61 protein-coding genes (2 of these 61 cut by a window edge) are annotated in these 57,671 nt (G+C 49.5%); 4 read left to right on the forward strand and 57 right to left on the reverse strand.

Translation table 11 applies throughout. The annotated features are described in order from the left end of the window. Positions 1–224, forward strand: the end of a protein-coding gene (locus P5G61_RS25035; RefSeq protein ID WP_301248933.1) for a glycosyltransferase family 4 protein. It extends 1,015 nt beyond the left edge of the window; 224 of the gene's 1,239 nt are visible here — the last part of the coding sequence; its start codon lies beyond the left edge, outside the window; it ends in the stop codon at positions 222–224. Then, the gene (locus P5G61_RS25040; protein WP_301248934.1) at positions 221–394 is read left to right on the forward strand and encodes a hypothetical protein; all 174 of its coding nucleotides are present in this window, start codon (positions 221–223) and stop codon (positions 392–394) included. Before P5G61_RS25035 ends, P5G61_RS25040 begins: the two co-directional genes overlap by 4 nt. A gap of 161 nt (positions 395–555) precedes the next feature. Here P5G61_RS25040 and P5G61_RS25045 read toward each other — a convergent pair whose 3' ends face one another. The 21 genes from P5G61_RS25045 to modA form a co-directional block, all read right to left on the reverse strand. Then, entirely contained in the window at positions 556–1,272 is a 717-nt protein-coding gene (locus P5G61_RS25045) for a glycosyltransferase (RefSeq protein ID WP_301248935.1), read from the reverse strand. A gap of 295 nt (positions 1,273–1,567) precedes the next feature. Next, a complete protein-coding gene (locus tag P5G61_RS25050) occupies positions 1,568–2,284 on the reverse strand; it encodes a glycosyltransferase (protein ID WP_301248936.1) in 717 nt (238 codons plus the stop codon). Then, on the reverse strand, positions 2,281–3,222 hold the full coding sequence (locus tag P5G61_RS25055) for an NAD-dependent epimerase/dehydratase family protein (RefSeq protein WP_301248937.1): 942 nt from the start codon (positions 3,220–3,222) through the stop codon (positions 2,281–2,283). The genes P5G61_RS25050 and P5G61_RS25055 overlap by 4 nt, the downstream gene beginning before the upstream one ends. After that, the gene (locus P5G61_RS25060) at positions 3,204–4,031 is read right to left on the reverse strand and encodes a dTDP-4-dehydrorhamnose reductase family protein (RefSeq protein ID WP_301248938.1); all 828 of its coding nucleotides are present in this window, start codon (positions 4,029–4,031) and stop codon (positions 3,204–3,206) included. The genes P5G61_RS25055 and P5G61_RS25060 overlap by 19 nt, the downstream gene beginning before the upstream one ends. Next, positions 4,028–5,014: a polysaccharide biosynthesis protein gene (locus tag P5G61_RS25065; RefSeq protein WP_301248939.1), complete on the reverse strand. Its 987-nt coding sequence runs from the start codon at positions 5,012–5,014 to the stop codon at positions 4,028–4,030. The genes P5G61_RS25060 and P5G61_RS25065 overlap by 4 nt, the downstream gene beginning before the upstream one ends. Beyond that, positions 5,007–6,098 carry a non-hydrolyzing UDP-N-acetylglucosamine 2-epimerase gene (gene wecB, locus P5G61_RS25070; protein ID WP_079347722.1) on the reverse strand — a complete coding sequence of 364 codons (1,092 nt, stop codon included), beginning with the start codon at positions 6,096–6,098 and terminating at the stop codon, positions 5,007–5,009. The genes P5G61_RS25065 and wecB overlap by 8 nt, the downstream gene beginning before the upstream one ends. A gap of 14 nt (positions 6,099–6,112) precedes the next feature. Beyond that, a complete protein-coding gene (locus P5G61_RS25075) occupies positions 6,113–7,741 on the reverse strand; it encodes a glycosyltransferase family 4 protein (RefSeq protein WP_301248940.1) in 1,629 nt (542 codons plus the stop codon). A 34-nt stretch (positions 7,742–7,775) separates the two neighbouring features. Next, the gene (locus P5G61_RS25080; RefSeq protein ID WP_301248941.1) at positions 7,776–8,915 is read right to left on the reverse strand and encodes a CgeB family protein; all 1,140 of its coding nucleotides are present in this window, start codon (positions 8,913–8,915) and stop codon (positions 7,776–7,778) included. 62 nt (positions 8,916–8,977) lie between these two features. Beyond that, the gene (locus P5G61_RS25085) at positions 8,978–10,072 is read right to left on the reverse strand and encodes a CgeB family protein (protein WP_301248942.1); all 1,095 of its coding nucleotides are present in this window, start codon (positions 10,070–10,072) and stop codon (positions 8,978–8,980) included. A 56-nt stretch (positions 10,073–10,128) separates the two neighbouring features. Then, entirely contained in the window at positions 10,129–10,308 is a 180-nt protein-coding gene (locus tag P5G61_RS25090; protein WP_301248943.1) for a hypothetical protein, read from the reverse strand. A 21-nt stretch (positions 10,309–10,329) separates the two neighbouring features. Beyond that, complete coding sequence (locus P5G61_RS25095; RefSeq protein ID WP_301248944.1) at positions 10,330–10,671, reverse strand: hypothetical protein; 342 nt, start codon at positions 10,669–10,671, stop codon at positions 10,330–10,332. A gap of 1 nt (position 10,672) precedes the next feature. Beyond that, complete coding sequence (locus P5G61_RS25100) at positions 10,673–10,972, reverse strand: hypothetical protein (protein WP_079347555.1); 300 nt, start codon at positions 10,970–10,972, stop codon at positions 10,673–10,675. Further along, a complete protein-coding gene (locus P5G61_RS25105) occupies positions 10,969–11,307 on the reverse strand; it encodes an alpha-helical endospore appendage domain-containing protein (protein WP_024632559.1) in 339 nt (112 codons plus the stop codon). Before P5G61_RS25105 ends, P5G61_RS25100 begins: the two co-directional genes overlap by 4 nt. Before the next feature lie 23 nt (positions 11,308–11,330). Further along, complete coding sequence (locus tag P5G61_RS25110) at positions 11,331–11,618, reverse strand: hypothetical protein (protein WP_024632560.1); 288 nt, start codon at positions 11,616–11,618, stop codon at positions 11,331–11,333. 122 nt (positions 11,619–11,740) lie between these two features. Beyond that, positions 11,741–12,493: an amino acid ABC transporter ATP-binding protein gene (locus P5G61_RS25115; RefSeq protein ID WP_301248945.1), complete on the reverse strand. Its 753-nt coding sequence runs from the start codon at positions 12,491–12,493 to the stop codon at positions 11,741–11,743. Further along, on the reverse strand, positions 12,490–13,200 hold the full coding sequence (locus P5G61_RS25120) for an amino acid ABC transporter permease (protein WP_301248946.1): 711 nt from the start codon (positions 13,198–13,200) through the stop codon (positions 12,490–12,492). The genes P5G61_RS25115 and P5G61_RS25120 overlap by 4 nt, the downstream gene beginning before the upstream one ends. A gap of 4 nt (positions 13,201–13,204) precedes the next feature. Beyond that, positions 13,205–13,948 carry an amino acid ABC transporter permease gene (locus tag P5G61_RS25125; RefSeq protein ID WP_301248947.1) on the reverse strand — a complete coding sequence of 248 codons (744 nt, stop codon included), beginning with the start codon at positions 13,946–13,948 and terminating at the stop codon, positions 13,205–13,207. 26 nt (positions 13,949–13,974) lie between these two features. Continuing rightward, positions 13,975–14,814 (reverse strand): transporter substrate-binding domain-containing protein, encoded by an 840-nt coding sequence (locus P5G61_RS25130; protein WP_301248948.1) that lies wholly within the window; start codon positions 14,812–14,814, stop codon positions 13,975–13,977. Between the two features lie 294 nt (positions 14,815–15,108). Then, positions 15,109–15,438, reverse strand: a complete 330-nt coding sequence (locus P5G61_RS25135; protein WP_024632565.1) for a hypothetical protein — start codon at positions 15,436–15,438, stop codon at positions 15,109–15,111. A 433-nt stretch (positions 15,439–15,871) separates the two neighbouring features. Next, complete coding sequence (gene modB / locus P5G61_RS25140) at positions 15,872–16,555, reverse strand: molybdate ABC transporter permease subunit (RefSeq protein ID WP_179132715.1); 684 nt, start codon at positions 16,553–16,555, stop codon at positions 15,872–15,874. Continuing rightward, complete coding sequence (modA, locus tag P5G61_RS25145; RefSeq protein ID WP_301248950.1) at positions 16,552–17,424, reverse strand: molybdate ABC transporter substrate-binding protein; 873 nt, start codon at positions 17,422–17,424, stop codon at positions 16,552–16,554. Before modA ends, modB begins: the two co-directional genes overlap by 4 nt. A gap of 331 nt (positions 17,425–17,755) precedes the next feature. Between modA and P5G61_RS25150 the strand changes: the two genes are divergently transcribed. Further along, on the forward strand, positions 17,756–18,817 hold the full coding sequence (locus tag P5G61_RS25150; protein ID WP_301248951.1) for a helix-turn-helix transcriptional regulator: 1,062 nt from the start codon (positions 17,756–17,758) through the stop codon (positions 18,815–18,817). Between the two features lie 135 nt (positions 18,818–18,952). On the opposite strand, the gene folE2 is transcribed toward P5G61_RS25150, so the two are convergent. The 32 genes from folE2 to P5G61_RS25310 form a co-directional block, all read right to left on the reverse strand. After that, positions 18,953–19,897, reverse strand: coding sequence for a GTP cyclohydrolase FolE2 (gene folE2 / locus P5G61_RS25155; protein WP_301248952.1), 945 nt, complete (start codon positions 19,895–19,897; stop codon positions 18,953–18,955). A gap of 48 nt (positions 19,898–19,945) precedes the next feature. Next, positions 19,946–20,278 carry a DUF3024 domain-containing protein gene (locus P5G61_RS25160; RefSeq protein WP_301248953.1) on the reverse strand — a complete coding sequence of 111 codons (333 nt, stop codon included), beginning with the start codon at positions 20,276–20,278 and terminating at the stop codon, positions 19,946–19,948. A gap of 26 nt (positions 20,279–20,304) precedes the next feature. Further along, positions 20,305–21,975: a nucleoside recognition domain-containing protein gene (locus P5G61_RS25165; protein WP_301248954.1), complete on the reverse strand. Its 1,671-nt coding sequence runs from the start codon at positions 21,973–21,975 to the stop codon at positions 20,305–20,307. Further along, a complete protein-coding gene (locus tag P5G61_RS25170) occupies positions 21,969–23,105 on the reverse strand; it encodes an NAD(P)/FAD-dependent oxidoreductase (protein ID WP_301248955.1) in 1,137 nt (378 codons plus the stop codon). The genes P5G61_RS25165 and P5G61_RS25170 overlap by 7 nt, the downstream gene beginning before the upstream one ends. A 5-nt stretch (positions 23,106–23,110) precedes the next feature. Next, positions 23,111–23,380: a 30S ribosomal protein S14 gene (rpsN, locus tag P5G61_RS25175; RefSeq protein ID WP_301248956.1), complete on the reverse strand. Its 270-nt coding sequence runs from the start codon at positions 23,378–23,380 to the stop codon at positions 23,111–23,113. A gap of 27 nt (positions 23,381–23,407) precedes the next feature. Continuing rightward, positions 23,408–24,604 carry a GTP-binding protein gene (locus P5G61_RS25180; RefSeq protein WP_301248957.1) on the reverse strand — a complete coding sequence of 399 codons (1,197 nt, stop codon included), beginning with the start codon at positions 24,602–24,604 and terminating at the stop codon, positions 23,408–23,410. A gap of 425 nt (positions 24,605–25,029) precedes the next feature. Further along, positions 25,030–26,256 (reverse strand): staphylopine family metallophore export MFS transporter CntE, encoded by a 1,227-nt coding sequence (cntE, locus tag P5G61_RS25185; protein ID WP_301248958.1) that lies wholly within the window; start codon positions 26,254–26,256, stop codon positions 25,030–25,032. A 25-nt stretch (positions 26,257–26,281) separates the two neighbouring features. Beyond that, the gene (gene cntE / locus P5G61_RS25190; protein WP_301248959.1) at positions 26,282–27,475 is read right to left on the reverse strand and encodes a staphylopine family metallophore export MFS transporter CntE; all 1,194 of its coding nucleotides are present in this window, start codon (positions 27,473–27,475) and stop codon (positions 26,282–26,284) included. Continuing rightward, positions 27,472–28,236 (reverse strand): ABC transporter ATP-binding protein, encoded by a 765-nt coding sequence (locus tag P5G61_RS25195; RefSeq protein ID WP_301248960.1) that lies wholly within the window; start codon positions 28,234–28,236, stop codon positions 27,472–27,474. The genes cntE (P5G61_RS25190) and P5G61_RS25195 overlap by 4 nt, the downstream gene beginning before the upstream one ends. Continuing rightward, a complete protein-coding gene (gene cntD / locus P5G61_RS25200; RefSeq protein WP_301248961.1) occupies positions 28,202–29,047 on the reverse strand; it encodes a staphylopine uptake ABC transporter ATP-binding protein CntD in 846 nt (281 codons plus the stop codon). Before cntD ends, P5G61_RS25195 begins: the two co-directional genes overlap by 35 nt. Then, positions 29,028–29,915, reverse strand: coding sequence for a staphylopine uptake ABC transporter permease subunit CntC (gene cntC, locus P5G61_RS25205; protein ID WP_301248962.1), 888 nt, complete (start codon positions 29,913–29,915; stop codon positions 29,028–29,030). Before cntC ends, cntD begins: the two co-directional genes overlap by 20 nt. Next, positions 29,915–30,847, reverse strand: coding sequence for a nickel/cobalt ABC transporter permease (gene opp1B / locus P5G61_RS25210; RefSeq protein WP_301248963.1), 933 nt, complete (start codon positions 30,845–30,847; stop codon positions 29,915–29,917). The genes cntC and opp1B (P5G61_RS25210) overlap by 1 nt, the downstream gene beginning before the upstream one ends. A 13-nt stretch (positions 30,848–30,860) precedes the next feature. After that, positions 30,861–32,483, reverse strand: coding sequence for a staphylopine-dependent metal ABC transporter substrate-binding lipoprotein (cntA, locus tag P5G61_RS25215; RefSeq protein ID WP_435874289.1), 1,623 nt, complete (start codon positions 32,481–32,483; stop codon positions 30,861–30,863). 231 nt (positions 32,484–32,714) lie between these two features. Beyond that, entirely contained in the window at positions 32,715–34,016 is a 1,302-nt protein-coding gene (locus P5G61_RS25220) for an opine metallophore biosynthesis dehydrogenase (RefSeq protein WP_301248964.1), read from the reverse strand. A 31-nt stretch (positions 34,017–34,047) separates the two neighbouring features. Continuing rightward, positions 34,048–34,842, reverse strand: a complete 795-nt coding sequence (locus tag P5G61_RS25225; RefSeq protein ID WP_301248966.1) for a methyltransferase domain-containing protein — start codon at positions 34,840–34,842, stop codon at positions 34,048–34,050. A 27-nt stretch (positions 34,843–34,869) separates the two neighbouring features. Next, positions 34,870–35,706 carry a histidine racemase CntK family protein gene (locus P5G61_RS25230; RefSeq protein WP_301248968.1) on the reverse strand — a complete coding sequence of 279 codons (837 nt, stop codon included), beginning with the start codon at positions 35,704–35,706 and terminating at the stop codon, positions 34,870–34,872. Positions 35,707–36,141: 435 nt separating this feature from the next. After that, on the reverse strand, positions 36,142–36,903 hold the full coding sequence (locus P5G61_RS25235) for an ABC transporter ATP-binding protein (protein ID WP_301248969.1): 762 nt from the start codon (positions 36,901–36,903) through the stop codon (positions 36,142–36,144). Continuing rightward, complete coding sequence (locus P5G61_RS25240) at positions 36,903–37,715, reverse strand: ABC transporter ATP-binding protein (protein WP_301248970.1); 813 nt, start codon at positions 37,713–37,715, stop codon at positions 36,903–36,905. Before P5G61_RS25240 ends, P5G61_RS25235 begins: the two co-directional genes overlap by 1 nt. Further along, positions 37,678–38,562 carry a nickel/cobalt ABC transporter permease gene (opp1C, locus tag P5G61_RS25245; protein WP_301248972.1) on the reverse strand — a complete coding sequence of 295 codons (885 nt, stop codon included), beginning with the start codon at positions 38,560–38,562 and terminating at the stop codon, positions 37,678–37,680. Before opp1C ends, P5G61_RS25240 begins: the two co-directional genes overlap by 38 nt. A gap of 1 nt (position 38,563) precedes the next feature. Further along, positions 38,564–39,493: a nickel/cobalt ABC transporter permease gene (gene opp1B / locus P5G61_RS25250; protein WP_301248974.1), complete on the reverse strand. Its 930-nt coding sequence runs from the start codon at positions 39,491–39,493 to the stop codon at positions 38,564–38,566. 116 nt (positions 39,494–39,609) lie between these two features. Further along, positions 39,610–41,217, reverse strand: coding sequence for a nickel ABC transporter substrate-binding protein (gene nikA / locus P5G61_RS25255; protein WP_301248975.1), 1,608 nt, complete (start codon positions 41,215–41,217; stop codon positions 39,610–39,612). Between the two features lie 263 nt (positions 41,218–41,480). Continuing rightward, entirely contained in the window at positions 41,481–42,596 is a 1,116-nt protein-coding gene (locus P5G61_RS25260; protein WP_301249060.1) for an amidohydrolase, read from the reverse strand. A gap of 218 nt (positions 42,597–42,814) precedes the next feature. Continuing rightward, on the reverse strand, positions 42,815–43,876 hold the full coding sequence (locus tag P5G61_RS25265; protein ID WP_301248976.1) for an LLM class flavin-dependent oxidoreductase: 1,062 nt from the start codon (positions 43,874–43,876) through the stop codon (positions 42,815–42,817). Positions 43,877–43,945: 69 nt separating this feature from the next. Further along, positions 43,946–44,818 carry a LysR family transcriptional regulator gene (locus P5G61_RS25270; RefSeq protein ID WP_192270489.1) on the reverse strand — a complete coding sequence of 291 codons (873 nt, stop codon included), beginning with the start codon at positions 44,816–44,818 and terminating at the stop codon, positions 43,946–43,948. Positions 44,819–45,104: 286 nt separating this feature from the next. Beyond that, entirely contained in the window at positions 45,105–45,653 is a 549-nt protein-coding gene (gene ssuE / locus P5G61_RS25275) for an NADPH-dependent FMN reductase (protein WP_301248978.1), read from the reverse strand. A gap of 24 nt (positions 45,654–45,677) precedes the next feature. After that, complete coding sequence (locus P5G61_RS25280; RefSeq protein WP_301248980.1) at positions 45,678–46,595, reverse strand: ABC transporter permease; 918 nt, start codon at positions 46,593–46,595, stop codon at positions 45,678–45,680. Positions 46,596–46,658: 63 nt separating this feature from the next. Then, positions 46,659–47,591 (reverse strand): ABC transporter permease, encoded by a 933-nt coding sequence (locus P5G61_RS25285; protein WP_301248981.1) that lies wholly within the window; start codon positions 47,589–47,591, stop codon positions 46,659–46,661. 42 nt (positions 47,592–47,633) lie between these two features. Then, the gene (locus tag P5G61_RS25290; protein WP_301248982.1) at positions 47,634–49,274 is read right to left on the reverse strand and encodes an ABC transporter substrate-binding protein; all 1,641 of its coding nucleotides are present in this window, start codon (positions 49,272–49,274) and stop codon (positions 47,634–47,636) included. 106 nt (positions 49,275–49,380) lie between these two features. Beyond that, positions 49,381–50,721: an LLM class flavin-dependent oxidoreductase gene (locus P5G61_RS25295; RefSeq protein ID WP_024632597.1), complete on the reverse strand. Its 1,341-nt coding sequence runs from the start codon at positions 50,719–50,721 to the stop codon at positions 49,381–49,383. Between the two features lie 320 nt (positions 50,722–51,041). Then, the gene (locus tag P5G61_RS25300) at positions 51,042–51,317 is read right to left on the reverse strand and encodes a glutaredoxin family protein (protein WP_063566643.1); all 276 of its coding nucleotides are present in this window, start codon (positions 51,315–51,317) and stop codon (positions 51,042–51,044) included. A gap of 316 nt (positions 51,318–51,633) precedes the next feature. Further along, positions 51,634–53,193, reverse strand: a complete 1,560-nt coding sequence (locus P5G61_RS25305; protein WP_301248983.1) for a glycosyltransferase family 2 protein — start codon at positions 53,191–53,193, stop codon at positions 51,634–51,636. Between the two features lie 64 nt (positions 53,194–53,257). Further along, positions 53,258–54,022, reverse strand: a complete 765-nt coding sequence (locus P5G61_RS25310) for a GT-D fold domain-containing protein (RefSeq protein WP_301248985.1) — start codon at positions 54,020–54,022, stop codon at positions 53,258–53,260. Between the two features lie 193 nt (positions 54,023–54,215). Here P5G61_RS25310 and P5G61_RS25315 point away from each other — a divergent pair, with 193 nt between their 5' ends. Beyond that, positions 54,216–54,542 carry a hypothetical protein gene (locus tag P5G61_RS25315; protein ID WP_301248987.1) on the forward strand — a complete coding sequence of 109 codons (327 nt, stop codon included), beginning with the start codon at positions 54,216–54,218 and terminating at the stop codon, positions 54,540–54,542. A 235-nt stretch (positions 54,543–54,777) separates the two neighbouring features. On the opposite strand, the gene P5G61_RS25320 is transcribed toward P5G61_RS25315, so the two are convergent. From P5G61_RS25320 to P5G61_RS25335, 4 genes are all read right to left on the reverse strand, one after another. Then, entirely contained in the window at positions 54,778–55,509 is a 732-nt protein-coding gene (locus P5G61_RS25320) for a sugar phosphate nucleotidyltransferase (RefSeq protein ID WP_301248988.1), read from the reverse strand. Then, positions 55,506–56,279 carry a glycosyltransferase family 2 protein gene (locus P5G61_RS25325; RefSeq protein ID WP_301248989.1) on the reverse strand — a complete coding sequence of 258 codons (774 nt, stop codon included), beginning with the start codon at positions 56,277–56,279 and terminating at the stop codon, positions 55,506–55,508. Before P5G61_RS25325 ends, P5G61_RS25320 begins: the two co-directional genes overlap by 4 nt. Then, a complete protein-coding gene (locus tag P5G61_RS25330) occupies positions 56,276–57,391 on the reverse strand; it encodes a glycosyltransferase family A protein (protein WP_301248991.1) in 1,116 nt (371 codons plus the stop codon). Before P5G61_RS25330 ends, P5G61_RS25325 begins: the two co-directional genes overlap by 4 nt. Before the next feature lie 62 nt (positions 57,392–57,453). Next, positions 57,454–57,671, reverse strand: partial view of a glycosyltransferase family 2 protein gene (locus P5G61_RS25335; protein ID WP_301248993.1) — the end only. 733 nt of this gene lie beyond the right edge of the window; only the last 218 of its 951 coding nucleotides appear in the window; its start codon lies off the right edge, out of view; it ends in the stop codon at positions 57,454–57,456.

A 57,671-nucleotide genomic window follows, 5' to 3' on the forward strand; every position in this document is an offset into this window, starting at 1 on the left:
CTGAGATGGTGCAGCCTGAACATACCGGCTGGGTCGTGCCACCGCAGGATGTCGAGGCCCTTAGTGAACTGTTAAACGCTCTTCTGCAGGATAATGCCACCCGTGCGAAGGTAGGAGCAGCGGCTAAAGCATGGGCTGAACAACATCGATCACTGGAGGAGATGGGATTGCGCACGCTGCATGTTTACCAGGAAGCCATTTATTTAGGAGGTCAGAGAATATGACATTGCTTGTCCCCAGTGATTTGTATAACCGTTGGTTCTCCATCCCTGTGTCGACGACACATATTGAGGTGGATTACGCTGTAATGAACGAATTAATGAGGAAGCTGCCCAAAGGATATGTTTTCCCTGATCCAGCAACCATGCTCATTCTGACTTCTGAGAATAACTAGAGTCAAGACACTTTACAAACAGGAACAAACAAGAGGATATTCGTTCATGCCGCCCCACTTCACGGCAATCGAATACCCTCTTTTTCTCTTTATCTTACGTTTCACTAGCCAGCCTAGCATTCGCATTTGTGGCTCCCACGACTTTAGCTTCTGCTTCAAATCTACTTCCAATAACCGCCTACTTGCAGCAAATTTAGTAATACCGGCCGATGCTTCGCTTGAACAAGCTCCATCTCGGCTTTCAATGCCTCGAAGTGTTTCTTGGTTCCCATGGATTCATGAACCCGATAACACAGCAGCGGTTCATTGAAATAGAACAGCTCATAGAGTGGAAACAGTCTCAGCCACATCTCATAGTCATGCGTATAGCGAAAATCGGTGTCAAACATGCCGAACTTTCGAAATGCATCCATCTTTAGCATCACGGTGCAGCCGTTAATTGGGCAACCTTCGGTCAACACCTGCAGCATCTCCAGACGACTTCCTACCTCCGGTCTCACCGTGTCCATCCACTCGCTGTTTGCATCTACATAATGATAGGCCCCGTGACAGAATGATGCCTTGACGTCGAGCATGAATTTCAGTTGTTTCTCTACCCGGTCGAGCAGCATCACATCATCGGAGCTGAGCCACACAAAGTAATCTCCTGTCGCCTGCTTGATACCCTCGTTTAACGCGGTTGCCGTTCCACCATTCTCTTTTCGAATATAGCGAATGCGATCCATAAAGGGCTGCAGCCGCTCCACATGCTGCGTAGAGCCATCATCTACCACTATGACCTCAATATTCCGATACGTCTGGTGAACGGCGCTGTGAACAGCCTGCTCGATGTACGCGCAATTATAAAAAGGAATGACAATTGATACTTTCGGCTCCATTCGGTCCTCTCCTTTCTCCGCGTAAATAATCCCCATTCTCCCTATTATATGAGGACAGATCCGATAGGGATCAGGCATCTGTTGGCATAGCTACGCATAAATTATCCACAATATAAATAAGCATCTTGCATTAATCCAAAGAGCGTCTTTCAAGCAGTAGGATACAGCTCGAAATGCTTCTATTCGTCTATATCTTGTCCCCGGAGTAAATTGAGTTGAATTATGAAAAATGCTTACAAATAAAGAGGGCGTTATTCGGCCGCCCTGCGGCCTCCATAACCCCCACCAAATTTTTTTATCCTCCAATGGCAGCAATTCGCTGCAACAAAGACTCCCGATATCTGGACCACACCATGGAGGCCTCCCGGCCGATGTTATCCGCATGACGTACCGTTCCCATTTCTCCATGCCGTCGATATGCTGTGAGCGACTCGTTCAGATAAGGAAAGCGATGTCCGTTCAGCAGGATACGCATCCATAGATCCAGATCATGCGTGTAAGGCAACAGTTCATCGAACAATCCCACCGTACCGAACAGATCCTTGTGGATCATCACGGTACAACCGTTCACCGGATTACCATTAACGAAGAGGCGCAGCCAATCTGGCTCAGGTACAGGGTCAGCCCCTCCGTTCAGCTTGGTCACCTTAGAATGTTCATTAATGTAATTAAAGTTGGTATGTGAGATGAGCACATTCTCCCGTTGCATAAATTCAACCTGATGACGAATCTTATCCGGATATAAAAGATCATCCGAACTTAGCCATGCGATATAGTCCCCGGAGGCATGACGAATGCCGTGATTCAGAGCCGAAGCTGTGCCGCCGTTGCTTTTGCCAAGAACATAAATATATGGAAGATACGGCTGAAGCAGCTCCGCATGCCGGGTAGATCCATCGTTGACGATAATGATCTCCACATCGGTATATGTCTGGTTCAGTGCACTCTGGATCGCTTGATGCACATAGGGACAATTGTAAAACGGAATGACGATGGACACTCTCGGATTCATTCAGTCGACCTCCCTTGCTGGGTACGAACATCACTCAGAATGTCCTGAAGAGATTGGGCAAATGAAATCAGTGGCTGCCAGCCCAACTTGCGCAGCGCCGAGAATTCCTGCTGATCTCCAGCCCCGTCCGGACCGGAAGAAGCGCCGTCCCATCGTACAGGTACCTCCGCTTCGGTCATGGTCAGCAGCGTATCCGCAATCTCTCCGAGGCTGCGCTCCGTGCCTGACACAACCGGGTATACATTCCCCGTGGTGCCTTGAACAAGCAGGGTTGCATAGGCTCTGACCGCATCCCGCACATCCAGAAAATCACGGGTATTATCCCTGCCGGATAGACGAAAGGCTTCCGTCTTGCCTTCCAGTTCACAGGCAACAATATGACGTGCCAGCAGTGAACATATGCCCGTCGAAGGGCCTGCCCCGATCAGATTCCCCGGCTCGGCCAGCATAATCTGCTGTCCAAAGAGAGACATCCAGGATAGAGATACCATTTCCTCCAGTGCTTTGCTGAGACTGTACGGATGCGGAGGCTGCGGTGTACGACCCGGTTCGGCGGTATATTTTAATCGGGAACCTACAATTACGATCCGTGCCGCCGGACAGCTTCTCAACGCATCCAGTAAGTACAGAACGGCCATCACATTGGTCTCCAGTACGAGCAACGGATCAGCCCATGAATCGGGTACGGAATTTTTGCCTGCAAGATGCAGTACATAATCCGGTTTTACCTCATCAATCAGATGACGGACTTGCTGTTTATCGTTAAGATCACAGACATGTACAACCACGCCATCCCCAAACGAATGTATGCCTACCCGCCTGACCACCGCAGCCACCTCCGCACCGACTGCCCTGAAGTAAGCAACCGCATGCCGTCCAGTGAAGCCAGAGGCGCCCGTGATCAGTACCTTTTTGCCTGTTAGCTCTGCTCCATCCATAATGCCAGCTCCTTCAGCATCGTAGAATAATCCGGAAGGTCTGTCTTCACATCCTCACGTGTGGATACTAACGTGCGGTCCTGCACAACGCTATCATCGGGTACGATAACAACATCCTGTTTACCCCATGTCTGTTTGAACAGCACAAGCAGATCGTGCTTGCTGACAGGCACCGGATGAGCCAGATGGATAAGACCACTGACTGGCGATGCCAGATAATGATCTACCCATTTGGCCAGTTCAAGGGTGGTCACCCCATTCCAGAAGACACGTGTATATCCGCCAACCTCGCCTGTGCAGGACATGAACCAGTGCATCAGACCAATGCCGCCTTTCCGGATTTCAGGTCCTATAATGGACGTACGGATCGTCAGATGCCTGGCATCCTGAACTTCACCCAGTGCTTTCGTGATGGCATAGGTAGATGTTCCATCCGTTACATCATCCTCCCGGTATGCTCCCCGGTCCCCACTAAACACACAATCTGTACTGATGTGAATCAGACGTGCACCAATCGTATCGGCGATCCGCCGCAGACGATGTGGCAGAAATCCGTTAATATGATAAGCGGTAATTTTGTCTTCATCCGCAAAGCTGTTCAATACACCTACTGCGTTAACGATGACATCTGGGTGCACAGCCTCTACCAGACGATCGACCATGAAGCAGTCGTTTACATCCAGCAGCAGACCGTTAGGATCTGATACATCCCGGGTCGTGTAGAAGACGCTATGCACGCCTTGACGGCGGAAATAGTCGACCAAGATATGGCCGGCCATTCCGTTTCCCCCAAGTATCAGCAACTTCATGACAGGAACCCTCCGCGTTGCAGAATGTCACGAATCTCTGCTTTGGTCATCAGCTGATGTTCCGAACTAAAGCTGCTGAAAGAAACAGGCGGACAATTGGTGTAATGCTCTTTCAATCCAGGTATGCCGAGTGTAGGCAAAATCACCAAGTATTGCTCATCGTATACCACAGTGGTCATGCTCTCGAATTCACTCATCAGAATTTCGTGAATCTTCTCACCAGGACGAGTACCGCGCTCCACAATGGATACATTCTCCACACCTGAATCCTCAATCAGTACTTCTGCGAGGTCTACAATTTTGCAGGTTGGCATCGTCATGACAAATATCTCACCACCTACACTTTCCACCGAAGCCTTGAACAGCAATGTGATCGCATCTTTCAGGGTGAGAAAAAATCGGGTCATCTTCATATCCGTGATGGATACTTGACCTTTGGAACGAATCTGATTTTTGAATAAGTGTACGACACTGCCGTTCGTTCCAAGTACATTCCCACCACGTACGGTTACAAACCGAGTATTGCTATGCAGCAGATTGGCATATACGATTAACTTCTCCCCGATTGCCTTCGTCATGCCATAGAAATTGGATGGATTCGCGGCCTTATCGGTCGAAATATAAATGACTTTTTCCACATTATTTTCAATCGCAGCCTCAATGACATTCTGTGTGCCGATCACATTGGTTTTGAGTGCTTCATACGGTTGGTCTTCACACACCGGCACATGCTTGAGCGCTGCGAGATGAAATACATAATCCACATGCTGACAGGCAACGGTTAGGGCATCCTTGTCTCGGATATCACCAATGCGAAAATGAAGACGCGGGTCTTCGAATTCACGACTCATCGCCACTTGGCTGGACTCATTCCGGGAGTAAACAATAATCTCCTTGGGCTGCTGGGGCAGCAGTTGAGCCACAAGTTCATAACCCCATGATCCCGTACCGCCAGTCACGAGTATACGCTTATTTTCAAACATGCATTTTCCCTCCAAGCAGAAATTTGACCACTTTACTGGATACATCGGTTGCTTTGTAACCTTGTGGGCAATCCCAGTCGTTTGACATTTCGGTCATTACTTTCACACAGCCCGCAATACGCTCCGCATCCAGACCTGAGACCACGTTACTGCCGCAATCCACGGTCTCCGGACGTTCTGTCGTCCGACGCATGGTGACCGTAGGTACTCCCATGATGCAGCACTCCTCCTGTACGGTTCCACTATCCGTAAGTGCACAGCGTGCATGTCGTTCCAACATCACGAAGTCGAAAAAACCGAATGGCTCGTGAAATTCCACCAGCGGGTGCATCTCCAGCTGCAGATGCTCGGCGATTCGAATGGCCGTTCGAGGGTGAATGCTGCATATGACTCGCATGGCATGTTCTTCAGCAACCTGGTTCAAGCCTTTCATGATTTCCAGCAAATGTGGAGGGTGGTCGACATTCTCCGCCCGATGTGCCGTAACCAAGAAATATTGCCCGGACTTCAGCTTCAATTTCTTTAGTATTTTGCTGGAACTCACTTGTGCGTCGTAGTGTTGCATCACTTCATAGATTGGGTTACCTGTCAGTACGATTCGGCGACTGGGCACCCCTTCACTAACCAGATGTTTCTTACTCTGTTCGGTATACGGCATATTAATGGTGGAAATGGCGTCGATAACCCTGCGATTTTTCTCCTCGGGCACATCCAGATCAAAGCATCGATTGCCTGCTTCCATATGAATGACGGGTATGCCCATCCGTTCTGCCAGAACAGCACATAATGCACTGTTCGTATCCCCGAGAAGCAGTACTTTATCCGGTTTCTCCTGATGTAATAGATCTTCCATTTGTGTAAACATCGAGGATAACTGTCGACCCAACGAGGCCGCTTCATCCTGAAGGACGTAGTCCGGCGCCCGCAGGCCCATCTCCTTAAAGAAAAGACCGCTGAGACTTTCCGTGAAGTTCTGTCCCGTGTGTACCAGAATATGTTTGGACGCGTACTGGTCCAGCTTGGAAATGATCAGGCTGAGCCGTATAATTTCAGGTCGCGTACCCAGCACCGTCATGATCTTCATCGTAACCCCTGCCTTCATCGTCTATTGGATAATCTCCGGCGAACCCGGCTTCGTTTGGCTTTACCAGGCACGCGTTTGCGAACAGTCGGTTGAATCACACGCGCACGCTGTTTCTTCTTTTTGCTTGGCTTCAGTTTTCTCCCACCTGTTCCCGTTCCTCGTTTCAACCGGTCACGTCCCCCCCTGCGGTGGGGCGATTTCGGGTAACGACTTCGACCTGTTCTGTGGCTTGAGTAAGGTGCTGATTCTTCATGAACAGGCTGACCGATGGCAAGCGGAGGCAAGGACGAGAGCGGCAAGGCCTGCATCACACTCAATGGGAACAATCGTGCCCGAACCGAAGCCGGATCCAGAATCAGCACGGTTCGCAAACGGCCCTCATCCCAAGTGTACACTGGCCCATTCGGAGGCTGAATGTACGGAAACCATCCGGGAAAACGCATCAACCACTGTGTCACCATCGTATGCAGCTTTGCCCTGTAGGTTTCAATACCGTACAGCTTTTCCGCTTCTGTCCGATTACGCCAACCCGTGTCGGAGGCAAGTTCAGGATCATTCAACAGGGTTGTTGCAAGAGTAACTAGCGCCCGGTAATCCCCGGCTGGGGCCAAAAATGCACCACTGCCTACCGATTCCAGCAATTCCTTAAGTCCGCCCTGGGCAAAAGCAATAACCGGTTTGGCGAAATAAAGCCCCTCCAGCGCGGTCATGCCGAAGCCTTCTTTGACCATGCTCGGAATAACCACCATATCCATGGCCGTATAGGCCAGTGATACGTTCTCTTCAAACGGCGTAAAGGTAAATCTGCGATAATAACCTGATTTTTTTACCCGTGATACACATTCGTCATAGTACTTTTTGTCCGCTGATGTACCAATGATCCAGAAACGGCAGCGCGGATGGGTTTCACACAATTGCAGAGCCATATCTACAAAAGGTTTCAGACCTTTGGCATCATATATGAAGGAAGAGATGTAACCAATACAGATCTGCGATGACTTGAAACCGAGCTCTTTGCGTTTGCGTTCTCTCAAATGAACCCACCGTTCCGGAGCCGGCAAGGCCGGGTCCCAGGTTGGGGAGATCACGGTCAATTTGGAACTCATGCCGGCTTGCTTGAATGGCGCTACGGCACTTTCGGATATACCTATGATCCAGTCCGAGTAACGCCCAATCATCTGTACGGCTTCGTTTGTATGTTCATTCAAATCAATAATTTCGGTAATCTTCCAAATCACCGGAATTTGCAGAGACTTCGCTGCTACGGCAGGCATCACATTGACACAGGTATTCGTTAACACCAGATCAGGTGCAGTCTCCCGGATAAGGGAGACCACGTCCTGGTAATCTGGCTTATGACGAAGCTGTTCTGCATCCGTTGCAATCCCCCGGTAAGGTGTGTACACACCGTGAAGCATCGGCAGGAAGCATACTTTGACCTGAATATCGAACCTCCGAGCAAGTCCGGCGAGCTTTCCTTCCTGAGGAACGACGAGTACACAATCGAAGACGGAACCCATCTCCCTCATAAAATGAAGCAACAGCTTCTCCGCGCCCGTAATACTGCGGGTGTTGCACACATGGGAAAACAACATGAGTTTGGGTTTAGTCGCCATGGCTGCACGGACCCTGAATACGAACATGCAGGGTTCTGTGCACACCTCCTTCCGGACAGGATTATGGGAATATAATACTCAGCAGTTCGTTGATTCTTTTGCCATACGTGTGATCCTTCAATGTCCGTTCAAGTCCTCGAAGTGCAATCTCACGGCGCTCTTTCTCATGATGGAGATAGTATTCAACCTTATCGAGCAGCTCCTGAGGAGAAGAGTAGGTCTCGATTTCCACACCCGGTTTATAGAAACGTGCCAGGTCATCCCGCGCATCGGTCAATTGAAGGGTTGTGGAAGCTGCGATTTCAAAAGTTCTCGGATTCGGGGAGGCTGGTGGAATTTTAACATGGTTGTTATTGACGGAATCGTCTTCGTGGGAGCGGTGAAGGTTGATAACAATTTTGGTGCCGTTATAGACATCGTTCGTTTCCTGCGGACTCATCCAGCGACCCAGTTCGATCTTCTCGCCGTAAGCAGCATAGTCAGGCAGGCGATCCCACCAGATGCCATTAAATACGGTATTGTGCGACATCAGCTGTGCCATGATCGGATTGAAGAAATACACCCGGTTCCAGTAAGCCGAACCGATAAAGCTGACATCCCGATGCAAGGGAGATGGTGTAGTGATCGGGAAGTAGTGGTTGGTGAATGCAGCAAAGGGCAAATAGTGAACGGAAGGGCAGCCGTTTTGCCGATACAGTTCAACACAGTTGATTTCCAGTGTAAAAACATGATCGAAGTGCTTAACTGTCTCAAGTGTCATATCCGTATAATACGGATCATCCGTGAGCCAAATTGCCGTCTGAATGCCTGCTTGGCGAATCGCATCCAGATGTTCCAGCGGAATATCCATGCCATCCAGCACAAGCACAAGATCCGGCCGGGTTTGCAGCGCAATTTCAGAAACAGGCTGACGCGGATCGGAAAGGGTTACTTGGGCAACCATGCCCTGCAATGTTGCCATGATGGCTTCATCCAGTGGGGAATATGGGAATCCTTTACCCGAAGATACATACAGCACGTGAAGCTGCCGGAATGGCAATGGCTCCTGTGCACAATTGACAATATAGTTGGCACGGCCGCGCAGATATCCTTCTTCCTTGCCCGCATCATATCCGGCATGTTGCCCGTTTTTGCGTGCTTGGTCAGCCAGACTGAGCACTGGTGCATGAAACTTTCTCGTTTTACGGTGTTTGAGAGACATACCGCCACTCCTTTTATTTTTGGGATAGGGTTCTCTAACTCTGCTGTCCTGCAGAATGAGATTTACACGTGCTCCAGCAGCTGAGCGATACGACGGGTGAACGTATGCTGATTCAACGTGGTGAGCAGCCCACGCCAGGCTAACGCTTGCCGTTCCTCTTCATGGTGCAGATAATATTTGATTTTGTGCTGAAGTTCTGCCGCCGTTGTAAAGGTTTCGATGTCATACCCAGGCCGGTAGTAGCGTGGCAGATCCTGGCGTGCATCCGTAATCTGCATCGCGCCACAGGCGCTGATTTCATACGTGCGTGGATTAATGGAATGACCTTCAAGATGATGTGTATTGCGATTGTCTTCCCCGTTCTCGCAAGTCCGATGAACGTTAATGACGATTTTGGCGCCATTGTAATAATCCACTGTCGCTCCAGGATCGATCCAGCCTTCATGGATGAATCGGCCCAGGATGTCGAAGCGTTTCAGCCGATTCCACTGGCTGCCGGCAATGAATACCTTTTTGTCCGCCAGAAAAGGAGCCAGCTCGTCGAACAGTGCAATTCGGTTCCAGAATCCAGTGCCGATAAAACAAATGTCATACTGATGCTGTGGTGCCGTACGTCTTGGTTGAAACATGCCCGGGTTCACTGCAAGCGGCATATAGATCACTCGACCCGCTCCATGTGCAGTATAGAACGGCACGGCCGCTTCCTCATGCGTGAACACGACATCATAATGCTGACAGATGCTTGTCGTATCTTCCGTAAAGTACGGGTCATCCACAAACCATACCGCTGTTTGAATTCCCAGTGCCCTTATGCCATTCACCTGCTCCAGATGATCGGGGGGGAATACGTGTAGTCCATTCATGACCAGTACCAGATCGGGCCTGTGCTGGCTGGCTTCCTGCAGCATGGCTGCCGGCGATCCGACAACACACTCACGAACCGATTGCTGCAGAGCTACAATGACGCCTTCATCGATGGCATCGAATCCCTGTGGAATATACAGCACTTTCATATTTCGCACGGTCGGCTCAAACATCTGCACTCGCTCCATCATGGCCTGACAGCCGCCAAATCTGCGGCCTTCTAAATATCCGCCACGGTAAGCCCTCGCCGCTTCTGTGGGCGGTCGGTGTCTTCGTTTTGCCACATCCTTCACCCTGTCTTCCTTCAGGAGATCCCATTGTCAGATTCTCCCCGAGATTGGTGTTCCCTCTAAAGGATATGCCCCGGGGTCAGATGCATCATGGACGGGTGTCCTGCAAGGCGCAAAATTGGCGTCTGCCCTCCACATCCGCCTGCACGGGCATGTCCGCTTTTGCGGCGATACAAATAACCCGGAGGGATCTGTCCCCCCGGGCAATCGTCATACACTGGACATGCATCTATCGTCATCGGAAATGCACACCTATTCGGTTATTGCGCTTTGTAAGCCAGCTGATGTCCGTCCTCGAATCCCTTGGCGAAACCCGCGTTGAATCCCTCGTTGTACGCCTCGTTGTACCCCTGGCTGTAGGCGCTGTCCGGGTTCGGATCGGTAGGGGTAGCCGGGACGAATGGTTGTGCAGGTTTCACACTCCGGTGCCGACGTACCGCACGTTTCTTTTTTTTGAGCCACGCACTGCGTCCTTTGAGAGTACGTTTACGCAGTACACGTTTGCCTTTGACCGCACGCAGTTTACGGATTTTGCGCAGACGGGCCCCGCGAGTAAGCAGAGCTCTTTTGGTTCTCAGACGTATTTTTTTCTTCTTTAACATGTCAACATTCCTCCTGTATGTTCCGGACCATGCGTATCGCATATCCAGGGTCTTTGAGCCATGGCTCTCCAGGCTCCCCATGCTGGATTTGGGCCAGCCTTATCCCCGTAACCATCCGGGACATCTCCTCTTGATAACGGCTAAGTAGACGAATGTTCTCAGCCAGACTGCGGGCGGATACTTCCGAGTGGGCAGACACGCTGGCCACACTGTCCAGAATGCGGGCGAGCGCCTGCTGACTGTGTGCAATGGACTCGATGAGGGACAGTTTCGCTTCCTGCTCACGCCGCAACAGACTCATTTTCCGAGATCCCCCATATCCATACCGCCAAACATGCCACCGTCCATACCGCCTTCTTCACCATCGCTCTGGACCAAAATGGCCTTCAGGTTGTTGCATAATCCGGTTTCCATTCGGGTCAGTCCTTCCAGTATTTCCACCAGCTGATCATGCATCTTGAGTGGCTCCGCCACCTGATCGCTATGCGTCAGAAAAGCTTCACCATTCAGATGATTTAGCGCCCAGTTCCTTACCTTCTCAGCTTCAATCGCCTTGGCCTCCAAAATCAGGGCAATATTCCACTGCATTTTGGCGGCTGCATCCAGCATCAGGATGAGGCTTTGTTCTCTGCTCATGTCCATTCACCCGCCTTCCGGGCTTATTCTTCCTCTTGATCCGCCATCTCCCGCATCACCTGGGTCAGCGTTTCGGCTACGGCTTCTTCCAGATCTGCCAGGCCTCCCAAATAGGAGATGATGCTTTTGTTGATTTGTCCTGAGCTGTCCAGCAGACCGTCAACGCCATCCAGCTCCGGTTCGATATCCGGCAAATGATTAATGATTTCAGACATGCGCACAGCGACTTGACGTTTGGCATCCAGTACACGTGCAACCTGCTGGTGAGAATGTGCAATATGTGTGAGTATTTCATCGATCTTGCTCTGCATGGTCCTCCTCCTTACCGTCACGGCCTGCTTTCACCCATAGAAAAACCCGGCCTATCAGCATTTGCCTGCTACAGCATATGCCGGGCCGGGATCGTCAGTTACTCCAGCTTGCGCCTATATCGTCAGATGACATAACTCCAATCGGATGAGTATCGGCTGAGGAATTGGCGGGTACGCTCCTGTTTGGGACGCACGAATACCTCCTCCGGTGTCCCTTCTTCCACGACGGAACCCCCATCCATGAATACAACTCGATTCGCCACCTCGCGGGCAAAGCCCATTTCATGGGTGACAACAATCATGGTGATGCCTTCCTGGGCAATGGATCGAATGGCGGACAGCACCTCACCTACCAACTCGGGATCAAGCGCCGAGGTAGGTTCATCGAACAGAATCACCTCTGGATTCAATGCCAGCGCCCGAGCAATACCAACCCGCTGCTGCTGTCCACCTGACAGCATGCTGGGATACTCATTGATTTTGGCGGACAGACCCACTTGTTCAAGCACACGCAAGGCTCGTTCACGAGCATCTGCTTTGGACATCTTCTGGGCAATAATTAACCCTTCGGTAACGTTATCCAGCACTGTTTTATGTTTGAACAGATTATAATGCTGGAACACCATCGCCGTTTTTCGCCGTAACTGCACAATGTCATATTTGCGCGCATGCTTGCAGTCTACGGTTAATCCGCTGATCTGTACCTTGCCCTCATCGGCACGTTCAAGAAAATTCACACAACGCAGTAATGTCGTTTTACCGGACCCGCTCGGTCCAAGAATGGCAACAACATCCCCCTGTTCCACAGTCAGATCAATGCCTTTCAACACTTCCTGCTTGCCAAAAGATTTGTGTATATTCGTCAGTGATATCATGACACCCCTCCTTTGCTGTACACGGCAACCCTGCGTTCCAGCAAAGCTGTAATCCGTTCGGAAATTACCGTCAGACCCCAATAGATTAATGCAGCAGCAATGAAAGCCTCCAGAAATTTCAGACTGACCGAAGCGACCACATCCGCTTTGCCGAGAATATCCATCTGAGACACGGTGAACGCCAGGGTTGATCCATGCAGGAAACCAACAAACATGCTGCATAGATTTGGCAGAACCGCACCAACCGCCTGCGGTAAAATAATGCGTCTCATTGCCTGGGAGGTACTCATGCCCACCGCATGTGCAGCTTCCAGTTGCCCTGAATCCACCGCCAGAATGCCGGAACGAATAATCTCAGACATATAAGCTCCTGCAGTTAACGAGAAGGCGAACAGCACAAATACCAGAATCGGAATGGAAGACGATTGAAAAGCCCAACCGTACCGGGCAGCAAGCTTGTCGATGATCAGCGGAATTCCGTAATAGATTAGAAATAAGTGCATCAGCATCGGTGTACCACGGAAAAACGAAACATAGAAATCAGCGATCCGGTAGACCCATGGAACCTTATAGATGCGTACCAAAGCAGTAATCAGACCCATGCCAAAGCCTGCGACCAACGGTACAATCGTAATGACGAGTGTCAGTGGCAATGCCTTTAGAATCTGGAAAAAAGAGGTGTAGATAAAATTGAAATCAATAGACATTCGCTCACCCCGCTATTCGTTTCAGGCGTTCAGCTCTTACCGCTGGCCCACGGACTTCTTTTTTGCGTTCGTGACGCTGGAGTCTGCGTTCTGCGATCGCAAACCCTTTTTCAAGCACAAGCACGATAACATAGTAGACGATCGATAGACTAATATACACTTCAAGTGCATGCGATGTAGCCGAGATCAGCGTTTGCCCCCTGCCCACCATATCCATGACCCCAATGGAAAAAGCCAGAGACGTATCCTTTAACGAACCAATCAACGTATTCGCCACATTCGGAAAAGCAACAATGAGCGCCTGCGGTACCACAATGCGTCGAAATGACTGAAACGTGGTCAAGCCCGCAGCATAAGCTGCTTCCGTCTGGCCCTTGTCCACACTGCGTACAGCTCCGCGAAAGATTTCCGCAAAGGACGCTGCATCACTGAGCGCATAAGTCACGATGACAAATACCAGCGGATCGGTTCTGGACAAATCCACACCTATGGGCTTGAGCAATTCCGGTAATCCGTAATAGACCAGAAACAACTTGATGAGAATCGGTGTTCCCCGCATAAAAGAAATGTAAAGGGTAGCGAGCTGGCTCAGCACCGGAATCCGGTATAATCTCGGAACCGCCAGAAGCACACCGCCCACCAAACCGAGCACAATGGAGCCGCCCAGTACAATTAGTGTAATATGCAAATATTTCAGCAGTTCAGGGACGAAATCCAGAACCAATGACAGATCGAATGATTTACCCATAACCGTCGCTCACCTTTCTCAACGAACTATTCCTCAACCGTGTAATCGGCTCCCAGCCACTCTGTGCTCAATTTGCTTAATGTGCCATCTTCCTTGATTGATTTAAGCGCTTCATCAATTTTTGTTTTAAGCTCCTGCTCATCCTTATTTAGAATAAAATAGACTTTGGAATTGGACAGGGCTTCACCAACTGTTTTCAATTGGGCATCCACCACTTTGTTCTGATAATCGATGGCAAACGGTGTACTGATGGTCGCATCCACCCGGCCTGTTTTGATCTGGGTATTCGTATCTTCCCCTGCTCCGGAATACACAATGTCAATGACTTTGCCATTCGCTGCATTCCATTTTTCAGCCAATACAGCTGCATTACTTGTTGCGCCAACAATCAGCTTCTTCCCTTTCAGATCCTCGATGGATTTTACATCCTGGTTTTTCTCGCTGACAACAATTTTATTAGGAAAAATATTATACGCCTCGTCATTAAAGAGGAACTTGGCCTGCCGCTCTTCATTCACTTCCATCTGGTGAGCGATCAAGTCTATTTTCTTCGTTTCAAGACTGAGCAGCAGATTTTTGAATTCCATCGTACTGAACTCAAATTCATATTCAGGCAATCGTTTATCAATCTCGCGAATCAGCTCTACATCGTATCCGGTCAGCTTGCCATTCTCATCAATAAAGCAAACATTCGGGAATTGAGTGCCTGTACCCACGATAATCTTCTTCACTTTATCTTGACCGTACGCAGATGCGGTATCCGATTCATTCGCTGCATTGCCTGAGCTGCAACCCGCCAGTACCACCAACATCGTAATGAACAGCAATGCTGTCCGGATTTTCCGAATCCCCCATTGATTAACCATTCCCGATCTCCTCCACAGGCTGTCATTTCAGCCAATATGATGTGTACTCCCATTCCTCACCTTTGATTTAACAAACCATTCACACTTGTATAGTCGGAATTAGGTTGAACAAAGAATAGCACCCTATGTCATATCCAGGCAATATATATGTTAATAGGACATCCTGATAACGTTATAGAACTTCTCTATGCTTCACCCGCGATATGATCTTAAAAGTAAAGCAAAAGAAGCGATCCACCAACCAGGTTGGGGATCGCTTCTTCAATTCCAGATCACTTCATTTCAAATACGCATCTATCTGCGACTGGCCCATTTAATTTTACGAGCCACTTCTATACGCTGCAGTTGCAACAGTCCGATTCGTTCTTCAAACTTCTTGCGTTCATCCGTTGAATGGGCCGCGTGAATCTGGTGGCAGAGACCTGTCAGTTTACTGTTGATATAATCAAATCTCATCCATAATTCTTCTTCAGGTGTGCGCTGCTCCGCTTCCGGCTGAAATATTTTGAGCTGGTGGATAAGGGACTGCTGCCATTCCTGATCCTCGATTTGGATGGCAAAATGCAAAAGATCCAGATAGTCGTCAATTTGCAACGATATACCGCAATCAGATTTCGTATTCATTAGTCGTCTCTCCTTATTTCAGTTCTTGGCTGGAATCAGTCATTTCTATTTTACAGGATAGAGCATGCTTTAGGCGAGTCCTGAAACGAGTAAAATTGGAAAAAGTTTTGTCATTTTTAAATATAGAAGCTTTGGATAGACATATAGACAAATCTGATTTGAGAATGATATTCCAACCATCAATTTCATGATAAAATAACACCAAAATATTACAGACCCCTGAACGGCAGGAAGAGATTGTATTTATGGTCCAAACGCTGGACCCTTCCCGTTTTTAGACCCCTTCTGTACATACCGGATAAATAAAGAACGTCTTGGATGAACGCAACCATACATGATATACGCGATTATACCCGGCACAAATCATTCAAAAACCCGCTCCGAGGGAAGATTCCTTAAGCGGGTTTTGTCTTATTCACATGGATGGCTCAAATCAGGCCTTGCCGTCACGCGGCTGTCTGGTTAAGAGCAGCATGATAAACGAAATAATAATAATGGAGCCTGTCCAGGCCCAGGCCATCGTCTGATTGCCCGAATCGACAGCAACATAGATCGCAGTGGGTACGGTTTGCGTTTTGCCCGGAATGTTACCTGCAATCATGAGCGTAGCTCCGAATTCCCCCAGTGCACGAGCGAAACCCAGGATGAAAGCCGTCATCAATGCTCTCCCTGCAAGCGGAAGCGAGATATAACGGAATACCTGCCATTCATTCGCTCCTATGGAGCGGCCTGCATCTTCCAGATCCCGATCAATCCCGCTAAATCCGGATTTCATCGTCTGATATACCAATGGGAAAGCAACCACCACGGAGGCAATCACGGCAGCCCACCAGGAGAAAATGACAGGCGCGGAGAATATCGCTTCGATCCACTGTCCCAGCAGACTCTTACGACCCAATAACACGAGTAATATAAATCCGACCACGGTCGGCGGAAGCACGAGCGGAAGCATAAATACCGTTTCCAGAAAAATTTTCCCACGGAACGTAGTACGCGACATCTTCCAGGCCACAGCGATACCCGCCACTGCTGCAATTACGCTGGACAGCAGGGCAACCTGAAGGGAAAGACGAACCGGTGGCCAGAATACCGCCCAGTCTATTGCGCTCACATTCATTCCGGAATAGAGAATCCGTATTTGGCAAATACATCGAGCACTTCAGGGGTTTGCAAATACGTGTAGAATTGTTCCGCTTCTGTCCGGTGCTTCGTACCTTCAATAATACCCACTGGATAATTGGCAGGTGTATAGCTGTTCTTGTCCACTTCAAATGCAATTTTCACCTGATCCGAAGTGAGCGCGTCCGTTTTGTACACAAAACCCGCATCCGCATTGCCAGTCTCTACATATTGCAGAACCTGTCTGACATCCTTGCCCTGTACAAGCTTGCCTTCCAGCTGATCCCATAGTTTGGCATTGGTCAGCGCTTCCTTGGCGTAGGTTCCTGCAGGTACACTTTCAGGTATACCAATTGCGACTGTCTTGATGGAATCGGCCGTCAGATCCTTCTCACTTGTTACGGTATTCGAGCTATCCGCTGGAATAATGGCTACCAATGAATTTTGCAGCAAATTCTTCTGATCACCGGATGCAATTAATTTCTCATCCACGAGCGCGTTCATATTTTTGGTCGCAGCTGATACAAAAACATCTGCTGGCGCACCTTGTTCAATCTGCTGTTGCAATGCACCTGATGCACCAAAGTTGAAGTTGAGTTCAATGTAGGGATGAGACTTCTCATAATTCGTTTCAATCTCCTTCATGGCATCCGTCAAACTGGCTGCTGCCGAGATCGTCAAATCCACTGTTTCCTGCGGATCGGTATTTTCAGTTGATGTACCCTCGCCTGATGCCGCTGGAGTTAACCCCGTTTGTTGTGTTGCTGTGGATGTATCTGTACTCTCCGTGCTTGCACCACAACCGGCCAATACGAGAGCCAGTCCAAGTGACATACTCCCCAACACATATCCAATACTCTTTTTCATCTACTTCTCCCCCGATGTTATGTTTAGTTATAACTAGATATAATTAATTATATTTCATTATACATAAGATCATTGAAATAGGAAGGTCGTCTTTGACGGACCCGTTGAAGAGCAAGCCATATATAGCTGAATTCCGGTGGGTGAGTTTATAGCCTCTGGCTGTTAATGGTATAGTACAAGAGACCACAGCGTTTATCTGTCATAAAGGGATCAAAGAAATCTGGGGATAACAGCGATCGGAAGATTGTTCTGTCATCGAAGTGCCAGTGTAAATATTCATTAGTTGAGGTTATATAGTTATGATCTGCACCTTGAAGGAGGATCTTCACTGATGACGGAGGAGCAATCCTATACCACCGAAGAAATATCCAAGCTGCTCAAAATATCCAAACTGACGGTCTACGATCTGATCAAAAAGGGAGACCTCGTCGCTTATCGCGTTGGCAAACAAATGCGTGTTGACGCCACCGATCTGGAAGCGTATAAACAGCGCTCCAAGCAGCTGCAATCGCCAGCACACCGGGCCGCTGTGGATTCAGGTCAACCTCTTGAATCTGATTACGCGACAGGAACCAATCCATCTAATCCTGCCGTTCACTCCGCTGCAAATGTTGTTTCCTCTCCATCCAGAGGCACATTCGTTGCTTCATCTTCCATGACGGGCAACACTTCGTCAGTCCATTCGACTCGCCATCTGGTCATTACGGGACAGGATGTTAGCCTCGATATTCTCATGCGATATATGGAGAAACAAACACAGGATATTCGACCACTGCGTTCCTTCATGGGCAGTCTGGACGGCCTGATCTCCATGTACCGCGGAGAGTCTGATCTGGTCAGTACCCATCTGCTCGACGGAGATACAGGAGAATATAATCTGCCTTATATACGCAAAATCCTGATTGGCTGGTCGTATGTCGTCGTCAATCTGCTGACACGACCTGCGGGGCTGTACGTCCAACGCGGTAACCCGCGCGGCTTGCAGAACTGGACCGATCTGAAGCAGCCCGAGCTTCGATTGGCGAACCGGGAGAAGGGTTCGGGTGCACGTGTACTCCTGGATGAACAATTGCGTCTGCACAGTATCCCCACTTCTCATCTGATCGGGTATGACGTGGAAGAAACCAGTCATATGGGCGTAGCCGCCAAGGTCAGTTCCGGCGAAGCCGATGTCGGAATCGGCAGCGAGAAGGCTGCACGACTTGTCGGTCAGGTTGATTTCATTCCACTTGTCCAGGAACGTTATGACCTGGTAATGCTGAAGAAACCGGGAAACGAAGCGTGGACCGAATCGGTATTACGTATTCTTCAATCAACGGAGTTCCGGCATGAACTGCAATCGTTTGAGGGATACGATGTATCTCGAACAGGTGAAATTTTATACGAGGTTTAGCGCGTTTATACCTGGATTTCTCATGGGAATTCGGAAGTACAGAAAAAACAAAAGAAACGCCTCTGATCTTTCTGACGGCGTTTCTTCTGTTTTCTTTCATATATATAAAATGAATTCTGCAGCCATCAGGCACTGCTATCTCGACTTATCATATACGATGCGGGCCACCGCATCATGCTGATGGATGGACTCTTCATTCCTGCAATCCACCTTAAATTTGCGTACCCAATGCTTCTCATACAGATCTGCCGCCACCAGCCTGACGATATCCTCCACAAACCGCGGGTTCTCATATGCACGTTCCGTGACCCGTTTCTCATCAGGTCTTTTAAGTACAGGGTATAGGCAGCTGCTTGCATTGGATTCGGCCACATTCAGCAGCTCTTCCTTCCAATAGCCCGGCAAGGCTTCTCCCGGGTCGCCCTGCACCTGGATACGCAGTAAACCTCGCTGATTGTGCGCACTATATTCGCTGATTTCTTTCGAGCAAGGACATAGCGTCGTGATCTGTATATGTAAACCCGTTCTTAGAACGGGGGATTTGCCAGCTTCCCAGAGGACATGAACCGTAGCCAAAGAATGATTTAGTCCAGACATACCGGTTACGGGCGCGGATCGCTCGTAGAACCAGGGATAGGTTACTTTCAGCTCTGCCTTCGGTTGATTCATCTGTTCTGCCATCTGTTGCGTCAGCGCAATCAGATCCGGAATCCGGTCACTCAATCCTTCACCACGACTTTTCTGAAGCTGCTCCATCAAGCGGCTCATGTTAATGCCTTTGGATTCTCGATCCAGCGAAGTCGTCAGCCGAAAATTTCCGATGCTGGACAATTTCTCGGGATCTTTGGCGGAAATGATATCCAGAGGATACTTCACCTGATCAATACCGACTTGTTGCAGCTCAAACAGAAAATCATTTTTGCTGTTCTGCAAATCCTGCATATCTTCTTTTCGCACAGGCTTATCACCCTGTATCGGATCAACAGAGCCGAATAACCGCAAGCGCTCGGCTTTGTCCGGCATGATCAAAGCATCACTCGCCACTCGGTTACTCCTGTTAACCAGCTGTTCCTTTTGCATTTTTCAAATCCCTCCCTCCATCACATATTTCCGTTATCCGCTGCACCTTCAGCGCCAGAACAAACCCGCCTCGTCCCGCTCAACCTGCTCCAGAATAGCTTCAAAATCAGGACAAGGCTCAATGACGTCGACCACATTCCAGCTACTGTGATCATCTTTCGCATATACCTTCCACTGATTCGCTTCCCAGTAAAATCGGGCAATGGGCAGTTTGTCCCACTGATAGCGTTCCTCAGCAGGCCTTTCCTCTGTCAAAATCAGTTCATTGTTGTTCAACTCATACGTTAATTTCACCATTGTTCGCAGGGGAGCCGGCACCTTCTCGTGAATATAACCGTCCAGCACCGACTGAATTCTCCGAATGGTAAACGAGTCCAGCATGGTGATCCCCCCTTTCCTCCACATCGTTACGCCATCCAGTTCCACACCCATGCCAGTACAAATGCACTGCCCAGTGACGTTAGCAGCTGTCTGCCTGTCAGTTGTGCAGCAAAGGCTGTCCCCAATTCCTTGCGCACGGTCCACATGGTCACCAAACATGCCGTTAATGTGGAAGCCAGATACACCAGAATAAATAACTGTCCGCCGCTCAAGTTTGCAATAAAGGAACCCTGATCCTGATTCAGTACCAACAATCCGTCTTTTCTTAAAATGGAAAATAAAATGCCGCCCGCGGCATCGCCCGGCAGATGAAAGATCGCGAGCAGCGGCGTAAGCGTGCGGGTCAGAACAGACAATACTCCTGTCTGCTCCAGTAGTGAGGCTACCACACAAATACCGACGAAAATGGGCATTGCCTGTATGAGAAACTGTTTCATCACGGATCTTACGCGCCAGCTTACGGAACGCCATGAAGGTTTTTGCAGAAATGTCCGGTTCGCATGTAACGGGAGCGTATCATCCATCCGATTTCGATTCCACAGACGGGTATGAAGTGCGCCCACAAGGACCAGGACAAGCATATAAGGAAAAAACAGCCACGGCTTGCCACCGGAACTGAATATCGATAAAGAAGCCCCAATCTGATAACTGCACGCCGAAGCGAAGGAGATCATTGAAACACAGGCCTTTCGTGTGCAGGAACTGCAGGTACGACTCTGGAACACAGCCACAACATTGCAGCCAAAACCACTGAGGACCGGAATCAGATCCTTACCGTTCAGGCCGATTTTGCGCATCCACCCATCCAACGAGTCGGTAATGCGATCCTTCAGTCCGCTCTCCTCCGTCACCGCCACACTGACGCCAATCAGGAATACGACCGGAAAAGCCCAGATAAAGGAATACAAGCCCAGACTGATCATGCCGTAATCTCCAAGCATCATCGCTTGTAGCGGGTTCCATAATCCCACAGTCATCCGATCGAGTGGTTCAAGAATCCAGACATCCGCGAGTGGTTGTACCCAGCCGGAGAACAGATACGCCACATATACCGGAACTGCAAATAATAAGATGAGTGCTGCCAAAGCCGCAAAACGCCCCCAAACCGTGTGTTCAAACATCGTTGTTTGCGGTTCGATCACAGGGGAGGCAGGCGGTGATTCCAACTGTAGATGCTTCTTCATCGGTCTGGCGGCAACGATCGCGCGACATAACAGGCCTTGGGCGCTCCCGTCCATTTCCCTTGTATTGAAGGGCAGGACGGAAATCCCCAGGCCTTTACGGTAATAGTCAACCTGAGCCGTTAAACCCGGTCCGCATTTGTCAGCAAACGTAAGCACCAGCACAGCATTTTTGCCTGTGACATCCAGCATGCCGAGCAGTAAAGGCAGCTCCTGCACGACATTTGTGCCGCGTACCACCATAACAACCGTATCACCTGCTGCGAGCTGTTTTAGGGCCAGCATGGTCGTGACACTGTCATCCTTCAACCGGATTCCAGGCGTATCGACCAGCTCAAGCTGCTGTTCAGGCAGTTCTGCCCTGCGGACAGTTACCGTGGAGCCTCGAACATTGGATTCTTCGCCTGTATCTCTGCCCGTGAGTCCCCGAAACAGAGCCGATTTACCTGCAGATTCGAAACCGACCAGCACCACTTGACGAAGTTCTTCAGGCTGTTCCAGAACCGAATTCAGCATGTGCAATCTTCACCACAACAAGACAGATCATCAAGAAACATGCCTTCTTTGCGATAGGTTTCCAGCGGAGCCAGATTGAGCCCGAGTCTCTCACCCATGGCCCCGGCCACAACTGCAAAGCGCTGTCTAAATTTATAAATGAAACAAAATTGGAGGTGCGCATGCATGACCTGTGGTCCGGTAATGAATAGCCCAGGGGCAATCGTCGATTCATCCGCTGCTCCTAATTGCAGCTGTCCCTCCTTGTTGCGCTCGACCAGGTTCTCAATCAGGTGTAAACTGCTGCGGAACCCCGTCGCCAGAACAGGAGCCTGAGCCGTCTTAAGCAAGTGGGATTCCCCGGAATCATTCTCGCAATAGATGACGTAACCGCCCCGTTCATCCGGCTCAATCCACTTGACCTCATAGCCTTGCATCATTCGTATCCGCTGATCCATCATCGCCGTGCGCAGACGATCCTTCGTATAGGGGCTTAGTTCCACACTTGGATCACTGCTGCCCTTGGCAAGCCCGCGTCCGTTCCGATCGATTACCGTTACGTTTTTCCCCAGTTTACTCAGGTGAATGGCTGCATCCACGCCGCTCTCATAGCCGCCAACGATGACACATTCTTCTCCCTGAACTGCCGTCCAGCTGGAAAATAAACTGCTGTGCACACCATATTCGGCGCCAGGGAACGGGTCCAGTCTAGGGTACTGGAATTCACCGGCTGCCCAGACGACAAAGCGCGTGCGCAGTTGTCCATTGGATGTCACAACCCGAAAGCCATTCTCTTCAGGAATCACTTCCGAAACGTCTACACCCGTCTGCACAGGCAATTTCTTAAACTGGCTCACCACCTGCAAATAATTCGCATACTCCACCCCTGTCGGATGTTCTGTTCCCAACGTATACGCTGGAGACGTATGCAGAGCTACGGCGTTCAGATCCATCATGCCATAGGCGTTGCTTGTAAACGAAGGGGTGATCAGACGCATTTCCTCCGGCCACGCGAGAAAAGTGGCCCCCACTTCACTCCGTTCCAGCACGGTAAAGCGGGACAGCCCCAGATCCTGCAGGACAGAAGCCATGCCGATTCCGGCTGGCCCCCCTCCAACAATCACGCAATCATAATCAAAAGGATCATTCATGCGTCTTACCAGCTGGACTTCGTGACGCCTGGAATTTGCCCTTGATGAGCCAGCTCACGGAACACGATCCGCGATACCTTGAACTTGCGCAAATACCCTCTCGGGCGGCCCGTCAGTTCACAGCGATTTTTCAATCGGGTCGGAGAAGCGTTGCGCGGCAGTTTCTGCAGCGCTTCATAGTCACCCTTTTCTTTCAGCTCACGACGCAGGTCCGCATATTTGGCGACGATAGCCTGACGTTGTTTTTCGCGTACTACTTTTGATTTCTTAGCCATGGATTACAGCTCCTTAATGAATTTAATTTATACAACTTCAACGGGCCAAGGCAGCGGATTGTCGAAATGGCTCCAGTCGGCCTTCATTTCCTCATCGCTGAGCAGGCATTGGTCCAGTTCTTCTTCAATGATGGCGCGCTCCATTTCAATCCCGATCATGACAAGCTCCGTCTGACGGTCTCCCCATTGTGCATCCCACTTCTCCAGCACATCCGGCTCCGTACGCAAAATTTCTTCCTTGTCCGCTTCCGGCAGCGCCGCGACCCAATGTCCGGCAGGGCCAAACTGGATTGACGATCCCGCCTGGCTCAGACTTGCAGCCACATCTCCTTCTGCCGCAAGCCAGACCAGCCCTTTGGCACGAACCACTTCTTCCGGCCAGTAGCTCATGAATTCAGCCAAGCGCGAGGGGTGAAATGGTTTTCTCCGACGGTACACGAAGGAACCAATACCGTATTCCTCTGTCTCGGGTGTATGTGATTCTTTCTCAAGCTCCTGAATCCATCCGGCGGACATGCTTGCTTTCTCGAAGTCGAAGAGACCTGTATTCAAAATTTCAGACGGGTTGACCTGTCCGTTCATGGTCCGAATAATTTTGGCGTTGGGCTGAAGCTTGCGAATGATACCTTCAAGCTTGTTCAGCTCCACGTCTTCGACCAGATCACACTTGTTAAGCAGCAGCACATCGCAGGTCTCAATCTGGTCAATCAGCAGGTCCACCACGTCACGGGTATCTTCGTCCCCTGTAGCCTGATTCCGATCCAGAAGGCTCTGTCCTGAAGCAAAATCCTGCCAGAAACGATTCGCATCCACGACCGTTACCAGACAATCCAGCTTCGCCAGACTTGTCAGATCAATACCCGACTCCTCGTCGGCATATGTAAAAGTCTGCGCTACTGGAACAGGTTCACTGATTCCTGTCGATTCAATCAGGATATAATCAAATCTGCCTTCTTTCACCAGTTTTTCAATCTCCTGCATCAGATCATCCCGCAGCGTGCAGCAGATGCAACCATTGGACAGCTCTACCAGCTTTTCTTCAGTGCGCGATAAGGTCGCTTCCCCTTTTACCAGTGCAGCATCAATGTTTACCTCGCTCATGTCATTGACAATGACAGCGACCTTGAGCCCCTGCCGATTGTGCAGCACGTGATTCAGAACCGTCGTTTTACCTGAGCCGAGGTAACCGCTAAGAACAGTTACCGGAACTTGCTTTTGTGTCATGTGTATCTACTCCTTATAGTTGTGGTCATATGCTCCTGACCTTAATAGTAATTATTACGATTAACAACAATGACTATAATCCTGTTGAACGATGTTGTCAAATCATTTTTGTTTTTCTCGTGCGAGGTGGCCGCTTTGGTCACGGATCGTCTTCCAATCGCTGTTGTCTCCAAATTTCCTTAATTTAGTCTATCAAAGGTTAGAAATTCGGAGACAGCGTATACTTTCGAAGCAGCTTTCTAACAGAAAGCTTTCAGGCGAACGCTACCGCTTCTTCAGATCGATTCCGTCCCCTCCGCTACTGCCGCAAACCCCCGCCAAAAAAAGGCCTATGGCCTGTTTCCTGTAGCTTCGAATCATAATGATACGATTCCAGAAAAGTCAGTCCATACGCCTTTAACTTTTTTCTTATAGATGCCATACAATCAGGCCGTCACCACAGGTTTAGCCCTATTGCCTGCTTCCATTCGTTGCCTGTAGGCCACAACCAGAATCACGGCTGCAACAGATAGCAGCGTGCAGATTGTAAACATAGTGGAATACGAGCTTATTTGTACAATCAGTCCCATCGCAAGACCGCCCAGGGAGAAGCCCAGATCATACGAGGACATGAAAATACCCATCAACACATATCTGGAATCGGCAGGCAGCGCAAATGACAAATACGTGGTCAACGTCGGATACAGCAGTGCTACGGCAAAACCGCTGAACACCGCGGACAGGTACACTAATGAACCAACCGTCTCCGACATTGCGAGCAACTGGGTTCCCAGAGCTGCACACAGCAGCAAACCCGCCATCAGCCACGTATTCCAACTGCCGTCGGAAGGGATTTTTTTGCGCAAAATGAATCTGCACAGAATGACCACCAGCCCCTGGATCGTTAAGAACACCCCTGCACTCGCCATTCCGGTCGATACCATATACAACGGAAGAAAGGTCGCCGTCGCTCCAAATACACAGGAAGCAAACAGCATGACCACACTGCTAATCAGCAGTGGTGTGCTGCGCCAGATACCGCCGAATGATCGCATCATATCACCCAGCGTGTACGATTTATTTTGCACCGTGCTTCGGGGCAGATCCACGTTATAGCCAATTAGGAGCGGAAAAGCTGCCAAACCGATCATCAGCAAAGTAAACCAGATATCGCTGGCATTTTCCCAGATTTGGATGGCGAGTATGGGAATGACCAAGGACGGAACCATCGTGAAAAGGGTATACATGGACAGTCCCTGAGCCCGGTCCTTGTCCTCCAGCTTTTCCACAATGCCAGCCTGCATCGTCATGGAAAAGAACGCCGTCGCTACACCTTGCAGCGCCCGCAGCCACAAATACGTTTCCACACCAAACACAACAAACAACAGTAATGTTGCGGCATGCAAAATCAACAGCCACTTCATTACACGCAGCGGACCATAACGCCCCAGAAGCTGCGCCGCAAAAGGCCGTAGAAGCATACACGTAAACATGTACGCGCCCATCATCAGACCAATCTCAGCCTGGTTCAACCCTGCTGCCTCACTCCGCAAAGGGAGAATAATCGTCAAAGCCGAATTGGCGGCAAAAAATAAAAAGGCCAACAGATAAAACCGGATAAACGAAAAGGATACCGGATTTAATGTACGGCTGGTCGTAACAGAAGACTTCAAAACATGTCCCCACTTTCTAGTTGCGTTAACCCACAGACATATCTGTGACTGGTTTTCTTCGTTCATAGGCAAAAGCAATCATTACCGCTCCTAGGATAGCACAAATCATGTACATAAATGAATAGGAGGACAGATCAGCGATCGGTCCCATCAACACACCGCCCAGAGATACACCCAGATCTGCTGTCGCAATAAATAAACCGATCAATACATTCCGATTCAGCTGTGGCAGCACAAAGGATAAATAGGTCGTTAACGTTGGATAGAGGATGGATTGAGCAATGCCCATCAAGATTGCCCCCACATACAGCAAGGCAGCCCCTCCTGTAATGGCCAGGCTGACACATTGCGCGGCTACTGCCAGCAGCAGCATTGTTCCCATGATAAAAGGTGCATGCCACCTGCCATCGGAAGGGATTTTTTTGCGTAACATGATCCGGGTCAACACAACCGTTCCCGCCTGAAGCATCAGATAGACACCTGCATTGCCGCTTGGCAATTGACTGGCGTAGAGGGGAATAAAAGTCGTAATTGCACCGAACACAACGGAAGCACTTAACATGAGTACACTGCATCTAAACAAGGATCGATTTTGCACTAACTGACGAAAGGACTGAAACATGCTCACGTTCTGTTCGGACGAATTCCCAGGAGGCTGCTCCTTGCTCTTGTCCATTTTGGCCGTATATCCGAAGACGCCTGTGCAGACGGCAATACCGATCAGGACAACTGTGAAATAATCCATACCGCCAGTTTGCCAGATCCCTAACGCAAGAACAGGACCCACAATGCCGGGGATATAGCTGAATAATGAATAATATGAAATACCCTGGGAGCGATCCTTCTCCGGCAAGGCATCAATAATGCCTATTTGCAGAGCCATCGAGAAGAAAGCCGTCGATACCCCCTGTAAAATACGAGCCACCAGATAACCTCCGAGACCCGTAAACGTGTATAAAATCAGGGCAAAACCATTGATAATCAGAATAAAACGCAGCACTTTAATCGGCCCGCGCTTTTGAATGATCCGCCCGGCCCATGGCCTGAAAAACATGGTCGTAAACATATAAGCGCCCATAATCAGCCCAATGGTTGTACTGCTCGCTCCCAAGGATTCACCCTGTAAAGGAATAATCACATTAAGAATGGCGTTTGCACTAAAATACAGAAGAACCAGGATGTACAAACGCAGAAAAGGCCAAGACATCGCTCCACTCATCTTTGGTCCTCCCCCTGGAAAGTAATTAAATAGGTTAATAATTTTCTGGCATAATCAGACTGAACATCCTTCAGCTGCTTAATCGGTACCATTTCCTCAATCTGACCGTCCCTGAAAATAATAATTCTGTCACAAATATAGGCTGCCGCCTGAATATCATGCGTAATAAACACATAGCTCATCTGATAGAATTGCTTTAATTCCTTTAACAATCGCAGCACCTGAATCTGCACAGACACGTCCAGCGAACTGATGGCTTCATCAAATACAATGCATCGGGGTTCTGTGGATATGGCTCTTGCAATACATACTCTTTGGGCCTCTCCACCGGACAGTTCATGTGCATATTTAAGCCTGTAGGAAGGATTTAACCCCACCTGATGCAGCAACCGATCCACCTTGCTTTGCATATCCGCTTCCACTTTTTTTTGAGCCTTCAGGGGCTCCATAATGGCTTCCTCCACCGTGAGAAATGGATTAATGGAGGACGCATAATTTTGAAATACGGCACTGATGCTGCCCATTCGCACACGGCGATTATTCACGTTTTTCCCCTCAAATAAAATACGACCGCGATCGGGCTTTTCAATGCCCAGAATCAAACGTCCCAATGTGGACTTGCCGCTTCCGCTTTCGCCGATAATGCCGAGACATTCGCCTTGGTAGCATTCAAATGCCACGTTTTTCAACACCTGCTGCTTTTGTTTGGAGAACAATCCGCCTTGTTTATAGGATTTTTCTATCCCATCCACCTTGAGCATCTGTATCCCCTCCCTGCATCAATTTCCTGAAATGATTGCTCAGCTCCAACCGGGTGGAAACCAAATATTGAGTATAGGCATGCTTCGGCTTCGTAAAAACAGACCGTATATCGCCGCTTTCGACAATAGCTCCGTCTTTCATAACCATCACTTCATCCCCAATTTTCTGAACCACACCGAGATCATGGGATATAAACAGCATGGAACACCCCATTCGTTCACGCAGTTGAATCAATTGTTCAACCACTTCATATTGAGAGATCGTATCCAGCGCCGTTGTTGGTTCATCCGCAATAATCAGATCCGGCTCCAACACGAGTGCCAATGCAATCATGATTCGCTGCAGCATGCCACCCGATAGCTGATGTGGATATTGATTCAGGATTTCCTGCGGATGCTTTAACATGACACTTTCCATAGCGCTAATGATCTTCCGTTCGCTGTCTCTGTTATTCCAGTCAAAATGCGTCTGGAGCGTCTCTCGAATATGGACGCCTATTACGGAAGACGGGTCAAAAGCGCTCATGCCATTTTGCAGAATCATGCATATGTTTTTGCCTCTTTTTCGTCTCATTTCTTGTTCAGAAAGCTGGTTCAAGTCCTCGCCTTGGAAGAGAATCGTTCCGGATTGGCGAATCCAGGGTTTATTCAAACGCATAATGGACCTGCAGGTGACGGACTTGCCACTTCCGCTTTCCCCGACTATGGCCAGACAGCTTCCTTGTTTGACCTGAAATGAACTGTTATGAATAATGACCTTGTCCGTATTGGCATCCCAGACCTTCAAATGATTAACCTCTACTGTATTCATAAACGTTCTTTCCCACCTCTTTTTTACGAAGCTTACCCTGGGAAGTCATTAATTTGGGGTCCAAAGCGACCTGAAGTGCATCCGATAAAAAATTAAAGGCCGAGACCACAATGACAATAGATATTCCAGGTGCCAACATTAACTCCGGTCTGGAGAACATGACTTGCCTTGCCTCATTCAGCATCATCCCCCATTCGGCATGCGGAGCCTGGATTCCCAAACCCAGAAAGGAAAGCCCCGAGATCTGCAGCATCATCGAACACATGGAGCCACTCGCAATCACTGCTATATCGGCAAAGGTAACCGGAACAATATGCTTGGTGATAATGCTAAGGCTGCCAATGCCAGATGCTTTGGCGAACTTCACATACTCCATCTCGGAGAACTGCATCACGGATGTCCGAATGACGCGGGCAAACCACGCCCATTTCATGACCACGAAAGCTATCAGAATATGTTCAAGTCCTGCACCCAGAATACCGACTACAGCCAGTGTCATAACGTATCCCGGGAATGAAAGCATCACATCGCAAACTCTCATGATCCAGGCATCTGTCTTCCCCTTGAAATAACCTGCGATAAATCCAACGACAGCTCCGACCAAAACAGACATCATCAAGGCAGCCAGCACCCATAGCACACTGGGACGAATACCATAAATGAGTCTGGATAACACACATCTGCCGAGATGATCATTTCCTAGCCAATAGGTCCAGGAGGAGGAAGCATAACGAAGCTTCATATTCACTTCCTCCGGGTCATGGGGTGCAAACCAAGGGGCAAATATGCCCGCAGCAATAATGATTACAATGACAGCGAGCGATGTAATCGCAAGCTTGTCTTTGCTCAAATTTCGTAATAATCGCATCAGAGATCCTTTCTTAACCTGGGATTCATCGCCGCATTGATCACGTCAGAAATCGTATTAAACAGCACAAAGGTTACAGCCAAAATAAGAACATACGCCTGAATAATCGGGAAATCCCGGCTGAGAATGGACCTCACGCTCAACCTCCCGAGTCCCGGCCACGCAAACACATTTTCAATCACGACGGTACTGCCGAGCACGATGGGGATCGCCATACAAAATATGGATACCGCCACTTGCAGCGAATTTCGTAAAATATGCAGGGTCACCTTCCTCTCACTTAAACCGCTTGCCCGTCCATAGAGAACATAATCTTCATTCATGTTGCTTAACATCGAACTCCGGACCGTTCTGAAATAAAAGCCTGTATAACTCACCGTGATCACGATGACCGGTAGAATGTAACTCTTCAATGAGTCCATGCCGCTCGTGGGCAACAAGTCCAGCTTGACGGAAAAAGTCCAGATCAGGATGGCTGCAAGCCAGTAGGATGGCATCGCGGTCAGGACAAACGAGATGCCTCTGACCGATTGATCGATGACTTTTCCTTCTCTCATGGCACAGATCACACCCAACAGGATGGATAACCCAATAATGAACACCGATGATACCAGCGTTAACTTTAATGTGTTCAGGAAAGCCGGACCTACCAGGGACCATACCGGTTCACCGGATACATATGAGCTGCCAAAATCAAACTGCATACAGGCGATCAACCAATTCACATACCGGATGACGAAGGGTTTATCGAACCCCAATGCTTCATTGGTTTGGGCGATCAATTCATCCGTGATCTGAGGAACCTCCTGTGCCTGTAACACAACTACAGCAGGGTCCAGAGGCGATAGATTAATGAGTACAAACGTTATAAATGAAATAATGAACAGCAAGGGTATGGCCAGCAATATTCGTTTCACTATATAACTTCCCATGTCCATCCCCGCTCTATTTAAAATTCATTTGCTCAAATGGCAATTCATATTGAGTCTGTTTGAATGAGATCCCGTTCAGATTTTTGGGAGCCACGACAGTAACACGTCCATTGGTAATCGGAATAAACACAGCTTCATCATGGACCATTTTCATAATGTCGGCGTACAGGGACTGGCGGGAAGCCTCATCTGTGGACACCATGACTTCATCAATTTTCTTGTACAGCTCATCCGCTTGGGCAATGCCACTTGTTGTATGCTTATAAGCGGAATCCGAAGTAAACGCAGAGATGGTGCTCTGTGGATCGTACGCCAGTCCCCAGGTTTGGTTGAATAACAGATCATATTCCCCGGTTGCCCTTCTGTTCGCGATGGATGTGGATTCCTCTCCGACAATCTCCAATTGGATGCCCAATCCTTTTAAGGAATACTGGATCCATTCCGCCTGTGTTTTTTGGGAAGACGAATTGCTGTCATAATACAGGGTCATGGCGAGTTGCTGGCCGTTCTTTGTCCTCACTGCTTCCGCGTTTGATAGGGTCCAGCCCGCTTTTTCCAAAAGCTCTTTTGCCGTCTCCGGGTTATACTCTCGCTTCTTCAACTCGACATCGACATAATTGACGTTTGATGAGAATAAAGTGTCAGCTACAGTCTGTGTTCCATTAAAAATATCATTGCTGATCGTTTCCCGATCAATCGCAAACCATATCGCTTCACGAACAGCCGTTTCGTGGACCGGGTTATCCTTTTTGCTGCTATTGGCGACGATCATATTTGTATTCATCGCTTCACTTCGGACCACCTGATAATCACCCGAGTCAGCCAATTGATTCATGGCTTCAACATCAATGCTGTCCGCCCCCCGATCATCGGTGAACACAAAGTTGATTTCGCCCTTCTGTAATGCCAATAATGTCGTTTCTCCTGCTGGCAGAACCTTGGACGTAATTTTTGGGATCTCAGGTGCGCCGCCCCAGTACTCTTCATTGGCTTCAAACGTTGCATTCTCGTCGATTTTATGTCCGGTGAGCTTGTAGGGCCCTGTACCATGGTAGCCACTCACCCCGTCCTTTGTGCCCCCATTCTTGAAATCCTTCGGTGATATAAATACATAAGGTCTGGTCATGGACAGCTCCACCAGAGCTGGGTAATAGGGCTCGGAAAGTACCAGTTCGAATGTGTATTCATCTATGACGGTTGTACTTACGATTTTGGTGGACAGCTTGATCCAAGCATGTTTTTCGGCATTCGCCTGAACCGCATCGAAATTTTGTTTGACCGCCTTGGCGTTAAACGGCTCACCATCATGGAATTTCACATCCTGTCGCAAATGGAACGTATACGTCTTCCCGTCTTCGGCAATATCCCAGGATTCCGCCAGTAATGGCTTGATTCCATCGACCGTGTTTTCAGCCAAAGATTCGTAAACCATCCCTTGTGCGGGCATGGAACCTGTGTACAGATGGGGATTCATATCATTAATATCCTTCGCGGATGCATATATGAGTTCAGACTTGACCTCGCTATTTGCAGACTTGGTGTTGGTGTTTGCACCCTCTTTTTGGCCGCACCCGGCAATGACGGTAATCATGGACACTAGCAATACTAAAAAACGAAAAGCACTACCCTTTTTCACAACATTTCCTCCTGATGATGAAAGATATATACAAGTAAAACCAATAACTTTACACTAGACCACTGCGCGGTCAGAATAACCTTCCGATCGCTGTTATCCCCTGATTTTTTTGATTCCCTTTTCCATTGGAAAAATCCAGTGATAAAGGCGAACGCTTTGCTTCTTCAGATTGGTTCTGCACTCTCCGTTATGATGTAAAATTCAGGTTCACTTATATAGATTGAGCTGTAATTAGACCCTGCTGCTTGCCAGACCTGAGCAGATCATCCGAATGTCTTCATCGAAAGATTGAACGACAAAGGCATCCGATAGACTCTGATCGGGGTGAGCGCGAGCGACTTCTTGAAGCTTCGCCTCATATGTGTCAATAAACCTATCGATGGTTGGGCAGCTTACCTGTAAATGTCTCGCAATGCCCTGTATGATTTTGATGCGGTAATAATCCTCCTTGGGCATTCTGGGAATGTCCAAAGCTCCATCCTGATTGATGAACATCTTCCTGAAGGGAACAGCCGAAAAGTCAAAATACTTGCCCTCCGGACTCGGTTCCGAAAAGGGATCAATCAATAGCGAGGTGTATCGTATGTATAATAAATATTCTTGATGAAGGTCCTGCAATTGATTAAAATTCTCGATATCCTGACGCGATAAACTCTCCAATCGGACTGGATAATTATCATCCGTCATGAATTGCAGCAGATTGACACCCTGGATACGAAGTCGATCCGTAATCGTCATAATTTCATTCCACTGCGCCCGCATGTCCCGAACTAAATATTGGGTTACCGGACCTTCGGGATAAATTTTGTATACATATTTCCGAATGTCTGACGCTCCGAAAATGGCATCCAATGAAAAGTCATTCATGAACAGCGGCGGATGCACATATAAAGAAATATTTCTCGTTTCCGCCTCGATTGCAGATGGCATGACTTCCAGTGCAATGCCCAAGTGCTCGTACATCTTGCACAGTCTGTCCACATGTTCGGAAGGTGTTGAAGTAGAACCAATGTAGACCTTTTTCTTGACGCCTGTTGTAATCACATGATTGGACGGTTGGTCGTGCATCCAGCGGGTATCCCCCAAATAGGTAGAGAAGCTGACCACTTCGGTGTCCGCATGTAGCTGTCTCACATAATGCTTTACCAGCAGGTTGGAGCCAAAGGTTGGGGAGACCAAAATAATGAATTTCACTTGTTTGATGAAGTTGTCATTCATTTGTTTCAGTACATCGATGTAAGCATCGGTTGTCACGGCCAAAATAAGTGTATCCCATTCTCCTTCTATGCTCTCATATCCCTTAAACACCCGGTCAATGAAGCACTCACCGGCCAAAGGTCGATGCTTTTCATTTTGAATGCTTGCCCCAATGAATCCGTCCGTTTGCCGAATGGCCTCAAAAAAAGATTCTGAACGCACCGATTCTCTTCCCACGATGCCTAAGGTGCAGCTGAATTGCTTTTTGAGCGTTACCGCCAGCTGAATGGATGCCGGACCTGTTCCAAGCAACAAGATTTTCTGAAATCCGCTCATATAAGCCTCCCTTTTCACCAGCTCAAGCGAGCTATGCTTTTTGGTATAACGCAATATCGAATACATCATCCGGACGCAGAATATTGTCGATCATATTCCACTTGCTGCTGTCGGTCTCTCTCATTGGATAATTGAACAACGACTTTAACTGGTTACCGTATCTCATGGCCACCACTACATGTTCATTCGTCAATGCATGCAATTGATCCAGCAGATCATATTTGTTGGCAACCGTGGAACTGAAAATGATATGCGTGGCTTCTTTTGTAAAAGCTAGGTCCTGCACTAATGTCTGCTGCAAATGAATGTTCAAGCCCGCACCCAGCTTCTCCACAACCTGCTTCCCGAGTGTAATGGCTTCATCGTCAATATCGATGCCGACTACCTTCGCTCCTGTCCGCTTGGCGATAAACAAAGGCGTCATCGGAAATGCCCCGGAGCCGATCAGCAGCACTTTGGAGTCCGAAGTGACATAAGAGCTGCCAAACTCTTTTTCAATACATTCTTCGATGTTTCTGAAATAATCCGCGATTTCCACATCTCCGTCTTGCAGCTTCAATGCCCGATATTTCTCCATAATCGCCACACATCGTGCAGACTTGTCTCTCAGATCAAGGACAAGCTGATGCATGCTGCCAGATTCCTGACGATCGAGTTGTTCCCAGATTCGTTCATTTTGCTTGTCTGTTATAAACGTGGAGTAGTCATCGATTAAAGCCTCCAGCTCGGAGCTATGCTGAACCGTATGATCATATCTGCCTGCCAACTCATCGAATTTCCCGGAAAATTCACTCAAGCATGCTTGAAAATCAATCAATGTCTCCATTCCTTTTCCTCCTGTAACTCGTCATGGTCATGCATCTATAAACGCTTTGCCCTGTGCTACAATTCCAACAGATCCTTCGATCGTAATTCGTTCAAGCTCTGCTCCATTCCACTCAGCCATTACTTTAATCGCACCACCGGGCTGCTTGATATGCTGAACGATCTCCCCTTGCCTGCTCCATGCCAGATAGGCTCCCACGGAGGCTGTACCTGAACCGCACCCCCTTTCCCAGATCAGACTATCCAGCCGCGGGACAAAGATGAGCGGTGCCAGCTCATCGGATTGGGAGTTGTATAATAAAATGCCAATCAGCTTATCCCCCAAGGTTAATCCGAGTAATCGCGCCAGAGCTTGTGCCCTCTTTCTCATCGCTTCATCAAACGCTTCCACTTCAATGACGATATGAATGAACTCCCGATACCGCACGATCACCATATCCATGTCTGTTCCCTCATACTTGATCGTTCGCTGTTCAATTTGATGAGGGACCGGCATCGTTACCTGACAGAAATACTCATTCTGCTGCTGCTTCTTCACCTGACAGCGGATTAATTGGTCTGTTCCCGAGACTTCCAACATGATTTCTGTAAACTCATACGATTCCAGCTCTTCTTCGGACGCGATGTACGCGGCCAAGGCCATGCAGGCATTCCCGCAGAACTCTCCCCCGGCCATTTCCAAATGGGCAGCCGCCTCCTGCTTTTTTGCTCCCCCAATGAACCCCACTTGTTCAGCGTACACATTGTCATAGGACATAATTTGGGCGGCAATGTGTGGATATGTCTCAGCCGGATGATCCGTTTTCACCAGAACCGTCATATTTTGCGTGGGATTGAACTTGATAAAATCGATCTCCTGTTTCATCGCAGCCGCTACTCCTATTCTTGATATGGAATTAAGCCTGAGTTCACATTGCTATACAAATTGAACTAAAGAATATTTACACTAGCCACTCCGATGCCAGAACAACCTTCCGATCGCTGTTATCCCCAGATTTTTTTGGATTCCCTTTTTCAAAGGGGAAAATCCGGGGATAAAGGCGAACGCGCCGCTTCTTCAGGTTATTTCTGTCCTCTACGTTCATGTGTAAATGTTTAGTTAATTTATATAAAACGCCATTAATAGTAATGATTACGATTATCATTCGAGAAAAATATAGCACATCCTACTTGGGAGCGTCAACAAATATTTCCATATCAAAAAGAGAGCGTCACGACTGTTATTTTATGTTCAAACAGGAACAGAGCTGACGTATTTGCGTCAACTCTATTTAGCCAAACGTATACAATTGGAGGTTCATCAGCGACTTCTAAAAGGCATAACAGATGCCAGCAATGCTTTAGCATAATCATTGGTGGCATCCGAGAGACGATTTCGTTCAAGCTCCTCCACAATCGTTCCCCGATAGAGAAAGAGTACCCGGTCACACAGATTCGCCACAGCCTGAAGATCATGTGCAACAAAGAGATAGGTCATGTTCATTTCATGCTGCAAAGTGCGCAGCAACTCCAGGATTTGCGCCTGGACGGAGACATCCAAAGAACTAAGTGCTTCGTCCAACACCAGAAATTTCGGACGGGTTGAGATTGCGCGGGCGATACACACCCGCTGTAATTGCCCGCCACTCAGTTCATGAGCATACTTGTGCATCACCGCATGAGGAAGCCCCACCTTCGCGAGCAGGTCATTGACCCGGTCATCCAGATCCGCAATATCACCCAGTGCAACCAAGGGTTCAGCTATGATATCCCGCACGATGAATTTGCCATTGACTGAAGACGTATAATCCTGAAAAACAACGCTTATTTTCCCTTTATTCTTCTTCATCCATTGGGAAACAACCATCCCCTCAATCCGAACTTCACCTTGTGTTGGTTTCTCCAATCCAAGAATCAGGCGGCTTAGCGTGCTTTTCCCACTTCCACTCTCTCCAATCAGACCCAGGCATTCACCTTCACGGATCTCAAAATGAATATCTTTCAGAATTTCTGTTCTCTCTTTCCGAAAGAAACCACCCGATTTGGGATAGCTTTTGGACAGATGATTCACTTCGACCAGCATTACTGCACACCTGCTTCCATGGAAGCCTGAAAAGGCTCGGACAGCTTGATTCGGGTCTGGATCAGAAACTGTGTAAATTCATGCTGAGGATTCGAAAATACGTCATTCGCCTTTCCTTGCTCGACGCATTCCCCATCTCGCATAACGATAAGATCATCCGCCAAATACTGCACGACACCTAAATCATGCGATATGAAAATGATGGACATACCCATCGTTTCGCGAAGTTGCTTGAATTGCTTAACAATTGCACGCTGGTTAATCGAATCCAGTGCGGTTGTCGGCTCATCGGCGATGATAATGTCAGGTTCCAGCATCATGGCAATGGAGATCATTACTCTTTGCAGCATGCCCCCTGATAATTGATGCGGATACTTTTGCAGCACCTGCTCAGGCTGAAGAATATGAACACGATGCAAGGCATCCGCCGCCAGTTGTCTGGCTTCTTTTTTGGAGATTCGAAGGTTCTCTCGAAAGGTCTCCATCATTTGTTTCCCAATCGGTTCGAGCGGGTTAAACGCCGTCATCGCATCCTGTAAAATCATGCAAATACGCTGTCCGCGGATCTTTCGGAGTTCTTCCCCGGTTTGCTGTAATAGATCTTTGCCCTGATAAAGGGCTGTTCCACTAATTTCAAGCCAGGGAGAGGCCAACCCCAGAATGGCTTTCGTGGATAAGGACTTTCCGCTTCCACTCTCGCCCACAATGCCAAGGCAGGTATTGGACTGCAACGCAAAGCTTAGATTTTGCACGATGGGCATACCGGTTCTGCTGTCAGTGATGGACAGATTTTTTACTTCTAACAAAGACATTTAACCGGCCTCCCTTCTTCTGCATATAACTTTTCGGATTCATTGCCGCGTGCAGGCTGTCTCCCAAAAAGTTGAAAGCAGCCACGACCAGCAAAATAGCCAATCCAGGCGCAAGCATTTGCGTTGGATGTGTGATCATTACATTTTTTGCATCATTCAGCATCATGCCCCACTCCGGCGTAGGTGCCTGTACACCCAGACCAAGGAAAGACAACGCCGATATATTGAGGATTACCCAGCCCGTATCCAGCGTCGCAAAGACAGCGACTTCGCCGGAGACACCCGGCAGCACATGTTTTCTCATAATATGACCCGTCCCGCATCCCGAGACTTTGGCAAAGCGAATATAGTTCTTGTCCGTGTATTGAATAACTGTTGTACGAATCATCCGGGTGTACCATGCCCATTTGGCGATAATATTGGCGACGACGACATTTAGCAGGCCTGGACCGAGAATACCGACAATCGCCAGAATCATCACTTCTGCCGGAAAGGAGAGCATCATGTCACAGATTCGCATAATGACTTCATCCACCTTGCCGCGAAAATAACCCGATATGATGCCCAGCAGGGTTCCGATCGTAATTGTAATCGCGGTTGTAATTACAGCAAACAGGATCGTTGTACGAATGCCATAAAGAAGACGTGACAGATTACAGCGGCCGAGTTGATCTGTACCCAATGGATACTCCAGACTGATCCCTGCATATTTGTTCATAATGTTTAGACTCGTGGGATCATGCGGTGCGAACCAGGGTGCGCCAACACCAGCGACGACCACAAGTGCGATCGTAATCATGCATAACACTGCCATTTTATCGGACACCAAACGCTTCCAGAACATCATGTTACCCCTCCCTTCTTATCCGGGGATCCAGAGCTGAATTCAGAAGATCCACGAGTAGATTACAGACGACAAACATCACACCCATAATCAGAATATAAGCTTGAATAATCGGAAAATCCGAATTGAAAATCGCGGTAACGCACAGACGCCCAATGCCTGGCCATGCATAAATATTTTCCACAATGACCGTACCCGCGATTAACTTCGGAATCGACATGCCCAGCGCCGTAATCGATAATTGAAGTGAATTTCGGAACACTTTCCAGATAATCGTCCGTTCCTTCAATCCTCTGACACGAGCGTACAACACGTAGTTCTCCGTTTTGTTTTGTACCATATTGTTGCGAATCAGCCTGACGTAAGTGGAGATGAATACCAGGGACAGTGTCGTTGCCGGCAGGATGACTGAGCTTGCTTGTTCCATGCCACTCGTGGGGAACCAATTCAGCTTCACGGCAAATAACCACATCAGCAGAATGCCAATCCAGAAGCTCGGCATGGCTGTGCCAATAAAGACCAATGCACGCATCAAACGATCCACTAACCTATTTTCATAAATGGCACTGAGCACACCAATCAGAATACTTATCGTCAGAATGATAACGAGGGCAACAGCCGATAGCTTTAATGTGGCTGGAAGGGCTCGTGCAATCTGCTCTCCAACCGATTGTTGGTTGACGTAACTAATGCCGAAATCCCCCTGAATGCTGTTGCTGATCCAATCCACGTAACGGGTCAGAAACGGTTTATCCAAACCTAGTGTTTCCCTCATGGCATCCACCATTTCCGGTGTCGGCGTAACTTGATTCACCCGCAGCGCCACTTCAGCCGGATCACTGGTTCGCAAATGGATCAGAATAAATGCTAAAAATGAAATACCGATCAGCACGGGAATAATGGCTAATATTCGTTTTATGACGTACCTGCCCAAGGTGATCCTCCTCTCTACTTCATCCATATATAAGGAAACCTCGCTTCACAACTTCGCAAATGGAAGAGGATGAGCGAGGCTTCCTGACTTTCCTAATGAATTTTTAAAATTCCTGATTACTCTTCGAAGTACATCTTCTCAAACGGAATTTCGTATTGGGAAACGTTAAAGCCCACACCCTGAAGCGCCTTGATATGAACGGCTTTGGTAACCGAATAGGTCAGTGGAATATATACATTTTCATGATGAATATACGTTAGAACCTCTTTGTACATGTTTTGGCGCTGTTCCTCATTCTGCTCGACCATCAGGTCTGTAATCGTATGATCCAGCCACTCTTTTTTCCCCAGCCCCAACTGGGCTTGATAATCGGCGTGGGAGGGAACCCTCCAGGAAGAGACATACGTTTGCGGATCATACGGCAATCCCCAGGAGAGGGAGTACATCAGATCAAATTCGCCCGTTTTCTGACGGTCCAGATAGGCCTGCTTTTCCTCGCCAACAATGTTCAACGCTACCCCGACCTGCTTCAGATCGTTTTGCATGGATTCACTAATGGTCCGCTCCTGTGCATTATCGGAATTGTAATAGATCGTCAGTTCAAGCTTGTTCCCATCCTTGTACCGATAACCATCCGAGCCCGCAGCCCAGCCAGCCGCCGTAAGCAGATCGCTTGCTTTGTTCATGTCATACTGCACACCTTCAAGGCCCACATCAGCGTACGGAACCGAAGTGGAGAGCAACGTATCTGCTACTTGTTCCGTACCGTTCAGTATGCCTTCCGCGATGATTTGTTTATTAATAGCATACATCAGCGCTTCACGCACTTGGGGCTCCTGAGTTGCTGAGCGGTTGGTATTAAGAACGATCGCACGTGAGCCAACCGGATGACTGATGACCGTGCTGTATTTCCCTTGATCCGTCAACACTTTGAACGATTCATTGTCCACCATGTCACCGTCCGAACCGAATAACAGGTCTACTTCTCCCTTTTCCAGGGCAAGCAGAATCGTTTGATGGTCAGGCATGACTTTCCACTTAATCGTTTGGATCTGCGGTTTGTCTCCCCAGTAATTTTCATTGACCGTAAATATCGCGTACTGGTCCTGCTTGTGCTCTGTTAAAATGTATGGCCCTGTTCCGGCATAACTGCTGACTCCATTCGCAGTTGTACCGTCAATAAAGCTTTTCGGTGAGATGAAGCGAAACGGACGAGTTAACCCCAATTCCTCCAATGTCGGGTAATACGGGTCTTTCAGTACAATCTGGAACGTAGCGTCATCGATCACTTTCGTCTCCTTGATCTCGGCAACCAGATTCAGCCAGGAGTTCTTCTCGACATTTTCCAGCACGGCATCGACATTCATCTTCACGGCTTCGGCATTAAACGGCTCCCCATCCGAAAACTGAACATCTTTATGTAAATAAAAGGTATACGTTGTGCCATCTTCTGATATATCCCATTTCTCCGCGAGTGCAGGCTTAATGCCTTCCGGCGTATTAATTACAAGGGATTCAAATACCATATTCTGAGCCGGCATCTCTCCCGCGTATAGATGGGGATTGATATCTCGGATATCCTTGGTGCTGGCAAAGACCAATTCGTCGTTGGAAACTTTGGAGGTTTGTGCTTCGTTCCCTGCTTCTATCCCGGAGCAAGCCGATAATACTAGCAGGAGCGAAATTAATAAAGCTAGTGTGTAAACCTTGCGTGATGTATGCATGATTCCCTTCCTTTTCCCTCATGAAGTTAGATAAGTAAGTAATGATTACGTATTATAATAGTAATAATTACGATTAGAATCGTAGCATACAATGTGAAGAACCACAACTACCAAATTAAAAATACGGAAACAAAAAACGGTCACCTAATTGAGGTCACCGTTTTTTGCATCCATTCGCAATTGTATTGTATTAGTTAAACTAAAAATATTTACACTGCCACTCCGATGACAGAACAATACAATCTTCCGATTGCTGTTATCGGTTATCCGCCGTTTGACTGCAACTTTTGCAGTGCCTGTTCAGCCAGCGCTGCCAGAAGATGTGCGCCAAGCGGCAGCGCCCGTTCGTCCACATCGAATGCAGGATGATGCCACTCATGCGGACCTGACGTTCCGAGGAAGAGGAATAGACCCGGGACCTCCTTTTGGTAAAAGGAAAAATCTTCGCCCGCCGGAGATGGTAGCGGTCGGATACTGTTCAGCCCAATTTCACCTGCCACCTGCTCAGCCGCAGCAGCCAAGGACGCATCGTTGAACACTGCAGGTGGTCCCTGAATCCAGCGCACCGTAGCGCGTGTCCCGTAGGCTGCTGCAACACCCGTAACCACCTGGTTGAAACGCTCGCGAATCCGGGCACGAACCTTCTCGTCAAAGGTACGCACGGTGCCGTCCAAGATGGCTTCTTCGGGAATGACGTTCCAGGCGGTGCCGCTGTTGATTTTGGTCACACTGATTACAGCGCTCTCCTGTGCTCCGACATTGCGACTGACGATGGACTGAAGTGCGGTCACGATATGGGAAGCGACCACAATGGGATCAATGCCTGCTTCCGGCACTGCCGCATGCGTTCCGACACCTTCTACTTTAACCACAAAACCATCTGCCGCTGCGAGCAGCGCCCCTTCACGGATACCTACCGTACCGACTTGCAGATCCGGTTTGTTATGCAAACCAAAAATAGCCCGGACCTCGGATAGCGCTCCGCTCTGAATCACCTGCCGTGCCCCCGTCGCTTTCTCCTCCGAAGGCTGGAAAATCAAACGAACCTTGCCCTGAAGATGGGACTCACGCTGTTTCAACAATCGCGCAGCACCAATCAGAATGGCGGTGTGTGCATCATGACCGCAGGCGTGCATCCGGCCAGCAACTTGCGAGGCATACTCCAGCTTCGTCTCTTCCTGGATCGGCAGGGCATCAATATCTGCGCGCAACGCCACGACAGGACCATCACCCTCACCAATTTCAGCGATGAGGCCTGTTCGCAGCGAATATTCATCTGCAATCCGTACCTCTTCCTCCACCAGCCAACCCCGAATGGCTTCTGTCGTTTCCCGTTCCTCTCCGGATAGCTCGGGATTACGATGTAAATGTCGGCGGATCGCCGTTAAATGTTCTGCGAATTCTTCATCCTGCCCAACGTCAAGTTCATGCTTGCGGCTCTGTTCTTCTTGCTCTGCCTGTTGCTCAGGCTGTTTCAGATCACTGCTCACGACATTGCCTCCTATTATCATCGTATATGCCATGTAAGATGGAATAATTATAATACACGGGTGTCTTCATTTCACTTTAGCAGGTATGCTCTCTACCATATATATGCCTAACCGATCACCGCTTGCGCAGGTGTCGATTCATTCGCGAATTCGCCCAGCCCCTGCTCATCCAATGCCTCACGCAGCAATTCATATGAACGCATACGCTTGGCAAAATCACGTGTGGCTGTGGTGACAATCAGTTCATCCACGGCAAAATCCTGCTGGAACTTCGCCAGAGCCTGACCAACCGTTTCCTTCGTACCTCTTGTCACACTTGGCTCCAGAATCTCGATCCGATACTTCTCGTTCGATTGCCGTCCGAATTCTTCCGCCTGCTCCACGGAACCAACGGTCAATATCTTGCCATTCTCCAGATGGATCTTGACCAGCATATGTTCACTTGCCAGTTCTTCAGCTTCTTCCGCACTCTCCGCCACAATTAATGATATAGCGAGGATGGCATACGGCTCCCGCCCTTGTGAACGGTCGAACTGTTCTCGATAAATACGCAAAGCCTCCAGAGCGACCTCCGTATTGCTATTAATAAACAATGAAAATACATAAGGCAGTCCCAGTTCTGCCGCCATGCCAGCGCTGTCGATACTTGCCCCAAGCACGTATAGCTCGGCGGGGACTTCGGATAACGGTGCAGCGCTCAAGCCTGCCAAAGGATGTGTTTCCTCTTCATGCGGTTCATTATGAAGGAACTGCTTCACCTGATTGATTTTATCTTTTAGGGAAGCGGCCTTCTGAATTCCTTGCTGTAATGCCTGTGTGGAGCGGGGCAATCCCCCCGGCGCACGTCCAATACCCAGATCGATTCTTCCCGGGCCAAGTGCAGAGAGCACATTGAAGTTTTCAGCCACTTTGTAAGGACTATAATGTTGGAGCATTACCCCGCCAGAACCGAGACGAATCCGCTCCGTATGCGCCAGCAAATGGGAAATGAGCACTTCGGGTGAGGAGCCTGCGACATGGCCTGAATCATGATGTTCCGATACCCAGAACCGATGAAATCCAAGCTGTTCAGCCCGCTGTACCAATTCAATCGTATGCCGAAAAGCATCTATCGGCGTCTCCCCTTCGTAGATCGGAGTTTGATCCAATATGCCAACACGAATACCCATCCTATTCTCCTCCTTCGATCATGCCGAACCTGACTTATTAAAATCCTTCCTGCTTCCTTAATGGACGCTCTATAACTGCCGCAGCAATTCCCCGAAAGGCTCTGCAAAAGGCGAATGTTCTTCTTTTAACGTAACGACGCTGATCTGCAACGATACACCGGCAACCTCGTGCACCTGAATGGGGAACAGTTCCTGCTCCCGTACTTCCTTCTGCACCGTTAACCCAGGCAGAAAAGCAATGCCTGCCCCCTGCATAACCAGTTTCTTCGCCGTTTCCGAATGATCGACATGATATGTAATATCCGGTGGATGTTCCAGCGAGTCAAAGGCCCGGTGAATGCGCAGCCAGTCCAGTGAACCACATTCGAAAAAGACCAGCCGCTCATTCCGGATCGCTTCCATACTGACATGCCCACGTTCTATAAACGGATGTCCTTTGTAAACGTAAAGCTGGATTGGATCTTCATAAAAGGCAACTGTACGGATCGCCGGGTGCATGACCTTGCGCACAAACGCCAGATCAATCTCCTGATTGAGCAGCTTGGCGACCAATTGGTCTGTCGTTGCTGTCGTCAGCTTCATGCTGACCTCAGGATATGCTTCCTTGATTTTGGGCAGAAAGTCCGGAATGACATAGTTGGATACGGATACCGTACTGCCGAGTCGCAGTGCATCGGGCGTCGTACGGCGTTGCTGGATCTTCTGTCTGCCCTTCTGAATCACTTGCAGCACCTGCTGGGCGTAGGGGAGGAATTTTCTTCCTTCTTCCGTGAGCACAATCTGCTTGCCCAGTCGGTCAAACAATTTGCAGCCGAGTTCACGTTCAAGGGACTGAATACGAGCGGTGACAGAAGGTTGGGACAAAAAGAGTACCTCGGCAGCCTTATTGAAGCTTCCGTAATGATTGATGTATACAAATGCTTCAATGTTCTCAATATTCATAAGCGCCCCCCGAATCCAGTTTATATATACGAATTGAACGAAGATGATTTACACTTGCCACTCCGATGACAGAACAACCTTCCGATCGCTGTTATCCCCAGATTTTTTTGAATTCACTTTTACAAAGGGTAAAATATGTGGATAAAGGCGAAGGGTATGCTTCCGATGCAGCTTTCTTTCAGAAAGCTTTTAGCTCCGCTTCTTCAGGTTTTTTCTGTCCTCTACGTTCTTGTGTGTCTGTGTATTTCAATTTTTATATCCATTTATCCAATGAACTTACTTGGTTTTACGATATCGTAAACCCATTCTTTTCCAGAGTCAATATCAATTCTTCCAGGGAACGATCCAATCGCGTAGTAATATCCGCCGAGAGCTCATATTTTCCGTCATCCAGTCGATCAATTCCCTGATCAACCGCATATACTCCGCCGAGAATATGTCTGCCGCCAAGTGCTGCCAGAACAGGCTTCAATGCATAATCGATGGCGAGTAGATGGGCGATCGAGCCGCCGATGACCAATGGAAGAGTCAGCTTGCCCCGCAGCCCTTCCTGTGGAATCAGATCCAGGAACAGCTTCAGCACGCCTGAGTACGACGCTTTGTATACCGGCGTTGCGACGATGACTGCATCCGCGGTTTCAACAACAGCGAGTGCATCGCGAATGAATGAGCTATCAAACTTGGCCTGCACCAGATCCTCCGCTGGCAGGTCAGCCACATGAATCACCTCAACGGTAATGCCCGCCTCTCTTAATTTATTGCTGCTGTACTCCGTAAGTCCTGTCAGTCGCGAACGTTTGGAAGGCGCTCCGGCAATAATAACGACATGTGACATTATGATTCCTCCTTGGAATAGCGGTCAAGCCGCTCCTTTTACTTTGGGGTCAAGCCGATCGCGAATATCGTCTCCAATCAGATTAACCGCCAGCACAAACATGGTAATTGCGAGTCCCGGGAACGTACAGATCCACCAGGCAACCGTGAGATAACCTCTTCCTTGCGAGAGCAGCGCTCCCCAATCCGGAATTTCCTTCAATACGCCAAGTCCGAGAAAACTGAGCCCGGAGCCTGTCAGAATAGAGGTCCCTACGCCCAGCGTCGCCATAACCAGCAATGGTGACAACGAATGAGGCAGTACATGTTTCCAGAAAATACGGGCATTGGAGCCCCCAAGTGAACGTGTAGCTGTAATAAAAGGCAAACCTTTAACGGACATGACCTGCCCACGCATCACCCGTGCATACCCCGGAATGGAGGATATCGCAACAGCCAGTGCAATGTTAAGCAGTCCAGGTCCCAGTGCTGCCGCAACGGACAATGCCAATAACACGCCTGGAACAGCCATCAGAATATCGACGGCCCGCATGGTGATGGTGTCCAAAACTCCTCCTGCATAGCCCGCAATAATGCCAAGGGCACTGCCCGCAAGACCACCCACCAGCACCGAGGCAAATCCAATCAGCAGTGAATCCCTGCTGCCATGCACAACTACACTGAAGATATCCCTGCCAAAATAATCGGTCCCAAACAGGTGCGCAGCAGAGGGAGCCTGCAGAATGGCATCCGTCATCATCTGAGTAGGATCATAAGGGGCAATCCAGCCGGGCACAATCGCACAAGTGACGGTAAATACCACAACCAGCAACGCTGCATAAAAGAATAAACGGGATACCGCGAATGAGACGCGGTGACGCAGGGGACGGCGACTCCACAGGCGTAAACGCCCTGTTCTGCCGGTCCAACCTTTTTTGTCACCCACCAATGGTTTCATGCTCATAAGACTCCTCCTTCCTCACTCGCGTCCAAATGTTTCAGACTGTTCCATCCGCCATCACGTTCATTACGTTCGGACTGCACGCCTAACTCTGGGATCAATGTACGCATAAGAGATATCCACCAGTAAATTCAACACGACATAGATCATCGCTGTGAAAAAAACTACGCCCTGCACAACAGGCAGGTCTTTGGCCATCAACGCATCCGCGATGATTCTGCCGATGCCCTGTCTGGAAAAGACCGTTTCCACCACGACGGTTCCGGCGAGCAGATCACCAATCAACATGCCGATCACCGTCACCGCAGGAATCAGCGCATTACGCAGCGCATGACCGTACATAATAGCTCGCTGTGAAAGACCTTTCGCTCGCAATGCTACGATAAACGGTTCATTCACCACTTCCAGCATGCTGTTACGCACCATACGTACGATGAAACCCGCACCGACGAGGCCCAGTGTTGCAGCAGGCAGCACCAATGAACCGAATCCGTCGGAACCCATCGCCGGGAACCAGCCGAGCTGGACCGAGAACAACAAAATCAACAGAATGCCGGTCCAGAAGGTCGGCATCGAGATACCGAACAATCCAACGAGGCGGGCGATGAAATCAATCACGCCATTACGATGAATGGCAGACAGTACACCGAGCGTAATGCCGATGGTTATCGCTATGATCGGGCTGAGCGCGGTCAGCGCCAGTGTGGCAGGGAAATGCTCCAGTATTTTGGGCAGAACTGGGTCGGAATTGATCATGGATTTACCGAAATCCCCGCGCAGCATGTCTCCGAAATAGTTGGCAAACTGAATGTAAAACGGCTGATCCAGACCAAGCTGAACCCGCAGGTTCTCAATCATCTCGGGTGTTGCCGATGACGGGTCCAGCATGAGCAGGACCGGATCACCCGGCAGCAGATACATGATGCAGTACACCAGCACCGAGGCTCCGAAAATAACCAGAAGCGATGTAGCAAGTCTTGTCAGTACCGTTTGCACCATACCGGGTCGTCTCCTTCCTGTCTGCATAATTGACGGTACGTTTTATGGCTGAATCCAAACATCGTTAAAGAGCGGATATCCGAGTGAATCAAACTTGATGGCTTGCACCGATTTGGATGCAGCCACCGTATAAGGGAACACATAGATCGGCAGAATGACAGCCTGATCGATCAGATCCTGCTGAATCTGATTATAGATATCCACTCGTTTATCCGGATCAGTCTCCACCGCTCCTTCTTCCAGCAGCTTATCGATCTTCGGATCGGATAAGCCGGAAAGCGTCGGACGTTCACCTTCTGCACTCGTATGATAAAAAGCGTAGAGTGCATTCGGATCAGAGTTGACCTGGCTGTTGCCGTAGAGATCATAATCCCAGTTCTGATAGACGACCGTAGCAATGTCCTTCGTAATTTCCACTTCAACAGCTATACCCACCTGCTTGAGCTGCTGCTGAATAATCGCAGCAATGTCGTTACGCTTCTCCCGGTTCGGCGAACCGTCCACATAATGCAGGGTCAGCTTCTTACCATCTTTTTCACGAATGCCATCTGCTCCCTTGACCCAGCCTTGCTCATCAAGCAGCTGATTGGCCTTGTTAATATCCGGATTGATACTTCCTTCCAGGGAGGCATCGTAACCGAGAATTCCCGGAGACAGTGCAGACCACGCTCGTTCATAGTTGCCCAGATACAATGTCTTCACAATGGATTCCACATCAACCGCAGATTGCACCGCCTGTCTGACTTTCACATCATCCCAAGGTGCTTTGCGCAGATTGAAGAAGAGGGTATACGGCAAACCAACGGTATTCGCCTGCAGCAATTGCTGGTTCGGATCGTTCTTCAACGCAGCAATATTTTGCGGCGGAACGGTCTCGGCGGCAAGTACCTGCTTACTCTGCACACTGCCGATGCGCGTTGCTTCTTCCGGTACAATTTTGAACGTAATCGTATCCAAATGAGGGGCACCTTCATTTTCAACGGTTTCCGGAGCCCAGTTGTAATCCTTGTTCTTGGCGACAACGATATCCGCATTTTCATCCCATTTCACGAAGGTATACGGACCAGTCCCTACCGGGTTTTTGCCCAGTTGGTCACCGTATTTCTTGGCAGCTGTAGGAGACACAATCCCTAGCAGTGCCTGACTCAAGTTGCCGAGAAAGGCTTGCGAAGGCTGTTCCAGATTCACCTTGATGGTGTATTCATCAATGACCTCCGAGGAGCTATAAGGTCTAATCAGGGCAAGGGAATTGGCGGCTTTGGTGGCCGGATCGATCACCCGATCCAGATTGAACTTCACGGCTTCCGCGTTAAATGGTGTGCCATCATGGAACTTCACATCTTCACGCAGCTTGAACGTATAACTTTTGCCATCCTCCGATACACTCCACTCCTTGGCGAGCCAAGGTTTAATGGAACCATCCGGCAGCTGGACCACCAGATTGTCATAGATCGTCCGGATCGCACGTACGGTTACGGCAAGGCCACTTCGATGCGGGTCCAGCGTATCCGGGGATGTGGCGAGTGCGTAGGTTAGATTTCCACCTTCTGCTTGCCCTGCCTGCTCCCCACCGGAAGCCTGGACTGTACTGTTCGAGTTACCTGCTGCTCCGCAACCGGATAATACCAGCACCACTACTGCCGCCAATGCCATATATTTCATCCATGAGATAGACCTGTTCATATAGCTTCCCCCTCTGTGTATACAGGTGTCATTGATTCGTTGAATTATTGATTTACTAATTTACGCCTTATTCCTTGACTGTGCCGATTTCCAGCTCCCCAGTTTCTTACGCCTCGGTTCCGACTTGCTCCCGTGCAGCCGTGTAACGATTCACCGGAATTGGCACCCCGAGATTGCCACGCAATGTGTCATGCTCGTATTCGGTGCGATAGATGCCGCGCTCTTGCAGAATCGGAACAACCAGCTCTACAAAATCGGACAATCCACTCGGCAGTTCGGAATGAATAATGAATCCATCTGCCGCTTCCGCTTCAAACCATTCTTGAATCTGGTCAGCCACCTGCTCCGGTGTTCCGAGGAATTTGCTCTTCGGTGTTGCAGCTCGCAGGGCTACTTCGCGCAGCGTCAATCCCTGCTCTTTGGCATCCCGCTTGATTTTGTCGGTACCGCTGCGGAAGCTGTTGCTGCCAATGCCATTCAGCTCAGGGAACGGTTCATCCAGCGGATATTGGGAGAAGTCATGATGCTCGAAGAAACGTCCCAGATAGTCTAGTGCTTTATCGATGGTGACCAGGCTGGCAATTTCCTGATATTTCTGTTCCGCTTCCTCTTCTGTCCGTCCAATGATCGGATTAATTCCTGGCAAAATGACAATATCCTGTGCGGAACGTCCATAAGCAGCTGCACGGGTTTTGACATCTTTGTAAAAGGCCTGTGCATCCTCGATTGAATCATGTCCCGTGAAGACAGCATCCGCTTCCTTGGCAGCAAGAGTCTTGCCATCTTCTGAAGAACCTGCCTGAAAAATGACCGGCTGCCCCTGCCGTGAACGGGCAATGTTAAGGGGGCCCTGAACGGAGAAGAACTCTCCTTCATGATTGAGTGTGTGCAGCTTGGATGGATCGAAGAAAACACCGCTCTCTTTGTCTCTTACAAAGGCATCGTCTTCCCACGAATCCCACAGGCCTTTGGTTACCTGCAAATATTCCGTTGCAATTCGGTAACGCTCCGGGTGGGTTGGATGGTTGCTTTTACTGTAGTTTTTGGCCGAACCTTCAAGCGGGGAAGTAACAACGTTCCAACCAGCGCGGCCATTACTGATCAGATCAAGTGAACCGAACTGTCTGGCGACTGTGAATGGATCACTATAGGAGGTGGACAGTGTTCCAACCAGACCAATCCGTGACGTAATCGCGGCCAGGGCGGACAATAAACTGATGGGCTCAAATCGATTCAAGAAGTGAGGTATGGATTTCTCGGTAATATAAAGACCGTCAGCGATAAAAACGAGATCGAATTTGCCTTCCTCCGCCTTCAACGTCTGTCGTTTGTAAAACTCAAAATTCACACTGGCATCCGGTTGGATCTCCGGGTGTCTCCAAGTCGTCATGCTGCCTCCTACACCGTGGACAATCGCTCCAAATTTCAAACTGCGCTGAGCCGTCATATATATTCCGCCTTCCTTGGATTAGGATATATCAAGAAATTTTCTTAAGTCGGATCTGATATGGATTACGAATAAAAAAACAAAAGTTAACTATTCCTATGAGTTTGGTCAGTTTTAATTTCACAAAGCTTATCACTGCCCCGCACATCGGTCAACAGCGTTACTTATAGAACTTTTCTATATAAGGATTGGAGATCTGAATAAGAAGATAGATGACGACTTAAAGATGCCTTAAAGTTCCCGACTGCTGCAAACTGAAATGATAGACTTCAGCAGCCAGCAGCCGAAAACTGCTTTATCAAGAGATCCGACACTTCCGGTCAGACTGCTGCTTCATCGGGCTGGGCGAGAAGTTCCGCCAGTTTCTCCAAATCAGGCTCAAGCAATGCTTCATACTTGCCGTCTCCACCCACCTCAATGACAGGCACATGGCGAATGCCATATTTGGCTTCAAGCACATCCCTCAGCACATCATTGCCTTGCACTTCGATGTTCTCGAAAGGCTGGTTGCGGGCCGTAAGAAATGCCTTGACCTCCCCGCAAAAATGACAGCCTGTTTTGCTCCAAAGCACTACTTTTTTCGATGTAGAAGACATCGGCATACCTCCTGATTGATTCATTGTCAGATCAGGATGGATCACCACCCAGACCATTCATTCCTATCTGTTAAATAAGAATTATGGCTATAAATGTACTCCTCACCTCTTCAAGCGTCAATGGATCTGCCAATAGAATAAACCTATAAGAGGATAGAAAGATTAAATTTTAAATTTGAAAAAAGTCGTTACATTTCATAATTCGTAATTTATGTAAAGTTCGGATGCGGAAAGGATGTATAGCGTAACGATACGCTGTACATCACATTCCGCATCATGCTGTCGAACCGATATACAAGGCTGCCGGACCCCGTCATTACAAATCTTCGTTCAAAAGCTGGGGAGGAGCAATGATGGGCCAGCCTTCTTCGATTAAACGCAATTGGTTAGCAGATACATGAACGACATGCCCGGATTGCACGCCCCATCGTTCCGCAGCATAAGGGGTTACAAACCTCCTGCGTTTATTGCCACTCATCTGATACCATACATCCCGTTCATTCGTTGCGGCAATAATCATGCCTTCCTCCAGCGCATTGCGGTTGCCTTCAACCGGTTGAGCATGAACATGGCTTCTTGCAAAGGGCCAGCCCTGCACCTCACCCCCAGATACCAGTGGCTCACCTGCAGGTACGCCTAGCAGGTCCGGTTTGGCAACCAGAACGGGAGAAATGCCGCGTGGAACGGGAATGTTCAGCTTGCGTCGCTGTCTATGCATCAGTCGGTAAACATCGCCCTTGATATCCGTGATGAAACAGCCCTCCGGGTAAAAGTCCGTGCTGCGTCTCAGCTTATGCATTACATCGCTGCTGCCCTTGGTGGAAATGCGCTGTCGCAGGTCAGAGGACTCCGTCTTACCAAGGGGTGTCGTGCTCTCCTGCTGACCGGTCGACACCTTCGAATGCAGCGTGAGCCGGGAAGTTTCGGCAACGAGTGCATGGGGATCTCCCCATTTTTGAGTGTAAAACTGTTCGTTATCCTTATTCACCACTACATAATCCTGTTCTTCCAGCGCCTTCATGCTTACACTTCCGTAGTGATGTATGAAGGCATCCCCGGCTACCGCCAGCCTGTATCCCGCCAGCCTCGCCCGGATGACCCAGTCGTCATCTTCAAAATTACCCACAGCGTAGCCTTCATCGAGATAACCTACCCGCTCCAGTAATTCCCGAGAGAACAGCCAGCAGAATCCGACCAGCCTATCGGTCTCCCGATGTTTACTGGCATCTGGACGATTATGCTGCGCTGCAAAAGACCACATCTCCTCCACATCTGTGTACGGGACTTCGATCTGCTGATCTCCACCAATGTAATTGGTAACCGGGCCCACGACCCCCATCTCGGGATGACTGTCAAGACAGGACATCATGTTATCCAGCCAGCCTGGAGTGACCAGCGTATCATTGTTCAGCACGACAATGTGTCGGCCTCTCGCCATCATCAGTCCATGATTGACACCGCCGGCAAAACCGCGATTCTTATCCAGTGCAGCGACCCTTACCATACCACCTTTGCGAAGCATGGCTTCCGCCGTGCCATCTTTGGACGCGTTATCCACAACAATAATTTCATAAGGCGCAGGTGTATGCTTTTCAATACTGGACACACATTGCAGGACATATTCGCGCTGGTTGTACGTCGGAATAATAATGCTTACCCCTTCGAATACCAGCCCGAATGAGCTTTCTCCCTGCCTCACGCCCTCATCGTAACCTCTACGGTAGCCCTGCTTATACAGTTTTGCGTTCTTGGCTGCCCGTTTACCTGAGCCTTGACGTCTAGTCTTCCTTCCACTACGACTTCGAGCTGAGTGCAAAACAACGGTTTCGGATGACGATGCTTTCCGCTGCTTTGAACGTCTGCCTGATGTGCTCATGTTGCTTCCTCCATTTCCCCTCATCCCAATGCGCGTTACGATGAACATCGCACCAGACCGTCCATTAGAGCTGAAGCTCTCCTATAACCAATTTGTCAGCCAAATGTCCAAAATCGATGGCAACCCGCCCCAGCTCACCAGCGATTCGGCGACACAGAATGACGGCTGGAATTCCTGCCGCTACAAGAGCGATATCGAATGAATGCTCCGCAGTCTGCTGCATCACCCTCGGGATATCCGCAACCCCCTCCACTGCACCGATGATACCTGTCACATGAACGCCACGACCGTTCAACAACGCTCCTAGCTCAGCAGCTTGGCTTCCAATCAGCAGCACCCGGCGGCCATGTATCACGGGCAACAACAGACCCGACTGATGCAGGCTGTAGTTAATCGTGGAACTGGTCAGGTTCAGACGGGACCAGTCAATGCCGAAATGCCGCAATACTGGAAATAACAGACCTTGAAAAGTGGGCGCACGTGAGATGGGTACGCCTACCCAATCGGCGCCTTGAATGGCTTCCGCGAGCGCAGAGCGGATGTCCGGGGTGGAGCGCGGCACCCCTGCATAAGGCAGAAACGGTGCCAGCTCCTGCACTTGCTCGCCGGGCAGCACCGTATCGGCTGCCAGGGTCAGCAGTTCGCCATCTCCGAGGCGAACGACGGACAGGGGGCGCTGCGTATCCAGCGCCCCCTGGATGTGGCCAGCCATCTCATGAGGGCTGGCCAGCCGGGTCAGGGTGGGCGCATACTGGCGGAATCCCGCCTCGATCAGATCTGCCGCCGCCACGGCAGGCAGAATATGATCGGGCGGGATGTGCTGCGCCACCAGCGCCTCCCCGCCCGCGAACACGCCGTCGCGGAAGCCCTCGGCGTAGCCGCTCTCGGGCGCTGCAGCCGGCTGCGCAGGCGCAAGTGCCCTTGCGCTGCCCGCATGCGCGGCAGCGCTTTCCCGCCCCGCGGGAGCGACACCACCGTGCCGGTGTGTCGCTTGCTGCGGGGCGGGAAAGCGCTGCGCAGCCGTGCGCGGTTTGCGGCGGGCGCCTGCGGCCCGCCCGCTGCGCGGCGCAGCATGCCTGCGGCCTGCAGCTGCGCGCTGGCCCGCTTTGGCTCGCGCACCTTTGCTGCCACGGCTCACGCCTGCACGCTCGCCTGTTTTTGCTCGTGCACCTGCACTGCCCCGGGCTTCGCCTGCTTTTGCCCCTGTTCGTGCTCGCGCTCCTGCGCTCCCACGACGTCTTGCACTTTTACGCCCGCCGGCTTTGCCTTTCGGTTCTGCAAGAAGCTTGTGCTCTATTCCTGTGAGCTCCACAGCTCTTGGCTTCAAGCCTTTGTTTCCCCATCCGTGATCTGAGCCCGCTATGGGCTGCACTCCCACAAATACGTGCAAGGAGCCGACATGACTGCCCGGTGTCTTCTTCCTACTCTTGTCGCTGCGTTTTGCTGCTCTCACGGCATTCCCTCCCTTGGCATGCACGAGGAGTGCCGCCGCTGCACAAAGCGCCGGAGCATTCTTCCGGCTCCGGCGCAGGTTGTTCTGCTCTCAAGGGACCTCTCACAGCGGCAGCATCAGGCGCATATATTTTAGGGCAGTTGTCCCTTCATGCGGATGGCTGCTTCCTGAAGCGATTGGAACGTCCCTGCATCACTCCAATATTTTTGCAAAATATCGTATTCCAGTCCTCCAGCCGCTGCATAATGATTGTTCACGTCCGTAATTTCGAGTTCACCGCGTGCTGAAGGGGCAATGCGTTGGATAAGATTAAATACATGGTCATCATACATATATATGCCAGTAACACAATAAGAGGTCTTCGGATCGCTCGGTTTTTCCTCAATGTATGAGATTCGTTCCGGATGTTGTGGATCAAACACCGGCACCCCATACCGCCGTGCATCGTCCACTTCTTTAAGCAAAACACGAGCCGTACCCGCAGGCTGCTGCAAATACCGATCCACATAAGGCTTCAAATCGTCGCTAAACAGATTATCACCCAGCAGAACAACAAATTTTTCTCCAGGGAGGATGAACGAAGTCGCCAGATCCAATGCTTCAGCAATTCCGCCTGCTTTTTCCTGAATCCGATACGTGAGCTTGACGCCATGATCTGCTCCACCGCCCAAATACTCCGTGTATAAGCCAGCGGAATGTTTGTTGATGACAATCAATATTTCTTCTATGCCTGCCTGGCGGAGTCTGTCGATGCCATACATAATCATCGGGTGCTTGCCGACTGGAATCAGATGCTTGTTAATCAGCCGGGTCAGAGGATACAGTCGTGTTCCGGTTCCGCCTGCAAGAATTACACCTTTCATTCCACTATCCCTCCTTCATCGGATGTCTCAATATATTTAAGGGGATCGACATGCCATTTGTTGATAAAAATGGATCGATTGCGCTCAAGCAACTGTTTCCATGCCACAGGATCGGTCTTCAGGAAACTCGCGCTGCCGCGATGATGTACAAGTACATCCCCGCATACCAGCAAACGATACCCTTTCTGACAGGCCCTGTAGCAATAATCGTCATCTTCATAGTGTCCCGGCGAATAGGCTTCGTCAAGCACACCAATGTCCTCCATCACACTTCGCCGAATGAGCATGCATAAGCCGACAATCCGTCTGACTTCCTTCCACCTGGAAGCATCGACTATATTGTTGGCAGCAGCCAGTTCCTGAAAATGGTCCATGTCCCGGAACTCCAGTTCCACCTGCTGGATTCCACTTGCATAATTGGTCACCGGACCTGTAATGCCAATGTTTGCATCACTGTAGAGGGCAGCCCGCAAGTTTTCAAGCCAGCGGGCGGTAACCGTTACATCATTATTCAGCAGCAACAGCTCATCACCACAGGCTGCACGGAGTCCGGCATTGCAAGCCGCCGGAAAACCCCGATTATCCGGCAGCCGGACAAAACGAATTCGTTCCCGGGCACAATACGCTGCCGTTCCGTCAACCGAACCATTATCCACAACGATAATTTCATATGACGTATGATGATCGGTATATTTTCGAATGGCATCGATACATGGCTTCAGCAGGTCCAGCCCGTTGTACGTCGGAATAATGATACTCGTCAGTGTCATCTGGCATTCCTCCTGTAGGCCACTTCGACACGGGAAATGGACCGGGATTGAGACGTATTGCCGCCCATATCCAGCCAGGTTGCAATCGCCTCCAGATGGTCGCCGATGATCAATCGGGCAACTTCGTTACCGCTGCCCGTATTGGTGGAACGCAGACGATTGGAACGAATGACATCGACTTGACTGGGCGCTGTCACTTTTAATCCGTGCTGAATGGCTAGACTTTGCGCCTTGGGAGGAACGGCCAGGGCCTGTGGTTTTACGATCTGGATCATCCTGCGCGAGAGGGCATGGGGTACGGCCGTCAACGAATTGGAACCCAGATCCGAACGGTTCAGCACATGGTTGAGATATGCTTTGATCCGGCTCACTTCATCCTGGCGGGCAAATGGAGGCAAAAGGGATGAAAGATTATTCAGTGCCACATCATCCCCCCGGTCCACTGCATACAGAAACGGGGCGAGTTGCTCTGCCGGAACGACCATATCCCCATCCACAAAGAGAAGGGTCTCCGCCTCCGTCATCTTGGCCCCCAGTGCACGGCCTACATCATGTCCCGCCCGGTCAGGTTCATATACGAGCGTGATACCAGGCTGTTCAAGCACCTGCATTAGACTGTTGTCTGTTGTTCCATTCAATACCACAACGATATCCGTCAGCGGTAACCGTTTCAGTTGTACGAGCACTTGCCCCAGCGTAAGTTCCTCATTACAGGCACAGACGACCGCAGCGGCAGGTTTGTTAAGGGCAAGTGGTATGATATTCAATGGACGTCCAGCAGCATGAGCATACCCCTGCATGAAAGCTTTCCCTGCCTGCATTGCAGCAGGATAGCCCCTTAATTCCGCTGAAATCGCAGCCTCATGCTCCTGCCATGTCGAACGTACATGTTGTTCAATCGATTGCTCATTGTGCAGCGCCTTGCGTCCGGACCGTTGCCCTGCGTTGAATGCTTCATGCAATACGGACCTGTTCGTTGTCGATCTGCTCGCTGCAGAACTCTTTAGCGGCGATTTAGTTGGGCTCTTCCTGCCCATGGTTCTCGTTCTGTTCTTTGTTGTACGTCTGCCTGCTTTCCGTTGACGACGGACGCCCCCTGAACGCTCCTTCATTTCCTCACCTCCAGCATGTTGCCTCTTTTGACGAAGCCGCTTTCTTGATTTATGCAGCATGCTCACCTCGTCAGGCTACGAACACGCTGCAGATCGGAATGCCCTCCACGTGGGCCAAGCGTATCGGTTATCCACTTGATCGCTGTCAGATGATCATTCCATATCAATTGACTGAGCGGATCAGGTCCGCTTCGTTTCTTGACTCGAACTGCATTCATTTTGCCTACAGGCACATGATGTACAGCACGCACCTTCAACCCGCTGATAACCGCCTTTGCAT

Origin of the sequence: Paenibacillus vandeheii, from assembly GCF_030433635.1 — a bacterium.
GTDB classification, from domain to species: domain Bacteria; phylum Bacillota; class Bacilli; order Paenibacillales; family Paenibacillaceae; genus Paenibacillus; species Paenibacillus vandeheii.

Bases quoted from the DNA above. Each gene is read 5' to 3' on its own strand.
- P5G61_RS25040 (WP_301248934.1), top strand. From the start codon at position 221: ATGACATTGCTTGTCCCCAGTGATTTGTATAACCGTTGGTTCTCCATC.
- P5G61_RS25045 (WP_301248935.1), bottom strand. From the start codon at position 1,272: ATGGAGCCGAAAGTATCAATTGTCATTCCTTTTTATAATTGCGCGTAC.
- P5G61_RS25050 (WP_301248936.1), bottom strand. From the start codon at position 2,284: ATGAATCCGAGAGTGTCCATCGTCATTCCGTTTTACAATTGTCCCTAT.
- P5G61_RS25055 (WP_301248937.1), bottom strand. From the start codon at position 3,222: ATGGATGGAGCAGAGCTAACAGGCAAAAAGGTACTGATCACGGGCGCC.
- P5G61_RS25060 (WP_301248938.1), bottom strand. From the start codon at position 4,031: ATGAAGTTGCTGATACTTGGGGGAAACGGAATGGCCGGCCATATCTTG.
- P5G61_RS25065 (WP_301248939.1), bottom strand. From the start codon at position 5,014: ATGTTTGAAAATAAGCGTATACTCGTGACTGGCGGTACGGGATCATGG.
- wecB (WP_079347722.1), bottom strand. From the start codon at position 6,098: ATGAAGATCATGACGGTGCTGGGTACGCGACCTGAAATTATACGGCTC.
- P5G61_RS25075 (WP_301248940.1), bottom strand. From the start codon at position 7,741: ATGTTCGTATTCAGGGTCCGTGCAGCCATGGCGACTAAACCCAAACTC.
- P5G61_RS25080 (WP_301248941.1), bottom strand. From the start codon at position 8,915: ATGTCTCTCAAACACCGTAAAACGAGAAAGTTTCATGCACCAGTGCTC.
- P5G61_RS25090 (WP_301248943.1), bottom strand. From the start codon at position 10,308: ATGACGATAGATGCATGTCCAGTGTATGACGATTGCCCGGGGGGACAG.
- P5G61_RS25095 (WP_301248944.1), bottom strand. From the start codon at position 10,671: ATGTTAAAGAAGAAAAAAATACGTCTGAGAACCAAAAGAGCTCTGCTT.
- P5G61_RS25100 (WP_079347555.1), bottom strand. From the start codon at position 10,972: ATGAGTCTGTTGCGGCGTGAGCAGGAAGCGAAACTGTCCCTCATCGAG.
- P5G61_RS25105 (WP_024632559.1), bottom strand. From the start codon at position 11,307: ATGAGCAGAGAACAAAGCCTCATCCTGATGCTGGATGCAGCCGCCAAA.
- P5G61_RS25110 (WP_024632560.1), bottom strand. From the start codon at position 11,618: ATGCAGAGCAAGATCGATGAAATACTCACACATATTGCACATTCTCAC.
- P5G61_RS25115 (WP_301248945.1), bottom strand. From the start codon at position 12,493: ATGATATCACTGACGAATATACACAAATCTTTTGGCAAGCAGGAAGTG.
- P5G61_RS25120 (WP_301248946.1), bottom strand. From the start codon at position 13,200: ATGTCTATTGATTTCAATTTTATCTACACCTCTTTTTTCCAGATTCTA.
- P5G61_RS25125 (WP_301248947.1), bottom strand. From the start codon at position 13,948: ATGGGTAAATCATTCGATCTGTCATTGGTTCTGGATTTCGTCCCTGAA.
- P5G61_RS25130 (WP_301248948.1), bottom strand. From the start codon at position 14,814: ATGGTTAATCAATGGGGGATTCGGAAAATCCGGACAGCATTGCTGTTC.
- P5G61_RS25135 (WP_024632565.1), bottom strand. From the start codon at position 15,438: ATGAATACGAAATCTGATTGCGGTATATCGTTGCAAATTGACGACTAT.
- modB (WP_179132715.1), bottom strand. From the start codon at position 16,555: ATGAATGTGAGCGCAATAGACTGGGCGGTATTCTGGCCACCGGTTCGT.
- modA (WP_301248950.1), bottom strand. From the start codon at position 17,424: ATGAAAAAGAGTATTGGATATGTGTTGGGGAGTATGTCACTTGGACTG.
- P5G61_RS25150 (WP_301248951.1), top strand. From the start codon at position 17,756: ATGACGGAGGAGCAATCCTATACCACCGAAGAAATATCCAAGCTGCTC.
- folE2 (WP_301248952.1), bottom strand. From the start codon at position 19,897: ATGCAAAAGGAACAGCTGGTTAACAGGAGTAACCGAGTGGCGAGTGAT.
- P5G61_RS25160 (WP_301248953.1), bottom strand. From the start codon at position 20,278: ATGCTGGACTCGTTTACCATTCGGAGAATTCAGTCGGTGCTGGACGGT.
- P5G61_RS25165 (WP_301248954.1), bottom strand. From the start codon at position 21,975: ATGCTGAATTCGGTTCTGGAACAGCCTGAAGAACTTCGTCAAGTGGTG.
- P5G61_RS25170 (WP_301248955.1), bottom strand. From the start codon at position 23,105: ATGAATGATCCTTTTGATTATGATTGCGTGATTGTTGGAGGGGGGCCA.
- rpsN (WP_301248956.1), bottom strand. From the start codon at position 23,380: ATGGCTAAGAAATCAAAAGTAGTACGCGAAAAACAACGTCAGGCTATC.
- P5G61_RS25180 (WP_301248957.1), bottom strand. From the start codon at position 24,604: ATGACACAAAAGCAAGTTCCGGTAACTGTTCTTAGCGGTTACCTCGGC.
- cntE (WP_301248959.1), bottom strand. From the start codon at position 27,475: ATGAGTGGAGCGATGTCTTGGCCTTTTCTGCGTTTGTACATCCTGGTT.
- P5G61_RS25195 (WP_301248960.1), bottom strand. From the start codon at position 28,236: ATGCTCAAGGTGGATGGGATAGAAAAATCCTATAAACAAGGCGGATTG.
- cntD (WP_301248961.1), bottom strand. From the start codon at position 29,047: ATGAATACAGTAGAGGTTAATCATTTGAAGGTCTGGGATGCCAATACG.
- cntC (WP_301248962.1), bottom strand. From the start codon at position 29,915: ATGCGATTATTACGAAATTTGAGCAAAGACAAGCTTGCGATTACATCG.
- opp1B (WP_301248963.1), bottom strand. From the start codon at position 30,847: ATGGGAAGTTATATAGTGAAACGAATATTGCTGGCCATACCCTTGCTG.
- P5G61_RS25220 (WP_301248964.1), bottom strand. From the start codon at position 34,016: ATGAGCGGATTTCAGAAAATCTTGTTGCTTGGAACAGGTCCGGCATCC.
- P5G61_RS25225 (WP_301248966.1), bottom strand. From the start codon at position 34,842: ATGGAGACATTGATTGATTTTCAAGCATGCTTGAGTGAATTTTCCGGG.
- P5G61_RS25230 (WP_301248968.1), bottom strand. From the start codon at position 35,706: ATGAAACAGGAGATCGATTTTATCAAGTTCAATCCCACGCAAAATATG.
- P5G61_RS25235 (WP_301248969.1), bottom strand. From the start codon at position 36,903: ATGCTGGTCGAAGTGAATCATCTGTCCAAAAGCTATCCCAAATCGGGT.
- P5G61_RS25240 (WP_301248970.1), bottom strand. From the start codon at position 37,715: ATGTCTTTGTTAGAAGTAAAAAATCTGTCCATCACTGACAGCAGAACC.
- opp1C (WP_301248972.1), bottom strand. From the start codon at position 38,562: ATGATGTTCTGGAAGCGTTTGGTGTCCGATAAAATGGCAGTGTTATGC.
- nikA (WP_301248975.1), bottom strand. From the start codon at position 41,217: ATGCATACATCACGCAAGGTTTACACACTAGCTTTATTAATTTCGCTC.
- P5G61_RS25265 (WP_301248976.1), bottom strand. From the start codon at position 43,876: ATGGGTATTCGTGTTGGCATATTGGATCAAACTCCGATCTACGAAGGG.
- P5G61_RS25270 (WP_192270489.1), bottom strand. From the start codon at position 44,818: ATGAATATTGAGAACATTGAAGCATTTGTATACATCAATCATTACGGA.
- ssuE (WP_301248978.1), bottom strand. From the start codon at position 45,653: ATGTCACATGTCGTTATTATTGCCGGAGCGCCTTCCAAACGTTCGCGA.
- P5G61_RS25280 (WP_301248980.1), bottom strand. From the start codon at position 46,595: ATGAGCATGAAACCATTGGTGGGTGACAAAAAAGGTTGGACCGGCAGA.
- P5G61_RS25285 (WP_301248981.1), bottom strand. From the start codon at position 47,591: ATGGTGCAAACGGTACTGACAAGACTTGCTACATCGCTTCTGGTTATT.
- P5G61_RS25290 (WP_301248982.1), bottom strand. From the start codon at position 49,274: ATGAACAGGTCTATCTCATGGATGAAATATATGGCATTGGCGGCAGTA.
- P5G61_RS25295 (WP_024632597.1), bottom strand. From the start codon at position 50,721: ATGACGGCTCAGCGCAGTTTGAAATTTGGAGCGATTGTCCACGGTGTA.
- P5G61_RS25300 (WP_063566643.1), bottom strand. From the start codon at position 51,317: ATGTCTTCTACATCGAAAAAAGTAGTGCTTTGGAGCAAAACAGGCTGT.
- P5G61_RS25305 (WP_301248983.1), bottom strand. From the start codon at position 53,193: ATGAGCACATCAGGCAGACGTTCAAAGCAGCGGAAAGCATCGTCATCC.
- P5G61_RS25320 (WP_301248988.1), bottom strand. From the start codon at position 55,509: ATGAAAGGTGTAATTCTTGCAGGCGGAACCGGAACACGACTGTATCCT.
- P5G61_RS25325 (WP_301248989.1), bottom strand. From the start codon at position 56,279: ATGACACTGACGAGTATCATTATTCCGACGTACAACGGGCTGGACCTG.
- P5G61_RS25330 (WP_301248991.1), bottom strand. From the start codon at position 57,391: ATGAAGGAGCGTTCAGGGGGCGTCCGTCGTCAACGGAAAGCAGGCAGA.